Origin of the sequence: Fluviicola sp., from assembly GCF_039596395.1 — a bacterium.
In the GTDB taxonomy this organism is placed as follows: Bacteria; Bacteroidota; Bacteroidia; order Flavobacteriales_D; family Crocinitomicaceae; genus Fluviicola.
The window spans coordinates 1,555,255-1,612,925 of sequence record NZ_JBCNJT010000001.1; the positions used below are offsets into that span (position 1 = coordinate 1,555,255).

53 protein-coding genes (1 of these 53 running past the window's edge) are annotated in these 57,671 nt (G+C 42.5%); 18 read left to right on the forward strand and 35 right to left on the reverse strand.

Annotated elements, in window-relative coordinates; translation table 11 throughout:
* Positions 1–123 precede the first annotated feature (123 nt).
* The 4 genes from ABDW02_RS06875 to trxB all read left to right on the forward strand — a co-directional run bounded on the left by ABDW02_RS06875 (position 124) and on the right by trxB (position 5,050).
* Complete coding sequence (locus tag ABDW02_RS06875) at positions 124–2,175, forward strand: BatA domain-containing protein (RefSeq protein WP_343633453.1); 2,052 nt, start codon at positions 124–126, stop codon at positions 2,173–2,175.
* A gap of 6 nt (positions 2,176–2,181) precedes the next feature.
* Positions 2,182–3,456 carry a dihydroorotase gene (locus ABDW02_RS06880; protein ID WP_343633455.1) on the forward strand — a complete coding sequence of 425 codons (1,275 nt, stop codon included), beginning with the start codon at positions 2,182–2,184 and terminating at the stop codon, positions 3,454–3,456.
* Positions 3,449–4,006, forward strand: coding sequence for an rRNA adenine N-6-methyltransferase family protein (locus ABDW02_RS06885; protein ID WP_343633457.1), 558 nt, complete (start codon positions 3,449–3,451; stop codon positions 4,004–4,006). Before ABDW02_RS06880 ends, ABDW02_RS06885 begins: the two co-directional genes overlap by 8 nt.
* 96 nt (positions 4,007–4,102) lie before the next feature.
* Positions 4,103–5,050, forward strand: a complete 948-nt coding sequence (gene trxB, locus ABDW02_RS06890) for a thioredoxin-disulfide reductase (protein ID WP_343633459.1) — start codon at positions 4,103–4,105, stop codon at positions 5,048–5,050.
* Between the two features lie 403 nt (positions 5,051–5,453).
* Here trxB and ABDW02_RS06895 read toward each other — a convergent pair whose 3' ends face one another.
* Together ABDW02_RS06895 and ABDW02_RS06900 are read right to left on the reverse strand one after the other, a co-directional pair.
* A complete protein-coding gene (locus ABDW02_RS06895; RefSeq protein WP_343633461.1) occupies positions 5,454–6,548 on the reverse strand; it encodes a head GIN domain-containing protein in 1,095 nt (364 codons plus the stop codon).
* Complete coding sequence (locus ABDW02_RS06900) at positions 6,535–7,068, reverse strand: RNA polymerase sigma factor (RefSeq protein ID WP_343633463.1); 534 nt, start codon at positions 7,066–7,068, stop codon at positions 6,535–6,537. Before ABDW02_RS06900 ends, ABDW02_RS06895 begins: the two co-directional genes overlap by 14 nt.
* A gap of 872 nt (positions 7,069–7,940) precedes the next feature.
* Between ABDW02_RS06900 and ABDW02_RS06905 the strand changes: the two genes are divergently transcribed.
* Positions 7,941–8,723: a DnaJ domain-containing protein gene (locus tag ABDW02_RS06905; protein ID WP_343633465.1), complete on the forward strand. Its 783-nt coding sequence runs from the start codon at positions 7,941–7,943 to the stop codon at positions 8,721–8,723.
* 47 nt (positions 8,724–8,770) lie between these two features.
* On the opposite strand, the gene ABDW02_RS06910 is transcribed toward ABDW02_RS06905, so the two are convergent.
* On the reverse strand, positions 8,771–9,415 hold the full coding sequence (locus tag ABDW02_RS06910) for a protein-L-isoaspartate(D-aspartate) O-methyltransferase (protein WP_343633467.1): 645 nt from the start codon (positions 9,413–9,415) through the stop codon (positions 8,771–8,773).
* Positions 9,416–9,515: 100 nt separating this feature from the next.
* Between ABDW02_RS06910 and ABDW02_RS06915 the strand changes: the two genes are divergently transcribed.
* From ABDW02_RS06915 to ABDW02_RS06925, 3 genes are all read left to right on the forward strand, one after another.
* Complete coding sequence (locus tag ABDW02_RS06915) at positions 9,516–11,159, forward strand: acyl-CoA carboxylase subunit beta (RefSeq protein WP_343633469.1); 1,644 nt, start codon at positions 9,516–9,518, stop codon at positions 11,157–11,159.
* Between the two features lie 68 nt (positions 11,160–11,227).
* On the forward strand, positions 11,228–11,692 hold the full coding sequence (locus ABDW02_RS06920) for a GNAT family N-acetyltransferase (protein ID WP_343633471.1): 465 nt from the start codon (positions 11,228–11,230) through the stop codon (positions 11,690–11,692).
* The gene (locus ABDW02_RS06925) at positions 11,685–13,754 is read left to right on the forward strand and encodes a M13 family metallopeptidase (RefSeq protein WP_343633473.1); all 2,070 of its coding nucleotides are present in this window, start codon (positions 11,685–11,687) and stop codon (positions 13,752–13,754) included. Before ABDW02_RS06920 ends, ABDW02_RS06925 begins: the two co-directional genes overlap by 8 nt.
* Positions 13,755–13,924: 170 nt before the next feature.
* Here ABDW02_RS06925 and ABDW02_RS06930 read toward each other — a convergent pair whose 3' ends face one another.
* Positions 13,925–14,053, reverse strand: a complete 129-nt coding sequence (locus ABDW02_RS06930; protein ID WP_281281538.1) for a hypothetical protein — start codon at positions 14,051–14,053, stop codon at positions 13,925–13,927.
* A gap of 219 nt (positions 14,054–14,272) precedes the next feature.
* On the opposite strand from ABDW02_RS06930, the gene ABDW02_RS06935 reads away from it, so the two are divergent.
* Entirely contained in the window at positions 14,273–15,190 is a 918-nt protein-coding gene (locus ABDW02_RS06935) for an SPFH domain-containing protein (RefSeq protein WP_343633475.1), read from the forward strand.
* Positions 15,191–15,357: 167 nt separating this feature from the next.
* A complete protein-coding gene (locus ABDW02_RS06940) occupies positions 15,358–16,230 on the forward strand; it encodes a T9SS type A sorting domain-containing protein (protein ID WP_343633477.1) in 873 nt (290 codons plus the stop codon).
* 85 nt (positions 16,231–16,315) lie between these two features.
* Here the strand turns inward: ABDW02_RS06940 and ABDW02_RS06945 are convergent, their stop codons facing one another.
* On the reverse strand, positions 16,316–18,397 hold the full coding sequence (locus ABDW02_RS06945) for a hypothetical protein (RefSeq protein WP_343633479.1): 2,082 nt from the start codon (positions 18,395–18,397) through the stop codon (positions 16,316–16,318).
* An 18-nt stretch (positions 18,398–18,415) separates the two neighbouring features.
* Positions 18,416–19,399 (reverse strand): DUF3078 domain-containing protein, encoded by a 984-nt coding sequence (locus ABDW02_RS06950; protein WP_343633481.1) that lies wholly within the window; start codon positions 19,397–19,399, stop codon positions 18,416–18,418.
* A 137-nt stretch (positions 19,400–19,536) separates the two neighbouring features.
* Between ABDW02_RS06950 and ABDW02_RS06955 the strand changes: the two genes are divergently transcribed.
* Both ABDW02_RS06955 and ABDW02_RS06960 read left to right on the forward strand, forming a co-directional pair.
* Complete coding sequence (locus ABDW02_RS06955; protein ID WP_343633483.1) at positions 19,537–20,715, forward strand: acetyl-CoA C-acyltransferase; 1,179 nt, start codon at positions 19,537–19,539, stop codon at positions 20,713–20,715.
* 310 nt (positions 20,716–21,025) lie between these two features.
* Positions 21,026–21,298: a hypothetical protein gene (locus ABDW02_RS06960; RefSeq protein WP_343633485.1), complete on the forward strand. Its 273-nt coding sequence runs from the start codon at positions 21,026–21,028 to the stop codon at positions 21,296–21,298.
* Between the two features lie 156 nt (positions 21,299–21,454).
* On the opposite strand, the gene yajC is transcribed toward ABDW02_RS06960, so the two are convergent.
* The 4 genes from yajC to ABDW02_RS06980 form a co-directional block, all read right to left on the reverse strand.
* Positions 21,455–21,718, reverse strand: coding sequence for a preprotein translocase subunit YajC (gene yajC / locus ABDW02_RS06965; RefSeq protein WP_343633487.1), 264 nt, complete (start codon positions 21,716–21,718; stop codon positions 21,455–21,457).
* Positions 21,719–21,833: 115 nt separating this feature from the next.
* Positions 21,834–22,232, reverse strand: coding sequence for a DUF1573 domain-containing protein (locus tag ABDW02_RS06970; protein WP_343633490.1), 399 nt, complete (start codon positions 22,230–22,232; stop codon positions 21,834–21,836).
* A gap of 4 nt (positions 22,233–22,236) precedes the next feature.
* Positions 22,237–23,184 carry a transcription antitermination factor NusB gene (gene nusB, locus ABDW02_RS06975; RefSeq protein WP_343633492.1) on the reverse strand — a complete coding sequence of 316 codons (948 nt, stop codon included), beginning with the start codon at positions 23,182–23,184 and terminating at the stop codon, positions 22,237–22,239.
* 22 nt (positions 23,185–23,206) lie between these two features.
* Positions 23,207–24,304, reverse strand: a complete 1,098-nt coding sequence (locus tag ABDW02_RS06980; RefSeq protein ID WP_343633493.1) for a Glu/Leu/Phe/Val dehydrogenase dimerization domain-containing protein — start codon at positions 24,302–24,304, stop codon at positions 23,207–23,209.
* Between the two features lie 94 nt (positions 24,305–24,398).
* On the opposite strand from ABDW02_RS06980, the gene ABDW02_RS06985 reads away from it, so the two are divergent.
* Positions 24,399–26,177: an ABC transporter ATP-binding protein gene (locus tag ABDW02_RS06985; protein WP_343633495.1), complete on the forward strand. Its 1,779-nt coding sequence runs from the start codon at positions 24,399–24,401 to the stop codon at positions 26,175–26,177.
* An 84-nt stretch (positions 26,178–26,261) separates the two neighbouring features.
* Here ABDW02_RS06985 and ABDW02_RS06990 read toward each other — a convergent pair whose 3' ends face one another.
* Positions 26,262–26,993, reverse strand: a complete 732-nt coding sequence (locus tag ABDW02_RS06990; protein ID WP_343633497.1) for a hypothetical protein — start codon at positions 26,991–26,993, stop codon at positions 26,262–26,264.
* Between the two features lie 291 nt (positions 26,994–27,284).
* On the opposite strand from ABDW02_RS06990, the gene mnmA reads away from it, so the two are divergent.
* Positions 27,285–28,463: a tRNA 2-thiouridine(34) synthase MnmA gene (mnmA, locus tag ABDW02_RS06995; protein WP_343633499.1), complete on the forward strand. Its 1,179-nt coding sequence runs from the start codon at positions 27,285–27,287 to the stop codon at positions 28,461–28,463.
* On the opposite strand, the gene ABDW02_RS07000 is transcribed toward mnmA, so the two are convergent.
* The 13 genes from ABDW02_RS07000 to ABDW02_RS07060 all read right to left on the reverse strand — a co-directional run bounded on the left by ABDW02_RS07000 (position 28,450) and on the right by ABDW02_RS07060 (position 38,918).
* On the reverse strand, positions 28,450–28,827 hold the full coding sequence (locus ABDW02_RS07000; RefSeq protein ID WP_343633502.1) for a helix-turn-helix transcriptional regulator: 378 nt from the start codon (positions 28,825–28,827) through the stop codon (positions 28,450–28,452). The two genes, mnmA and ABDW02_RS07000, sit on opposite strands and share 14 nt — an antisense overlap.
* 507 nt (positions 28,828–29,334) lie before the next feature.
* On the reverse strand, positions 29,335–30,111 hold the full coding sequence (locus tag ABDW02_RS07005; RefSeq protein WP_343633504.1) for a J domain-containing protein: 777 nt from the start codon (positions 30,109–30,111) through the stop codon (positions 29,335–29,337).
* A gap of 1 nt (position 30,112) precedes the next feature.
* Positions 30,113–30,904, reverse strand: coding sequence for a DnaJ domain-containing protein (locus ABDW02_RS07010; RefSeq protein ID WP_343633506.1), 792 nt, complete (start codon positions 30,902–30,904; stop codon positions 30,113–30,115).
* Positions 30,901–31,743 (reverse strand): TerB family tellurite resistance protein, encoded by an 843-nt coding sequence (locus ABDW02_RS07015; protein ID WP_343633508.1) that lies wholly within the window; start codon positions 31,741–31,743, stop codon positions 30,901–30,903. Before ABDW02_RS07015 ends, ABDW02_RS07010 begins: the two co-directional genes overlap by 4 nt.
* Before the next feature lie 6 nt (positions 31,744–31,749).
* Positions 31,750–31,962, reverse strand: coding sequence for a DUF3820 family protein (locus ABDW02_RS07020; protein ID WP_343633510.1), 213 nt, complete (start codon positions 31,960–31,962; stop codon positions 31,750–31,752).
* A 9-nt stretch (positions 31,963–31,971) separates the two neighbouring features.
* Positions 31,972–33,180, reverse strand: coding sequence for a sensor histidine kinase (locus ABDW02_RS07025; protein WP_343633512.1), 1,209 nt, complete (start codon positions 33,178–33,180; stop codon positions 31,972–31,974).
* Positions 33,181–33,280: 100 nt separating this feature from the next.
* Positions 33,281–34,735: an aminoacyl-histidine dipeptidase gene (locus ABDW02_RS07030; RefSeq protein ID WP_343633514.1), complete on the reverse strand. Its 1,455-nt coding sequence runs from the start codon at positions 34,733–34,735 to the stop codon at positions 33,281–33,283.
* A 97-nt stretch (positions 34,736–34,832) separates the two neighbouring features.
* Complete coding sequence (locus ABDW02_RS07035) at positions 34,833–35,051, reverse strand: VF530 family protein (protein WP_343633516.1); 219 nt, start codon at positions 35,049–35,051, stop codon at positions 34,833–34,835.
* 135 nt (positions 35,052–35,186) lie between these two features.
* Entirely contained in the window at positions 35,187–36,869 is a 1,683-nt protein-coding gene (gene ettA, locus ABDW02_RS07040) for an energy-dependent translational throttle protein EttA (protein ID WP_343633518.1), read from the reverse strand.
* 120 nt (positions 36,870–36,989) lie between these two features.
* Entirely contained in the window at positions 36,990–37,430 is a 441-nt protein-coding gene (locus ABDW02_RS07045) for a hypothetical protein (RefSeq protein ID WP_343633520.1), read from the reverse strand.
* A gap of 21 nt (positions 37,431–37,451) precedes the next feature.
* On the reverse strand, positions 37,452–37,916 hold the full coding sequence (locus ABDW02_RS07050) for a hypothetical protein (RefSeq protein ID WP_343633522.1): 465 nt from the start codon (positions 37,914–37,916) through the stop codon (positions 37,452–37,454).
* Positions 37,917–37,957: 41 nt separating this feature from the next.
* The gene (locus tag ABDW02_RS07055; protein ID WP_343633524.1) at positions 37,958–38,425 is read right to left on the reverse strand and encodes a hypothetical protein; all 468 of its coding nucleotides are present in this window, start codon (positions 38,423–38,425) and stop codon (positions 37,958–37,960) included.
* Between the two features lie 91 nt (positions 38,426–38,516).
* Positions 38,517–38,918, reverse strand: coding sequence for a hypothetical protein (locus ABDW02_RS07060; RefSeq protein ID WP_343633526.1), 402 nt, complete (start codon positions 38,916–38,918; stop codon positions 38,517–38,519).
* 265 nt (positions 38,919–39,183) lie between these two features.
* Here ABDW02_RS07060 and ABDW02_RS07065 point away from each other — a divergent pair, with 265 nt between their 5' ends.
* A complete protein-coding gene (locus ABDW02_RS07065; protein ID WP_343633528.1) occupies positions 39,184–39,804 on the forward strand; it encodes a carboxypeptidase-like regulatory domain-containing protein in 621 nt (206 codons plus the stop codon).
* Positions 39,805–39,847: 43 nt separating this feature from the next.
* Here the strand turns inward: ABDW02_RS07065 and ABDW02_RS07070 are convergent, their stop codons facing one another.
* The 9 genes from ABDW02_RS07070 to dapF form a co-directional block, all read right to left on the reverse strand.
* On the reverse strand, positions 39,848–41,380 hold the full coding sequence (locus ABDW02_RS07070) for a DEAD/DEAH box helicase family protein (protein ID WP_343633530.1): 1,533 nt from the start codon (positions 41,378–41,380) through the stop codon (positions 39,848–39,850).
* Positions 41,381–41,737: 357 nt separating this feature from the next.
* Positions 41,738–44,164, reverse strand: coding sequence for a TonB-dependent receptor family protein (locus ABDW02_RS07075; RefSeq protein ID WP_343633532.1), 2,427 nt, complete (start codon positions 44,162–44,164; stop codon positions 41,738–41,740).
* 99 nt (positions 44,165–44,263) lie between these two features.
* A complete protein-coding gene (locus ABDW02_RS07080) occupies positions 44,264–44,707 on the reverse strand; it encodes a MarR family transcriptional regulator (RefSeq protein WP_343633536.1) in 444 nt (147 codons plus the stop codon).
* Between the two features lie 73 nt (positions 44,708–44,780).
* Positions 44,781–47,258 (reverse strand): hypothetical protein, encoded by a 2,478-nt coding sequence (locus ABDW02_RS07085; protein ID WP_343633538.1) that lies wholly within the window; start codon positions 47,256–47,258, stop codon positions 44,781–44,783.
* Positions 47,252–48,247 (reverse strand): N(4)-(beta-N-acetylglucosaminyl)-L-asparaginase, encoded by a 996-nt coding sequence (locus ABDW02_RS07090; RefSeq protein ID WP_343633540.1) that lies wholly within the window; start codon positions 48,245–48,247, stop codon positions 47,252–47,254. Before ABDW02_RS07090 ends, ABDW02_RS07085 begins: the two co-directional genes overlap by 7 nt.
* A 3-nt stretch (positions 48,248–48,250) precedes the next feature.
* Entirely contained in the window at positions 48,251–49,312 is a 1,062-nt protein-coding gene (gene mltG, locus ABDW02_RS07095; protein ID WP_343633543.1) for an endolytic transglycosylase MltG, read from the reverse strand.
* Positions 49,279–49,821, reverse strand: coding sequence for a GNAT family protein (locus tag ABDW02_RS07100; RefSeq protein WP_343633545.1), 543 nt, complete (start codon positions 49,819–49,821; stop codon positions 49,279–49,281). Before ABDW02_RS07100 ends, mltG begins: the two co-directional genes overlap by 34 nt.
* Positions 49,822–49,959: 138 nt before the next feature.
* Positions 49,960–50,448 (reverse strand): hypothetical protein, encoded by a 489-nt coding sequence (locus ABDW02_RS07105; protein WP_343633547.1) that lies wholly within the window; start codon positions 50,446–50,448, stop codon positions 49,960–49,962.
* Positions 50,441–51,220: a diaminopimelate epimerase gene (gene dapF, locus ABDW02_RS07110; protein WP_343633549.1), complete on the reverse strand. Its 780-nt coding sequence runs from the start codon at positions 51,218–51,220 to the stop codon at positions 50,441–50,443. The genes ABDW02_RS07105 and dapF overlap by 8 nt, the downstream gene beginning before the upstream one ends.
* Positions 51,221–51,347: 127 nt before the next feature.
* Here dapF and ABDW02_RS07115 point away from each other — a divergent pair, with 127 nt between their 5' ends.
* The 3 genes from ABDW02_RS07115 to ABDW02_RS07125 all read left to right on the forward strand — a co-directional run bounded on the left by ABDW02_RS07115 (position 51,348) and on the right by ABDW02_RS07125 (position 55,487).
* Complete coding sequence (locus ABDW02_RS07115) at positions 51,348–52,817, forward strand: trypsin-like peptidase domain-containing protein (RefSeq protein ID WP_343633551.1); 1,470 nt, start codon at positions 51,348–51,350, stop codon at positions 52,815–52,817.
* A 260-nt stretch (positions 52,818–53,077) separates the two neighbouring features.
* Positions 53,078–53,944, forward strand: coding sequence for an RNA polymerase sigma factor RpoD/SigA (locus ABDW02_RS07120; protein ID WP_124745751.1), 867 nt, complete (start codon positions 53,078–53,080; stop codon positions 53,942–53,944).
* 94 nt (positions 53,945–54,038) lie between these two features.
* Positions 54,039–55,487 carry a glyceraldehyde-3-phosphate dehydrogenase gene (locus ABDW02_RS07125; RefSeq protein ID WP_343633553.1) on the forward strand — a complete coding sequence of 483 codons (1,449 nt, stop codon included), beginning with the start codon at positions 54,039–54,041 and terminating at the stop codon, positions 55,485–55,487.
* An 83-nt stretch (positions 55,488–55,570) separates the two neighbouring features.
* Here the strand turns inward: ABDW02_RS07125 and ABDW02_RS07130 are convergent, their stop codons facing one another.
* Both ABDW02_RS07130 and ABDW02_RS07135 read right to left on the reverse strand, forming a co-directional pair.
* Positions 55,571–56,131, reverse strand: a complete 561-nt coding sequence (locus ABDW02_RS07130) for a hypothetical protein (RefSeq protein ID WP_343633555.1) — start codon at positions 56,129–56,131, stop codon at positions 55,571–55,573.
* 20 nt (positions 56,132–56,151) lie between these two features.
* A protein-coding gene (locus tag ABDW02_RS07135) for a TonB-dependent receptor (protein WP_343633557.1) crosses the window boundary here: on the reverse strand, positions 56,152–57,671 show its 3' portion. The gene runs 826 nt beyond the window's last position; the window shows 1,520 of its 2,346 coding nt (coding positions 827–2,346); its start codon lies beyond the right edge, outside the window; its stop codon occupies positions 56,152–56,154.

Here is a 57,671-nt window from a genome sequence, read left to right on the forward strand (position 1 = left end):
GCCAATAACTGTAAAACAAAGATGGCTGAGTCCGCCTCGGCGGAAAGCCAGATTGTTCAAAAATCAGGGAAAACTCCTGGAATTCGCACTTCATAATTCGCAATTCATAATTATCTTAGCATTATGAAATGGGTCTATCCTGAATTTTTATTTGCCCTACTGGTTTTGGTCATTCCAATCCTCATTCACCTGTTCCATTTCCGCAAATACAAAACCATCTATTTTTCCAGCATTGCCTTTGTTAAATCGGTTGAACAGCAGCAGAAAAACCCGCGAAAAATCAAGCATTTACTGATTTTACTTTCGCGCGCCCTGGCTTTTGCCTGTTTGGTGATAGCCTTTGCTCAACCCTATTTTCCAAAATCGGATGCCAACAAAAAAGACATTCAGCTGATCGGCGTTTACATTGACAATTCCTTTTCCATGTCGCGCATCGGCGGACAAGGTGAATTATTGGCACAGGCAAAAGAATTGGCCGGTTCCATTGTGGATAAAGCTCCGAGAAATACGCAATATGTACTATTCACGAACGAATTAAGCGGGAACGAAAAACAGACACTGACGAAAGTTAAATTCGTGGACCAGGTTGCAAAAGTCAACTACTCTCCTATTTACCGTTCGCAGGAAGAGATTCTTTCGTATTGGAACCAATGGGTGGAAGATGCTCAGAAAGAGGGAAATATCAAAACGAAACCTTCCTTGGTTTATCTATCTGATTTTCAAAAAAATAATTCAACTCATTTAACTAAAAAATTTAAATCGATAGCAAGCGTTTCACCGCTAATTCTTGCTCCGCAAAACACCGGGAATCTCTACGTAGATACCATCTGGTTCGAAACTCCGATCCAAAAACTGGGATCTGCCCAAACACTTTCCATCCGTGTTGTCAACACCGGGAAAGAAGCGGTTGAATCGGCTGTGGTGAGTGTACAGATCGGGAAATTGAAACGCGACCTGTTTGCAGAATTACCGGCAAACGGCGCGGATACCGTACAATTGAACTATTTCAACCAGGAAGCCGGAATCGCCAAAGGAAAAATTGCGATCAACGACAAGCAAATGACGCAGGACGACTCGTTCTTTTTCAACTACGAAGTCAAGAAAAACAGTTCGGTGTTGATCATAAACGGCGAAGACGCGGTCGAAAATGTGGGAATTGTATTCAGATTGGATGATTTCTACCGAATCAAGGAAGTATCTACCAACCAGGCATCCCAGGAAAACCTGGACGCAGTTGACCTGGTAGTTTTAAACGGACTGAACCAGGTTCCCAGCAACCTGAGCAATGAACTGGCTGCTTATCACGACGAGCAGGGTTCCATCTTGCTGATTCCTGGAACAAATGTTTCACCTTCCGGCTGGAATGCTTTGCTGGATAAGCTGCATTTGCCAGCAATCAACGGAACACAGACCGTTGGACTCGGCATCCAGAAACTGAACATCAAGGATCCGTTCTTCCAGGGAGTTTTTGAAGGAAAACCCGAAAACATTTCACTTCCGGCAGTTGCCAAGGCTTACCGTTTGATGAGCAATTCCAATACACTTTCGAGCAACCTGATCAATTACCAGAACGGAACGCCTTTCTTCGTGAAAAGTACCGGCAGGAACAACGGGTATTTGTTTTCCACTTCCCTGAAGCCCGAATTCAGCACATTTACGAGCAATCAATTGTTCTCTACACTGTTGTTACACGTGGGGAACCTGAGCCAGCGCCAAAACCCGTATTACCTGATTATAGGTTCGGATGGCAGTTATCCGCTGAGCAACAATGCCGCCAGTGAAAACCCGGTTCACCTCAAGCAGGGACAAGTGGATTTTATCCCGGTGATTTTCACCAAAAACAAACGCGCTTACCTTTCCATACAGGGACTGGAAGCTATTCGTATCCTGGAAGCCGGAAATTACAGCATTTCACAGGATGGAAAAGTAACAGGAACACTTTCAACGAATTATAACCGCCTGGAATCACAAACCCAGGAATCTACTCCCGAAGAAATCAAAAACGCCTTCGAACAAGCCGGAATCCGTGTAAATTCAATACAAGACGGCTCCAATTGGAACAGCGCATCGCTGCTGGAAATCGGCGAGAGTTATGATAGTTGGATTTGGTTTGTTTTCTTTGCAGGAATATTCGTCCTGTGCGAAATGGCTTTACTAATTTTCTATAAGAAATAAAGAACTATGAAATTATTGATCCGGCAAGCAACGGTTATCGACAAAAGCTCCAAATGGCATGGAAAGCAAGTAGATATTTACCTGGAAGACGGAAAAATCCACGAGATTTCGGGAAAAATCGAACGCTCCTGTGAATTGGAAATCCAGGAAGAAAACCTGCATATTTCCAAAGGCTGGGTGGATCTGAAAGCACATTTTGCAGATCCGGGAGAAGAACATAAATCAACGATCCAAACCGGATTGGATGCTGCGGCTTACGGCGGATTTACGCATGTTGCCGTCCTGCCGTCCACTTCCCCCGTGCTGGACAACAAAACGAGCGTGGAATATGTCCTGAGAAGGAGTGAAAACGCAGTAACTTCCCTGCACCCGATGGGATGTATTACCAAAAAGAACCAGGGCGAGGCATTGGCTGAAATGTACGACATGTTCCAATCCGGAGTGCGCCTGTTTTCTGACGACTTAGTTCCTGTAAACGGCGGAATTATGTACCGCGCATTGCTTTATTCGAAAAATTTTGACGGAATTGTGGTTGGTTTTGCTCACGACAAGTCTATTTCCGGAGGCGGAATGGTCAACGAAGGAGAAGCTTCCACGAAAACCGGTTTGAAAGCAGATCCGGCGATCAGTGAGATCATCCAGCTGGAACGCAACCTGCGCCTGTTGGAATATACAGGAGGAAACCTGCATGCAACCGGGATTTCTACCGCTGAATCCGTAGAACTGATCCGCAAGGCAAAAGCCAAAGGATTGAACATTACGGCAGATGTGCATGCACAACACCTGATTTACAATGAAACAGCGGTGCTGGATTTCGACGTAAACTTTAAATTAATGCCTCCGCTCCGGCCTGAGTCGGACCGCAAGGCACTTTGGGCAGGCTTGAAAGATGGAACGATCGATTGCATTGTTTCTGATCACCGCCCGAATGACACGGAAGAAACCGATCTGGAATTCGACCATGCAAATTTCGGTAACAGCACCATTCAGACACTTTTCGGTGAATTGGGAGCTTGCCCGGATTTCGACCTGGAACTCGTTGTGAACGGATTGACCGAAAAATCACGGGCTCTATTGTCCCTGAATACCTCACCTATTGAAGAACAGTCAATAGCGGATTTATCGTTGTTTATCCCGGGAAAACCGTGGGTATTCACCAAAGAAGATTTAGTTATCGCGTGCAGCAATACACCGGCATTGGATAAACAATTGAACGGATTTGTTTATGGAATTATCAATAATGGTAAATTCGCACTGAAAGAAACAAGAGAAAATGTCTGATAAGCGTTCGTTTATACGTAATTTCTGGAAAGAACGTAAAATGGTTGGGGCGATGGCTCCAAGCTCCAAGTATTTAGCAAAAAAAATGTTGCAGAAAATTGATTTCTCAACAGCTAAAGTAATTGTGGAACTAGGTCCGGGGACCGGGGTTTTCACCCGTAAAATGCTTCAAAAACTGAGTCCTGACGGTATTTTGCTGGTGTTTGAACTCAACGACAGTTTCATGAACCAATTGAAAAAAGAGTTCAAAGATCCGCGTGTGATCCTGATCCACGATTCTGCAGAGAAAATCGGCGAATACCTGGAGAAATACGGGTATAAACAGGCTGATGCGGTTGTTTCATCGCTTCCGCTTGCCAATTTCCCGAGCGAATTGAAGAACCGGATCCTGAAGGAAAGCCACCGGGTAATGCACGCAAATTCGCTGTATGTTCAGTTCCAGTATTCCCTGAACGCCAAAAAGCATATCAAGCAATTCTTTAAGCACATGGAAATTGCATTTACACCTGCTAACTTCCCTCCTGCTTTTATTTACTACTGTAAAAAATAAACTTGGATTCCTATTAAAATCCGCTTTCTTCAGAAGTGTTTCTGAAAGGAAAGAAAACCCTAATTTTATACATTCAAAAAAAACGAACAAACGAAGATGAGCGCTGAGAGAATAAAATGCCTGATTATCGGTTCTGGTCCTGCAGGATATACTGCTGCAATTTACGCTGCCAGAGCAGAAATGAAACCCGTTATGTACCAGGGAATGCAGCCTGGCGGACAGTTAACAACTACCAACGAAGTTGAGAACTTTCCGGGATATCCTGATGGTATTTCAGGTCCTGAAATGATGGTGCAACTGGAAACTCAGGCTAAGCGTTTTGAAACAGATGTACGTTTTGGGTTTATCACGAAAGTGGATTTCTCCGGGCCTGTTCATAAATGCTGGACAGAAGACGGACATGAAATTCATGCGGATACGGTGATTATTTCTACCGGAGCTGCTGCAAAATACCTGGGATTGCCTTCCGAGCAGCATTACCTTTCCATCGGTGGTGGTGTTTCTGCCTGCGCTGTGTGTGACGGATTCTTTTACCGCGGACAGGAAACAGTAATTGTTGGTGCAGGAGATTCTGCTTGTGAAGAAGCGCATTACCTCTCCAAATTATGTAAGAAAGTGACCATGCTGGTACGTACGGATAAATTCCGCGCTTCCAAGATCATGGCAGACCGCGTTCGCAACACACCGAATATCGAAATCCTGCACAATACGGAAACAGTAGAAGTATTGGGTGACGGACACGGTGTTTCAGCGGTGAAAGTGAAAAACAATGTTACGGGAGAAGAAAAAGAAATCCCGGCTACAGGTTTCTTCGTGGCAATCGGTCACAAACCGAATACAGACGTTTTCAAAGATTACATCAACCTGGATGAAACGGGTTATATCAAGTACGAAAAACCGGGAACTTCATTAACGAACGTTCCGGGAGTATTTGTAGCGGGAGATGCTGCTGACAAAACATACCGTCAGGCGATCACTGCTGCCGGAACAGGTTGTATGGCCGCTTTGGATGCAGAGCGCTACCTGGCTAGTTTAGAGCATTAACGAAATCAGTGACTTCGACTCCGCTCAGTCACCCTTCAAAATTATATACGTAAAAAAAAGCCCCTGACTCTCCTTCAGGGGCTTTTTCGTCCGCCGTTGCGGACTTTTCTTTACTCTACTTAGGTTATAAACTAACTTGCTTTGTTACAGCGTCTTTAATTCGATTTATTATTCCTGGCAATTTTCGCGCTAACGCTTGTCATTGCTGCGTCTTCGTCCGCCAGGCGGACTCTTCTTTACTCTACTTAGGTTATAAACTAACTTGCCTTGTTACAGCGTCTTTAATTCGATTTGTTATTCCTGGCAATTTTCGCGCTAACGCTTGTCATTGCTGCGTCTTTATATGTTAAAAGGGAGTATGTAAAAAGTTAAAAGTGTCTTTTTAGTTTTCCCTTTTAATAGATCATTTTTTCACGTCTTTGATGATGGCACTTCCGGTTGAGCTCACGTCTACCCGGATGGAATTTGAGCCGGAGGATACTTTGTAATAAGTTTCACTGGCTCCGGAACCATCAGCTTTCAGGGTTTCCGATACTGAGATTTCCGCATGTCCGGCTCCGCTGTTAACCAGTTTTGCATGTTTCACCGACAGGTCCGTTAAATTCGCCTGAGCAGCTCCAGAAATGTGCAAATCGGCATTTTCACTGGTTCCTTCGAGCGTTACATTACTCGCTCCCGAAAAATCACCTTTTAACTTCGTTGTTTTCAGGTTCAGATTGGCATTACTCGCTCCATCCATTTCCAGTGACAAAGTTCCCAGTCCGAACTGGTGCATCGTCATTAAAGAGGTAGCGCCGCTCAGGAACAATTCGTCCAGGTCCTGAACAGTAACTTTAACCACCAATTTTTCGCGGCGTTCCCCTTTATTCCTTTCATTTTTCAGGTAAAGTGTTCCATTCTGGATTTCCACCTGAACCAGGTCCTTGGCAGTTTCGGGCTCTATCAATATGCTGCATGCTTTCCCCTGTGACAATTCCACATACAAAGCACCCGAAACGTGAACCTTTGTAAATGATTCTGTAGTTTGAGGTTTCCTGTATGCAGGAATCTGGTACTGGTTATTGTAGCTCGGGTATTTTACAGGAACAGGAGTTCCCATATCTTCGGGCAAAGTGATTGCTTCGGGATCCGGTTCTGTTGCGGGTTGTTCCACTTTGGGAGACTCCTGCTCCACCGGTTCTTCGGTTTGTTCTTCCTTCAGCTGTTTTGCCGGAACGGAATAAGTTGAAACTACTTCTTGTTTTACCGGCTTTTCTTTTACTTCAGGTTTACTGAAGATCATGACTGCTCCCAGGGAAGCTCCGCCCGTTACTGTTAATAATGTCGTCCACATAATCAAAGGTTTTTTGATAAGTATTAATTTCAATGTCGCTAAGAGTCCAACTGTTGCACCGGCAGCCACCGCAGCATCAATCCATTGATCCACCTCTGAAATAGAAGTTTGAGCCGATTCATTCCGAATCTCATCAAACAAACCGGAAAGTCTATCTTCTGTCATAACTCAAACTATTTAATGCTACTTCTTTTTTTTCGGTCATCAATTCAACCAATTTTTTTCTACTTCTGACCAATCGCTGTTTCACGGCATCTTCCGAAGATTCCTGCAGTTCTGCAATTTCTTTGATCGAAAACCCGGAGATCTCAAACAGGATAATACTTTCTTTTTGCTGATCCGGCAACCTGGAAATCGCTTCGTACAGGGAATTGATTTCCAAAAGCCTTTCCGTCCGGTCACTTTCCACCGAATAATTGTAGACTTGTGAATGATCGGAAAAACGTTCCGTGCTGATCTTGCGATTTTCGTTCGCCAATAAGCGTATGGCAATTCCAAAAAGAAAATGCAGAAATGCTTCTTCATGCTTCAAAGAGTCGAAGCGCTCATACGCGACCACCAACGCATCATGCATCAAATCCTTGAAATTGAAATTCCCGTACGCTCTTGCTTTACAAAACTTTTCGAACCTCACATGTATAGGTTCATAAAGCTCCATAAAACGCTTTTTCTTCGTGGCCGTCATCTTGCTAAATTGGTCTCTGATAAAGTTAGTGTAACGTGTTCCGGAAAAGTGACACGGAAATGAAAATTATTTTAAAAGAAGTGTAAAAGTATGTGGATGACCTGTAAAATAAAACACGTAATCAGCTATCCAACAGCGAATTGTCATTAATCGGCGAATGTGTTAAATCAATTCTATTCAGCATTCTTTTAAACTCCAGGTAATATATGAGCCAGATAAGAGAGGTCGATAAAAAATAACTATCAGTTATTAATTTTGAGAATCTCATGAAAGAAGCAGCTTCGGAAACAAGTTCCGGTGAATTCAAGTAATAGGTCAAGAACGGTACTAAAAACACATAAATCACAAAAACAATCATCAAAACCCAGGCAGTAACAATTTTCCGATCGGAGCTAATCTCCTTCATTCCCGAATAAATAAACAGTTCTCTATTCAGTTTTCTTTTAAGAATGTAAAAGAGAAAACAATTTGCTATCGGTACAAACGACAGCAAAACAAGTAGAAAATGATACCCTTTTCCTATTCCTTCCTTTTTTACAAAATGATTCAAAACAAGCAAAAAAACAATTTCCAAAACGTATGTGAGCACGTAAAGCACAAAATGAAATTCTCCGGTATAATTTTTAATAGGTATCAGAAAATCCAATTCTCCGTTACCAAAATGAAATACGAAGTCCCAAATTCCGTGAAGAAAATTCATCAAAACAAACAGCATGTATACTACCAAGAGAGCAATTGTAACTCCTTTCAAATACTTCAGGTTCCTGTTTTTTTCCATCAGATCACAAAAGTAAAATTTCCGCGTCACTTTCATTGACCAATATTTGTTACTTTGGGACCTTTTAAGGATTACCCGATAGAACTGTTCCTTTATGATGCACTTCATGCAGCTTAATTTTGAACCGATAGCCGATTTGCCGAATTGGCTGGTGATCCTGTTATTTGGAATTCCATTCGTAGGCGGATTAACGCTTTACGCTTACAAAACCCGTCACGCACGGTATTGGCGAAAAGGAATTTTCCCCCAAAGCCTGAAACCGGTAGAAGACAATTACCTGGAAGCATACCTGGCTTTGGGAGCCAAACTGATGCTGATCAATTACCAGGAATCCAAAGAAAAGATCCAGTTCATTAACCAGTATTTCAACCGGTATTTTCCAAAAGCAACCTATAACTTCGGCGATTCACTCCTGTTTTCGCTCAAATACCCGATCAAAACGGAAACCATTACGGATTGGATGAAAGTTCATTTGAAAGACGAAGGTTCCCGCTCACAAATCATCTATTTCCTGACCGGACTGGCTCTGATCAACGGAAAAATGAGCACTCCGGAATTGAATTTCCTGAAAAAGATCAATGCGGACCTGGAATTAGCTCCGGATAACCTGGCGAAAATCATCGCTATTTATGCCGCTTACAGCGAACACCGCAAAGAAAAAACCGAACAAAAAGCAACTCCGAAATCCAAAACCTACGCGCACGAGATCCTGGGTGTCGCTAAAAATGCCACGCCTGAAGAAATCAAGAAAGCTTACCGGAAACTGGTCAAACTTCACCACCCGGATAAATTTGCAACCGGAACGGAATCGCAGCAAAAGATGGCTGCAGAGAAATTTGTGGAAATACAGAACGCCTACGAATTATTAATGGGTTAATTATCAATTATCAAGCTTGATAATTTCAACATTCATAATTGATCATTCTATCTCACTGTTTTCTCCAGCATCGGCACGAAACTAAAATTCCCGAACACTTCTTCTTTGTATTCCGTATCGGAAACTTTCGTAATGCGGTGCATTTCCTGGGAATCCAAATCCCCTACCGGAATGACCATCATCCCTCCCACTTTCAGTTGCTGAACCAGCTTTGCGGGAATAAAAGGCGCTCCGCAGGTCACCAAAATTTTGTCAAAAGGTGCAAAGGTTTCTTTTCCTTCGTATCCGTCACCAAAAAACAATTTGGGTGTAAACCGGAAGTGATCGATGATCTTTTTGGCTTTGATATGCAGTTCTTTCTGACGTTCTATCGAAAATACTTTCATTCCCATCGAACACAAAATGCAAGTCTGAAAACCCGAACCTGTTCCGATTTCGAGCACCTTCTCCCCTTTTTTCAGTTCCAGGATGGAAGTCTGGAAAGCAACCGTATACGGATGAGAAATGGTTTGTCCGGCACCGATCTGGAAAGCCACATTCGAATAAGCCTGTTGCTCGAACACCAAATCCAGGAAGAAATGGCGCGGCACTGCATCAAATGCGGTCAGCACGCGTTCATCCGTAATTCCTTTTTGGCGCAATTGATCTATCAACTGCTTTCTCATTCCCTTGTGCTTGTAAGTATCCTGCATCTTGCAAAGGTAATTTAGAAATCGCCTCATTCTTTCCGCTCGTTCCAGAAAGTTTCTACAGTGAATTGTGTATATTTGGGACGCTAATAAACGAAAAAACATGGCAATTGATTCAAAAGAATTGGAATTCAATAAGAACGACGATGAAATGAGGCTGAAGATTTCCCGTATGGAGTCTGAACTTGCTTCTATTATGAAAGGAGGCGGTGAAAAACGGATTGCTGCACATCATGAAAAAGGAAAAATGACCGCCCGTGAGCGAATTGACATGCTGCTGGATCCGAATACCCCACGCTTCGAAGTAGGTGCTTTTGCCGGAATGGGAATGTATAAAGAACACGGCGGATGCCCTTCTGCCGGAGTAGTAATGGTTATCGGGAAAGTTTCCGGGAAACAATGTATTGTTGTTGCGAATGACGCTACGGTAAAAGCCGGTGCCTGGTTCCCGATTACCGGAAAGAAAAACCTGCGTGCACAGGAAATCGCTATGGAAAATAAACTTCCGATTATCTATCTGGTGGATTCGGCAGGAGTTTACCTTCCGATGCAGGACGAGATTTTCCCGGATAAAGAACATTTCGGCCGCATTTTCAGAAACAACGCCGTGATGAGTTCCATGGGAATCACACAAATTGCTGCCGTTATGGGAAGCTGTGTGGCCGGTGGTGCTTACCTTCCGATTATGTCCGACGAATCATTGATCGTGGATAAAACGGGAACAATCTTCCTGGCCGGTTCTTACCTTGTAAAAGCTGCTATCGGAGAAAATATCGACAATGAAACGCTTGGCGGAGCAACCACGCATACGGAAATCTCCGGAGTTTGTGATTATAAAGTAGCAAACGACGAAGAATGCCTGAAAACGATCCGTAAAATGATGAGCCAGATCGGAGCGCCTGAATCTGCAGGATTTGACCGCATCGAGCCGGTTGCACCGAAAGAAGAAGCAAAGAAAGTTTACGGAATCCTGCCTTCCGAAAGAGCAAAACCATATAACGTTCACGATATCCTGGATTGTATTTTTGACGAAGGAAGCCTGACGGAATACAAAAGCGATTACGGTAAAACCATCGTTTGTGCGTATGCCCGTTTGGATGGCTGGAGCGTGGGTATTGTAGCCAATCAGCGCGAATTGTCCAAAAACGCAAAAGGCGAAATGCAGTTCGGAGGTGTGATCTACAACGATTCTGCTGATAAAGCGGCTCGTTTCATCATGAATTGCAACCAAAAGAACATTCCTTTGATCTTCTTCCAGGATGTTTCCGGGTTCATGGTCGGTTCCAAATCAGAACATGCAGGAATCATCAAAGACGGAGCTAAAATGGTGAATGCCATGGCAAATTCGGTTGTTCCGAAATTCACGGTTGTTGTCGGGAATTCATATGGAGCCGGGAACTACGCGATGTGTGGAAAAGCTTACGACCCGCGTTTGATCGTTGGTTGGCCAACTGCTGAAGTGGCGGTAATGAGCGGAGCTTCTGCTGCCAAAACATTGCTTCAGATCGAAGTGGCTTCCCTGAAAGCACGCGGAGAAGAAATTACAGCGGAAAGAGAAGCCGAACTTTACAATACGATCAAAGCGCGCTACGACGAACAAATTTCTCCGTACTACGCTGCTTCACGCTTATGGCTGGATGCAATTATTGACCCTGCAAAGACAAGGGAATTCCTGTCGATCGGAATCGAAATGGCAAACCATAAAAAGGCAGAAAAACCGTATAATGTTGGAGTAATCCAGACGTAATTATCAATTATCAACGATAAAATTATCAAGCTTGATAATAGATAATTACCCAATAAATAATTAATAGTATGCATTTAGACTGGCAATTCAAACCTTACAAAGAACTGACATTGAATGAGTTTCACGACATCATTGCGTTGAGACTGAAAGCTTTTGTAGTGGAACAAAACTGTACTTACCTGGACCTTGACGGAAAAGATAAGAAGGCCTATCACCTGCTTTTGCGCGATGGAAAAGGGGACGTAATTGCTACTGCGCGTATCCTGCACCCCGGAATTTCTTATCCGGAAGTGGCCATCGGCCGTGTGGTTCTTACCAACGAATGCCGTGGAAATGGCGTTGGATTGGAATTGATGGAAAAGTGTATCCAGTTTGTTCACGAAGAATTCGGTGTAGTTCCTATCCGTATTTCGGCACAAAAACACCTGGAAAAATTCTATAATAAATCCGGATTTGTATCTACAGGTAAAGAATACTTTGAAGATGAAATCCCGCATGTTGAAATGCTTCTAAATCCTGAAAAAAATGGTTAATAAAATGCTACCACTGGCGGTCGTTGCAACATCTTTAGTTGCCTGTCAGCCAAAAACAACACTTCCGCCGGACAAACCCGTTGGTACAATTTCGGAAACATCCTCCAAACCAACGAGTATTGATATTTCCTACATGGACCTTTCTGTGAAGCCACAGGACGATTTCTTCCAGTTTGCAAACGGAACCTGGTGCAAGAATAATCCTGTTCCGAATACCGAATCTCGCTGGGGAAGTTTCAACGAACTGGATAAGCGCAATAAAGCAACTTTGAAGCAAATCCTTCAAACTGCCGCGGCATCTACAGCAAAAACTCCCGGAAGCCAGGACCAGTTGCTGGGAGATTACTATACTTCTTTCACAAACATGGAAGTGCGCAATGCAGCCGGAGCAAAACCTTTGACAGACCGTTTGGCGAAGATCTCAGAGATGAAGTCGAAAGATGAATTCGTCGGGATTATCGCACAGCAGCATCAGTTGGGAATCGAATCTGTTTTCGGGTTCGGAATCGGACAGGATCTGAAAGATGTTAACAAGAATGTGGCTTACTGGGGACAAGGCGGAATCGGGTTACCGAACCGCGACTATTATTTCCAGGAAAATAAGCAGGCCATTCGCGATGCATATATTTTGCACATCCAAAAATCGTTTCAATTATTAGGCGATTCGGAAGATGCAGCGAAAAAGAAAGCAAACGATATCTTCAATTTCGAAAAAGAATTGGCCGGAGCGATGATGACTCCTGCCGAGTCACGCCTTCCGGAAAAGACCTACAACAAAATGTCTCTGGACCAGGTTGTAAAAGCGATGCCGAAGTTCGACTTTGAAGCCTACCTGACGAAAATCGGTTGTGAACACTTTGATTCACTGATTGTTGGACAGCCTGAATTCATGAAACAGATTAACACGATGATGGACAAAGTTTCTTTCCAATCCTGGAATAACTACCTGTCTTGGTGTACGATCAATGCTTATGCAGGAAAACTGGACGACAAATGGGTAAAACACAATTTCGATTTCTACAGCGGTGTTTTGAGCGGTACCAGTAACATGAAACCGATCGAAGAGCGTTGCATCGAGGAAATTACCGGTTCAACTTTGGCCGAATTACTTGGAAAAGCATTCGTAGACAAAACATTCTCCGTAAATGCGAAAAATCGTGTAAACTCAATGGTCGACAATTTATTGGCCAGCTTCAGAATGCGTATCAACGGGTTGGACTGGATGTCTGACAACACGAAAAAAGAGGCATTGGCAAAATTGAACGCCATCGGAAGAAAACTAGGTTTCCCGGATGAGTGGAAAAGCTACAAAGGATTGACGATCAGCCCGGTTGATTACGTGGCAAACATCGACAACTCCCGCAGTTTTGCATTTAAGGAAAACTTAGAGAAACTGCACAAGCCGGTGAACCGAAAAGAGTGGGAAATGCCTGCGCATTTGGTTAATGCATACTACCATCCGCTATTGAACGAGATCGCTTTCCCTGCAGGAATCATGCAACCTCCTTTCTTCGATGAAAAAGCAGAAGATGCCGTAAACTACGGAAGAATCGGGATGGTGATCGGACACGAATTCACACACGGATTCGACGACAACGGTTCCAAATTTGCAGCTGACGGAAGTTACAACGATTGGTGGCAGGATACCGACAAGCAGAAATTCGTTTCCAAAACAGAAATTTTAGGAAAAACATTCAGCTCGTTCTGCCCTATTTCGGACAACTGCGTGAACCCGGAATTGACTATGGGTGAAAACATTGCCGACCTTGGAGGTTTGACTATGGCTTACTATGCTTACGCCATGACAGACGATTTCAAGAAAAACGTGATGATCGACGGGTACACACCGGCTCAGCGTTTCTTTATTTCTTATGCCCAGTTGTGGAAGATCAACTACACGGAAGCAGAATTGAAGAAAAGAATCGCAACAGACCCGCATTCACCGGGAATGTACCGCGTAAACGGACCTTTGATGAACTGTCCGGAATTCTTTGCAGCATTCAACGTGAAACCGGGAGACAAAATGCGTAACCCGGATGAAAAGGTTGCAAAAATCTGGTAATCGGAATAAAAATAAGTGGAAAGCATCGTCGACTGGCGGTGCTTTTTTGTTTACCACGAGGAGCACAGGAACACAAGGAAAATGTAAAACACGTGCTATAAAAAACAACCTTGTGAACTTCGCTTAATTGTGGTGAAAATGAAAAAGGCCCGTTTAAGGGCCCTTCTTTTTTAGTTTAAATTTAAAAGCACTTTTTTGCGCTTCAATTTCTTTACTTCCAATGATTTGCTGTAGTTCAGAATTTGACTGATAACAGCTGCGGATGGATTCGCAATCTCAGTAACTTCCTGTGTTTGCATGTTTGTCAAGTATTTATTTACCATAGGCTTATTTAAAGTGCGTTTTTTTATTCTAACGGTTTTCTCTTCGGTTTATTTTATAACACGCAAAAACTTTTTCCGAAAAATCTTAACCAGGTTCAATTGTTTAAACTCTTTAAGTCCGGAACATTGAACTTAATTTTTACATTTTGACTTTTGCCTTTTGAATTAATAGTAAGTTTGTTCAAATCACTTATTATGGTAGAAATAAAATACATTGTAATCGGAGTTGTTGTTATCCTCCTATTCTTCAGTTTTGTAACCGTTCAGCAGGGAACCATCGCTGTTGTGACTATGTTCGGTAAATACCGCCGGATCATGCATCCGGGATTGAATTTCCGCATTCCTTTCTTTGAACGTTTGAATAACCGCGTCTCGATCCAGAACCGTGCGATTGAAATGGAATTCCAGGCCATTACGCAGGACCAGGCAAATGTATATTTCAAAGCCATGCTGGTTTATTCTGTTTTGAATTCGGAAGAAGAAACGATCAAAAACGTAGCCTTTAAATTCGTAGACCAAAGAAGCTTTATCCAGGCGTTGATCCGTACCATCGAAGGATCTGTCCGCGGATTTGTTGCCACCAAGAAACAAGCTGAAATCTTGTTATTGCGCGGTGAAATCGTTGCTGACGTAAAAGAAAGTTTGGACCACACGTTGGAAACCTGGGGATTCCACTTGATCGACCTGCAATTGAACGATATTACTTTTGACGCGGAAATCACTACATCCATGGCGAAAGTGGTAGCCTCCAATAACCTGAAAGCTGCTGCAGAAAATGAAGGCCAGGCTTTGTTGATTACCAAAACGAAAGCTGCGGAGGCAGAAGGAAATGCGATCAAAATTGCGGCTCAGGCAGAAAAAGAAGCGGCTCAACTCAAAGGACAAGGGATTGCCCTGTTCCGCGAGGAAGTTGCACAAGGTATGACAGAAGCAGCAGAAAAAATGAAAGCTGCCGATTTGGATACCTCCCTGATCCTGTTCTCCATGTGGACGGAAGCCGTGAAAGAATTCGCAGAAAAAGGAAAAGGAAACGTGATCTTCCTGGACGGTTCTGTTGACGGAATGGAAAAAACCGTGAAACAGATGATGGGAAATGATTTGTTGAAGAAATAAATAACCAATCCGCCGGAACACGAAATTCCGGCGGTTTTTTTTAGACAATCAACTGACTAACAAAAACTTACCTCTGAGAAACACTTAATCCACATTTCTTTTACCTAAAACCTCACGCAACTATTCCGTTTAGCAATACGTTCTTCAAGCACACAAATTACAACACAATGAAAAACGTTAAACTATTACTGCTAACCTGGTGCTTCCTGCCATTATCACATGCACAAAACGACTGCGATTCCCGTACATTTATCACCAATACCTCCCTGGATCAATCGGGATTTATGGTTATGACCTATTCGACGGATGAGCTTGATTCCCTGCACTGGAATTTCGGAGACGGAACAACCAGCACACAACTCAACCCGGGAACGGGATCCGGAAATCATCAGTATGCTTCTCCGGGAATTTACACCGTAACTTTGGAACAATGGGGAAAAGCAAACGGAGTACCTTTTCACTGCATTTACTCTGCACCGAACGAGATTTATGATTATACCACGGATTCCCTGTGCGGCGGTGATTTCCTGACGCACATCAATGGAAATACGGTTACTTTTTCAAATACCAGTCTCATTCATTCTCCTTCGTTCAGCTCACATTCTTCCGAACTTCTATGGGATTTCGGAAACGGATCACACGGTATTTATCTCAACCGGTTATATGATGTCAGCTACAACCCCGGCACCTATACCGCTTGCCTGTACTATGCCGGATTTTCCTTCAACGACGGTGGATACATGTATGATTGCTCTACCTGCAAAACGTTTACGATCGGAACAGCCGGACTGGACTCTCCGGGCAACAGAATAGTGAACCTGTTCCCGAATCCGGCAACGCACGCACTGACAATCCCGGATGCACAGGATATCGATCAGATCGAAGTGTATTCTGTTACGGGAGAAAAACAAAACATTCAGTGGCGAACAGGGGAAAACGGATCTATCCGGGTTTCCGTCGAATCACTGGAAAGTGGACTTTATTTTCTGTACACTTCAGGGAACAACATAACCGGCCGAACTTCTTTTGTAAAAGAATAGAAATCAATATCACTAGTAACTTAAAAGGCTTTCGAAAGAAGGCCTTTTTTATTCGCAGTATGTTCTTTCGAACAATCAAACTTCGTTAATAACTTCCCCACCAACGTCTTAAGAACCACTCTGCTGAAAGCAATGTGATTATCAACACAAACATCCATTTCCAGTCGATCAGTTCCTGGTATCCGGTATCTTCGTATTGGATGGTAGTAATATCTCCGCGGGTTTTAATTTCGTTGATCAATGCTTTGTATTGGTCAAGCGTTTTGTAAGAACCATTGGATTGAACGGCCAATTGGTTCAAAGTGGAGAAGTTAGCGCGCGTATCCTGGTCTTCCAGTGAAATCTCGTCTACGGCAAATGAACCGGCTTTTGCAAATTTCTTCCCGTTATTATCCGCCACGACTTTCCAATCGTAAGTTCCCGAGCCTAATTGCCCGACATTTAACTGGTAGAAATTCGCAGTTGGTGAGAACAATTGCTTAAATGCTTTTCCGCCGCGTTTGGTAATGGTCATTTCGATCGAAGGTGTTGTAACCAACTCCATCGCTTCGTTGTAGAATTCCGCTTTGAAGATGATGTCTTCAATGGTGTTGAATCGCTTGGGCAAAGTAACGCGTAAAGGTTCGCGGTTTTGTTTCACCGAAATATATTGCGTCAGTTTTTGAACAAATTCTTCAAACCCGGCAGTTGTTTTTTTCTGCATGAACTCCTTCATTTTCCAGCGCCACAAACCTTCGCCCAAAATAAACCCGATCTTCGATTTCTGAGTCTGAGAAACAGCAATCAACGGGTTTTCCTTGGAAATGTTCCCGATGCGCTGGTTCAACACCACAATACTATTCGACGGAAGTTTGTACATCCCGAATTTCGTGCGCAAAGGTGTTAAAACAGGAACCACAGAGGTGAAATCCGCAGACAGCCCGAAAGAATTGAATCCTTTGGCAACCGCAGGATAAACATCTTCGAATTGGTTTCCGTTCGGGGCTTTCATAGCCAAACCATATGTTTGCAGCAAACTGGTAGTCACATTCGGCCCTAAAATCATCAAAACCGGGATTCCTTTTTCCTGCAATTGCTTGAATAAAGAAGCATTCGGACGTAAACCGTTTTCGTACCAAACCACGAAATCAGGAGTTTTCGCTCCCAGGGAATAGTTGGGAATTAATTCCGAAGTGATCACCGCTTCCTGGTCCAGTTCAAATACGGAACGCAATGCCTGGATATCCGGATGCGGCGCACTGGCCAACAATAATACATTGCTCTTAGAATCAATTACTTCCACAAAACAAGTCTGCTGGTTGTTGTCTTTTGTAAACTCCCCTCCGATGCTTTGTACGGAAACCGTGAAGCGTTGATATCCTTTATTTTTAGCCAGAACCGTAAATAAAAACTCCTTTTGGTCCAGGTTCGAATTACTGACAACCGCACGTTGTGATTGAATGACTTTTCCGTTCTGTAATAAATTGACCTGGTAAGAGCCTTGCGGAACCCGTTGAAAATCAACCAAAGCCTGGATCGGGAATTCGTTGTTCAAAAAAGCTATTTCATTTGAATTGACGGATCTCACCACGATATCCCGTTTCAGCGTCGTATCTCCTACCGCCAGCGAAAAAACGGGTGTCAATTCAATGCGTTCCGCTTCATACATCGGGTGAACGCCCTGGTTGTAATTCCCATCCGAAACCAAAACAATCGCACCGATATTGCGGTTGAAGAAGCGGTCTTTGATCTGCCTGAATCCGGCTGCAAGGTCTGTAGATTTATCTTTCAAAGAAAGTTTATCCAGGTCGCGCACATTTGTTCCGACTGCAAGTTCCAGGTATTCGTACCCGTCACCAAGCGCTTGTGGCAATTCCTGCCGGAAATTTCCGATCTGTTTTTTAACCCGGCTGCTGTCCTTGTAATTCATCATGGAAGAAGAAGCATCCACCAGGGTGATGATCAAAGGTTTTTCAGGCCGGTAAGTTGTTGTTTCCCAAACCAGGCCAAGCAGTAGCAATCCGATCAGGAAAAGGCTGAGCGTACGCAATGAAAACAATACGCGCAATTGTTTCCGATCCCAGATCGATTTTTGTTCTGTCCTGAAATAATAGTAAAACGAAAAACCTACAGCAAGTATTGATATAGGCAACAACCACCATAAAGAATGATCGGAAAAGTAATTCATGGAACGAAAATACGCTTTTTACTTTTTGATATTCGTTAAAGTGTATGAAATTCCTAATCCCAATACCGATTTAAATTGTGTCCTCGGACCGGTCTTTCCTTTCGAATCGCGGATATCAATATCATCATCATAAATTAGGTTCCATTGAAGCGAGGCCTGCAGCCATTTGTTCACCTTAAAAGTGAAAATATTTTCAAAGTTCACGTCGATATTCTGTGGATTATCTGCATAGTTGCTGAACAACTCCAAACGGGTCTTCATTTCCACATTTTTAAAAATCTCTTTCTGGAAACGCAACCTGAAATAAGCTCCGATCTCATTTCGGAAACGCAAACCTCTTTTCAATACATTCCCGCTCGTGTCCAGTTCTGCAGCCTGTACGCCAAAAGCTCCCGCATCTGCCAAGCGCTGATCGTTTACAAAAGTCATTTTAGCTGCTATCGGAGACAGATAAACGTTGAAATATTCTACCGGAGCATATTCGATCCCTAAAGAGAAATTAGCATATCCCGGAGCCATAAAACGCGAGATCGGAACAGAATCGTTCGGGAAACTGAAACCATCCAGGAATTGTGTTCTGAATCCGCCGATAGCCGTTGCAAACCAATGCTTTTTAAACTCATAACCAAATGAAGTGGCAATGTCAATACGGTCATCCGTTTTCTGAAGGCCCTGTACTTTTCCGGCAGAATCCGTGTAATACATCCCACCCAAAGCCATTTTCACATCGTTCGACCATTTGATTCTCCGGTACTGGTAAGTAGCTGAGAAATCAACGAATCCCAAAACGGCCACATTATTTCTACCTCCGGCTGCCCAGTTTACAAATGCTGTTTGGGAACCATTTAAACCGAACAAACTGGTGTATGTCCATCTTTTGGGCATCAATGAATCATGAAGCGCATCGAGTTTTTTGATGTCATCACGTAGTTTTTCGGGATCTGTTTGAGAAAAAGCCATGGAAGCTGTCAATAATGTTCCGATGAGAATACTGATCTTCATACTATAAATGGGTTTTTATTGCCGTAAAATTAGTTAAATCGGCTATGTAATTTAACAATCCTTGTTTTAGATTCCAACGGCAGACAGTGAATAAACCAAGAAAATGAGTAAATTTGGGTTCGAAATTTAAAATTGCTATGTCGAAAGAAGTATACATTATTGCTGCTGTCCGCACCCCGATGGGAGCGTTTATGGGCGGTTTATCTTCTATTCCTGCTACTCAGCTGGGATCAGTTGCTATCAAAGGTGCATTGGACAAGTCAGGTGTGAAGCCTGAACTGGTGGATGAAGTTTTCATGGGAAATGTATTGCAGGCGGGTGTCGGACAAGCTCCAGCACGTCAGGCTGCTTTGGGGGCAGGATTGCCGAATACAGTTCCTTGTACGACAGTCAATAAAGTGTGTGCTTCCGGAATGAAGTCCATCATGTTGGGTGCTCAAACTATTTTAGCCGGTGATAATGAGATCGTTGTTGCAGGTGGAATGGAAAACATGAGCCAGACTCCTCATTACCTGGACGGAAGAAACGGTATGAAATTCGGGAACATCCAAATGCTTGACGGAATTACCAAAGACGGTTTATTGGATGTTTACAGCAAAGTTCCAATGGGAACATGTGCTGAGAAAACAGCTCAGAAATACAACTTCTCACGCGAAGACCAGGATAATTTTGCGATCACTTCCTACAAACGTGCTGCTGCAGCATGGGAAGCAGGAAAGTTCAAGGATGAGATCGTTGGAGTTTCTGTTCCTCAGCGCAAAGGAGATCCGATCCTTGTGGTGGAAGACGAAGAATACAAAAACGTATTTTTAGATAAAATCCCTACATTGAAACCGGCTTTCGATAAAGAAGGAACGATTACAGCTGCAAATGCTTCTACGTTGAACGACGGAGCTTCTGCATTGATCCTTGCATCCAAAGAAGCGGTTGAAAAACACGGATTGAAGCCAATTGCAAAAATCGTAAGTTATGCAGATGCTGCTCACGAGCCAGAATTCTTTACGACTGCACCTTCAAAAGCAGTTCCAAAAGCTTTGGCAAAAGCAGGTTTGACAACTGACCAGGTTGATTTCTGGGAATTGAACCAGGCATTCTCTGTGGTTGGATTGGCAAACACGCAAATTTTAGGATTGGATCCTGCAAAAGTGGACGTGAACGGTGGAGCCGTTGCTTTGGGTCACCCGCTAGGAAACTCCGGATCCCGAATCATTGTAACCCTGATCCACGTATTGAAACAAAACGGAGGAAAAATCGGTGGTGCCGGAATCTGTAACGGAGGTGGTGGTGCTTCTGCGATGATTATCGAGAATATCTAAGATAACAAACAGATATAACAGAATGCCATTCCATTTCGGGGTGGCATTTTTTTTGAACCACATAGTGCACATAGAAACATAGAGGCTATATAACCTATGTGATCAAAACCGCGAGCAGTGCGAAACGACAAATTCCTTTCTTCAAACGCCGGTAACTTCAATCGCCCTTCCAAATCACTATGACCAAAAACCTATGTGCTCTATGTATCTATGTGGTTATAGCTTATTTCTGAATGGCATCGTTTTTGGTTAAACCTTTCTGCATTTGATACATCTTACAAAACACACAGTATTACTAAATTCGAACAACATGAAAACAAAACACATCATTCTCAGCGCGTTTCTTTACGGAGCACTTTCGTTAAGTATGCTCACCATCGAAACACCGGAAACCGGTTTCACAAGTGGTTCAGCGACGGAATTATTCGCAAACGGTTCATCCGGTCAATTTTACGCACAAGCTGTTCCGGGAGAACGCAGACGTGTCAGAAGACGCACACGAAGAAGAACCAGAAGACGCGTGGAGCGCAGACAAAATGCAGCAGGTTTCGCTATGAATTTCACCAAAACATATATCGCATAATTGATTTACCACAAAGAACGCGAAGGACACGAAGATTTTTGTATTCCTTATTTACATCATACAAAAAAATATCCTTGTGCCCTTTGTGTTCATCGTGGTAAACAAAAAAAAGCACCGCCAATAGACGATGCTTTGCTGTTTTATCCAATTTATGGATTAAGCCTGTACTCCTAAGTTGTCAGCCACTGCCGTAGAAATTGCAGATTTTTCAAAACGCAATTTAGTACCTTCCGAACTGATCAAAACGGTAGTATCTGTGATCTCAAGGATTTTACCGTGAATTCCTCCGATAGTAACCACTTTATCTCCTTGCTTCAAATTTTCACGAAACGATTTAAGCTCTTTTTGTTTTTTCTGTTGCGGTCGAATTAAAAAGAAGTAAAACACCACTAACATCAACACGAGCATTATAATTTGCATAACTCTATTTTTATTTAACTATTACTAATTGAAAGTTCAATTGGATCAAGAGTTAAAAAGTTCAATGGAAATTGTCTCATTAAACCTTTTGAACGTTTGAACATTTTGAACGTTTTTACTTTATGATCGTAGCCTCAACAACCACTTTCGTATTCGGAGGCGTTGTATTTGACAAAATAGTCACACTTCTTGTCACCGGCCCTTCCGAAAAAGATTCCGTTTTAACGTTTGCTTTCACAAATCCTTTTTCTCCCGGAGCGATCGGCTCTTTACTCCAATCCGCAACCGTACACGAGCAAGATCCTGAAACATCTGACAATACCAATGGCTGATCGCCTGTATTTTCAACTACAAAGTTAGCGTGAATAACTTCACCTCTTGCAATTTTTCCTGCATTAAAAACACTTGCAACTTTCATAGTTGTCTTATATCCAACGATTTCCGAAGGAGAATCAGATCCGCAAGCTGTCAGAAACGATAAGGCTACCAAGCCTAAAAACGCGATTTTTTTCATAACATTAATCCATTAAACCTCTTCCGAGTTTAGAAATTTTTCCATCTTTTACCAATCTATCAACGGCCTTATCCAGGATTCCGTTGATAAATCCATGACTTTTCGGAGTGGAATAGAATTTCGAGATTTCAATGTACTCGTTCAAAGTCACCTTTTTCGGAATACTTTTGAAAACCTGAAGTTCTGTAATGGCCATTTTCAATAATAAAATATCCATTTTGGCAATTCGTTCCAACTCCCAGTTATCCGTTAATTCATCAATTAACGCCAGATTCTCAGAATCCATCGAAATGGTTTTTCTCAGCAAAGTACGGATGAATTCCTGCTCATCTTCCTTGTCTTTATACAAAGGCATTGCGATGAACTTTTCTCCTTCTTCCATTCCTTTGATCGATTTGATTGCCATTTGACAAGCCAGATCGATATCATCCAGCCAATGGATGCTCTTTTCTTCAAAGAAGTGATAAATCAACGGGGAATTTGCGATTTCCGCTTTGAACAGGTTGATCATGAAGTTCTTATCTTCTTCAAAATCCCTTGCTTCGTTATTCATGTGAGCAAACCAGGTTTCCCCTTCTCTCATTTGAATAAAGATCTTACGGAACATTTCGTGGTGTTCGTCTCCGATCCAGTTCACAGAACGATCCTCAGAGGCTTCACGCAGCGAATAACTATCCTGCAACGCCTGGATAACCAATGAATCCACAAATTTTCTGTTCGGATTCAGATCCTCTTCTGTCGGGCGGATTTTCTTTTTATTTTCTTCAATACGATGTTCTGCAATGTCTTTCAATTCACCGAAGCTCAGCAACAAATACAGGTACAGATCGTAAATGCGATCTACTGCCTGCATCAGTTCGTTCTCGGTTTTCTTGATGCTTTCCTCATCTCCCTGGAAATAAGCGTAAAGCGCCTGCAAAACTTTGATTCGTAAATGTCTTCTATTCAGCATTCCTAACTACTCTCCTATCTTTTTATAGTGGTAATTTTACTTTCCCGATTGACTCGATACGCTCTTCAGCGATCTTGTTTGCAATCTGGTAAGTAGGAACACCTTCTGCACTTGAACGGGAAACGATGTTTCCGATTGTTGTGTAAATCTCTTCTGCTTTTGCCATCGACCATTGCGCGCTCAAACCTGCAACTTCCGAATAACAGTTGATCACACCACCTGCGTTCAACGTAAAGTCAGGAGCGTAAATGATTCCTTTGTCTTTTACCAACTGACCGTGGATCGTTTCGTTTGCCAACTGGTTGTTTGCAGCTCCTGCAATGATGGAACACTTCAAACGGTTGATTGTGTCGTCATTTACAGTTGCACCCAAAGCACACGGAGCGTAAATATCCATCGGTACATCGTAAATCTCGTCCAATCCGACAACTTTTACTCCGTATTCGTTTGCAACACGTTTCAAGGTATCCTGGTGAATATCCGTAATCGTTACGTCAGCACCTTCGGCAACCAAATGTTTCACCAAATACTCACCCACGTGTCCAACTCCCTGAACGGCTACTTTTTTACCGGCCAAAGAATCAGAACCGAACTGCTGGCTTGCACATGCTTTCATTCCCATGTAAACTCCGTAAGCAGTTACCGGTGAAGGATCTCCACTTTTTCCGGGTAAACCGACAACGTGATCTGTTTCCATAGAAACCCAAACCATGTCTACCGGTGAAATACCTACATCTTCAGCAGTAATATACTTTCCTGCCAATGAGTTCACAAATTTCCCGAAACGACGGAACAATGCTTCCGATTTCATGGAACGGGAGTCTCCGATAATCACAGCTTTACCACCTCCCAAATTCAATCCGGAAATTGAATTCTTGTATGTCATTCCTCTTGAAAGACGCAATACGTCATTCAGAGCCTCCATTTCATTGTTGTACATCCACATGCGGGTTCCTCCCAAAGCAGGCCCAAGAACGGTGTTATGTACAGCAATAATTGCTTTCAGTCCAGTTGCAGTATCGTTACAGAATAACAATTGCTCGTGGTTGTACATACTCATTTGAGAAATAACGGGGTTTTCAGCCAGATTCAGATCTTTGACTTCTTTTACTTCAAACATACGCGAGTTTTAATCTTTTATTTCAATGCGAATGGCTAATTTTGTAATTCGAACAAAATCGCATAAGCGCTCGCAAAAATAGGAAATTTATCGAATGAAGTCTCTAAGCTATTTAAACAAATATTTCATCAAATACCGCTGGCGTTTGCTGCTCGGCCTCCTGTTCATTATTGCAGGGAATTACTTCGGAGCAAAAATCCCTGTGGTAGTTGGGGAATCCCTGAACATTCTTTCGGGTAAAACCAAATTAAGCGCCGGAGAAACTCTTTTCTGGGTAGTGCTTGGCCTGGCCGGGTTCATTATGCTTTTTAACATAATTAAGGGATTTTTCCTCTTCCTCACCCGTCAAACGCTGATCGTGATGTCGCGCTACATTGAATTTGACCTGAAGAATGAGATCTTTGAAAAGTACCAGCAACTGGATTATGCGTTTTATAAAAGACAATCGACCGGTGATTTGATGAACCGCATTTCGGAGGATGTTTCGCAGGTGAGGCAATACCTCGGGCCGGGAATCATGTACACCGCCAACCTGATTGCACTTTTCCCTTTCAGCTTATACGAAATGCTGAAAATCAATACCGAACTGGCACTTTATGCGCTGGCACCGCTTCCGATTATGGCTGTTCTGATCTACCTGGTTTCCACACGTATGAATAAACTGAGTAAGGACGTGCAGCAGGAACAATCGCGTTTAAGTACGCTGGGACAGGAAACCTTCTCGGGAATTCGCGTGATCAAGGCTTATATCCAGGAAAAACATGCGAAACAGAATTTTGAAACCAGTTCTAGGGCGTATTTAAAGAAAACCATGAGGCTGGTAAGAACAAACGCATTGTTCATGCCAACTATTTCGCTTCTAATCGGAACGAGCACCTTGTTGAGTATTTACATGGGCGGATTGCTTACTTACGACAAAACCATCGAAACGGGCGATATCGTATCCATTATTCTATTGATCTACAATTTAACGTGGCCTTTTGCAAGTATCGGCTGGGTTACGAGCATTAATCAGCGTGCAGCCGCATCCCAGGAACGGATTAATGAGTTCCTGAGAACGGAACCTGCCATTAAGAATATGTCCGAAGCTCCGCTGGAAAAATTCCATGAACTTCAGTTTAAAAACATGTCGTTCCGTTACAGGCCAGACTTGCCGGATGTATTATCGGATATCAATTTCACGTTAAAACGCGGAGAAACCCTGGGAATCATCGGGAAAACAGGTTCGGGAAAATCTACCCTACTGCAGTTGATTGTGCGTCAGCTGGACCCGACGATGGGCGAAGTACTTTATAATTCTGAAAACCTGGCAACGGTTAATCTGACGGAATACCGCAAACAGCTTTCGGTTGTTCCGCAGGACGTTTTTTTGTTTTCGGATACAATCCACAACAATATTGCGTTCGGAGCATTGAATTTTGATGCAGTAACGCAAGAAGAAATTACCGAAGCAGCAAAGAATTCGCATGTGTTGCACAACATCGAGGCATTCCCGGATAAGTTCGAAACAGTTTTGGGAGAACGCGGTGTAAATCTTTCCGGCGGACAGAAGCAACGTGTAAGTATTGCCCGTGCATTGATCCGAAAACCGGATATTTTATTACTTGACGATTGTTTATCGGCCGTTGATACCGAAACAGAAGAAATCATTCTCCGGAATTTAAAGCAACTGAACCGGGAAAATCAAACGACGTCCGTAATTGTGAGCCACCGTATTTCCAGTTTGCGAAATGCAGATTATATCCTTGTTCTGGAGGAAGGAAAAATTGTAGAAGAAGGAAAACCTGCCGATCTGTTACAACGACCAAACAGTCAGTACCGCGAATTGTACGACAAGCAATTGATGGAAGAACCGGAAGTGTTTGAGGATTGATTTAATTGTGAACGATCAATTAGTTAATTATCAATAAAATAACTATGTAATTTCTTGATAATTCATCATTCAGGAATTGATCATTCATTTCTTATTTCCGTACTCACTTTCCTTTTCAGGATGAAGCAATAAGTAATGCTCCAGTTTATCTTTGATAAAAGTGATTAATTCGATATCGGAAGCCGTTTTCAGGAAATTCTCATCCATGGCCATGAAGTGAATGAAATCAATAAAATCATCGTTATTCAGCTTGATAATGTCGTAGGAAACATACAGTTGCAATAATTCCTGCACGACTTGCTCTTTGGAATCTTCATATTGTTTCTTCGCTACTAAAGCTTTTGACTGCTCTCTCTTTGAAAAACGCTGATACAATGCCGTAATCGGGCTTTGGAACGCTTCAAGCCCTGTAATCGTACGTGTTTCCCTCAACGCCAATGCTGCCCGCTCTTCTTTGATTTCCTGGATAGATTTCAGGGGTTTAATCACTACTTCATCAATCTCACGTGCTTTTCTTTCCACAGCCGCATACACTTCAAAATGACAGGAAGAATCTCCTCTTACGCGAAAACCGTAGCGTTCATATCCCTTCACCGATAAAATGATCGAATCATTATTGCTTACATATACCCCAAAAGTTCCGTCCGGCTGCCCGAAAACCCCTTTCCCGGTAGAAGTATTCACTACCATCAGGTTCAGGAAAGCGTGTTTAATAAGTGTATCTTCCACTTTTCCTTTCAGCCAAACGCGTGTACATGGTTCCTGGGCAAAAGCAGTTCCGGATAGGAGCAATAAGATTAAAGCAATCAGTTTCATGCGACTAAAATATCACTTTTTTCTGCGGGTTTGGTTCCGTTAACTAATATTTAGAGTTTTGAAAGTTCGATGGTTCAAATAAAACTTTCACTTGATTTGATCTTTAAACTTGTTGAACGTGTTTGAACTTTTGGATACTATAACGAATTGAGAACCCCTGCATTTCAAATTTCAACCCCAATTCGATCAAAATACAAATGTAACAACGTATAATTCACTTTTGTAATTGTTAATTTTTTGAAAGAATCTCATTTTTCAAAAACGCTTTTTAAAAGTTCGTAAATTTGCATCATGAAAAGAGTGGTTGTCGGATTATCCGGCGGTGTAGATTCAAGCGTTACAGCACATTTACTGCAACAGGAAGGTTACGAAGTAATCGGGTTATTTATGCGTAACTGGCACGATGAAACGGTTACACTTTCCAACGACTGTCCGTGGATCGACGACAGCAATGACGCTCTTCTGGTAGCCGAACACCTTGGAATTCCTTTCCAGGTTCTGGATCTCAGCAAGGAATACAAAGAACGGATCGTCGACTACATGTTTGCCGAATACGAAGCCGGCAGAACTCCAAATCCGGATGTATTGTGCAACCGCGAAATCAAATTTGACGTGTTTTTGAAAGCTGCCATGGAACTGGGAGCAGATTATGTTGCCACAGGACATTACTGCAGAAAAACAACGACAGAAGACGGTATTCACCACTTATTGGCAGGATTGGACCCGAATAAGGATCAATCTTACTTCTTGTGCCAGTTATCGCAGGAACAACTTTCGAAAGCGCTTTTCCCTATCGGAAACCTGCAAAAATCGGAAGTAAGAGCCATCGCCAAAGAGATCGGGCTTGTGACAGCTGAGAAAAAGGACTCACAGGGACTGTGCTTTGTCGGGAAAATTTCCCTACCGGAATTTCTTCAACAAAAACTAGAAGTTAAATACGGTAAAATAATTGAAATCAATGAATTAGAAAGTCAATTTACCGAATACTCAAACATTCCGGTAGACTTGAATCACGTGGTTGACCTAAGCAAAGAATTTATCTACTCTCCCACTATGGGACTGGAAGTAGAAAAACATATCGGCGCTCATTATTATACGATCGGGCAGCGAAAAGGGCTTCACATCGGCGGAAGACCGAACCCTTCATTTGTGATTGGAATAGACACCGAAACAAACACAGTCTATTCCGGACAGAAAGACGATCACCCGGGATTAAACAAATGGGCATTGAAGATCGAAACGAATGAAATGCACTGGATCAACCCGGATTTCGCCATGAATATCGGAGACGCAAAAGAATTCGACATCCGGATCAGATACCGCCAGGCATTGCAAAAAGGAACGCTAACCCGTTTGGAAGACGGATACTACATCTTGTTCAGCAAAAAACAACGTGGAATTGCTCCCGGACAATTTGCAGCCCTTTACCTGGAAGATGAATTAGTAGGTTCCGGGATTATTTCTCACTAGGAAAATACACATCAAACGTAAAATCGTCGTAAAACACGAGGGTTTTTACTATTTTCTTTCCCGGACGATTGATTTTAGTAGTTTCCGGAACACCCGAAGCTGATTCTACCGGCTCTGACTTCGTTTGAAGGGAAAACTCAGAAACATCCGCTTCTTTCTTCTCCTGTTTACCGGTGAAAAGCCATTCAGCGGAAACCCGCGGAAAAGCCTTCAGCAATTTCTCAATAAAATCAAAGCTCGGCTTATTGCGACCGCTCAACACGTGACTCACATTGGATCGCTGAACACCAATCTTATCCGCAAAAGATCCGGCATTCAATTTATGCGACTCCATAATCATCCGTAAACGGTCTTTGATTTCCATGATACAAATGTATCATTTAATTGCTACAATTTTAAATTTTATAGTATTCACATTTGTAACAATACTAAACACAAAAAAGCCCCGACGATGATCGCCGGGGCTTTTTCAATTTATCTGTGAACGTATTAATTGGAGCTATATCCAAAGAAAAGCATGCTGGTCTTAACCTGTGGCAAATTCGGCCCGAACTTAACCAAATCCATTAGTTCAGCAACTTCAACGATGCTCAAATTACTATTCTTACCCATTGCCTTGTGACGTGCTAATTTTGTTTTTGCCAGGCTAATTGCATTATTAATCATTGTGCTTTCCATATTATATAAAACTTTAAAATTCAGTGCTGTTTGGACCCATTTACGCCACAGTTGTAGATTAGGTTACAAATCCAATCAAAAAAAATGAAAAAAAGTTGAAATTGATTTAACAATGGGTTTGAAAGATGAAGCACAAAAATCTTAAAATGAACAACTTACCATTCAAGCACATTTGTAATAAAAAAAAACGAAATTAATTGGAGATTAATTCTTCGTAGGCATCCTGAATCTCCAAAAATTGTTGAGCATACTCTTCTTTCTTAGCTTCATCCAGGTCTAAATTGCTATCCGGATGGTATTTCTTAGCCAGTTTCCGGTAGCTTTTTTTAATTTCTTCTTCCGTTGCGGAAGGACCTAAATCCAGGATTGCCAATGCCATACTTTTACGCGTACGTGCATTTGCAATGGTATGCAAACGTTCATTTCCTGCAGAAGAACCAAAAATGCGCTTGCGGTGTTCAATCACTTTCTTTTCAATGTACATGGACTGAACTCCGATTAATTCACCCAAACGCACCAAAGCAGTAAATTCGCGATCAATCATGTCTTCATCCACAAATACCAGATCTACCAGGAAATCGATCAAATCAGCACGCTCCTGCGCCTGGTGCATTTTCTGTACGACCCAATTCGCTACGCTGCGCACATGAATAGACGTTTCTCCTACCAACTCCAGTTCATTGGCAATGATCAACGATTCTATATTAAACTTTTGATTGATGTAAACAACAATAAACGATTGTTTTTCAAAAGATTTAACCGCATTTTTCCGCATCATCCAGGCTGCCAGCAACACGTAAATCTGGAAGATCATTTTTTCGCTTTTTTTACCGGACGGAGGCTGAAAACTTCTTTTCAGGACCAATTCAGAGCTTACTTTCCGTTCACTGGAATCTTTTACCTGGCGTTTGATCAGCACCAAAACCAAGACGATAAAAACTACTCCGAATACAATTCCAAGAACCAGCATATCAATTACTCATTAAATGATCATACGCCTCCTGTACCCTCTGGAATTTATCCGAAAGCGCTTTCTTTTCCTCCACCGTCAAATGCGGATGACTGTCGGGATGGAATTGTTTTACCAGCCTGCGGTAGGATTCTTTGACTTCCTTATCCGTTGCGTCTGAAGCAATCTCCAATACTTCATAATACGATTCAAATCCGGAGACAGAATTCCTGGCAGATACTTTTCCATGATTTTCAAATAGTTTTTCCTGAACGTCTTGTGATATATCCTGGTTTCGAATAGCAAATTTTTGAATGATGAAAAGCAAATATTCCTTCTCCGTATCGACCAATTCATGATCAATGAAAGCTATATCTATCAAAAAAAGAAAAGTTTCCAGTTTCCTTTCATAAGAAATAAACTTGTTACACCATTCTATCAGATCCGCTAAAGGAATCTTATCATCCAAAAACATATCGATTATTTCATCTGCATCCAGCTTCTTATCATATACTCTTTGAACGAATTGATGGATACGATTTCTTTTAACCATAAAACAGTAACGATCTCTTTTTATCATAGCCACTGCTAAAACGATCTGGATCTCTCTGAAAACAAGATCCGAATAGGCTGCAGGCATTCTCTTTCCTAACCAAAAAGTAATCTTGTGCTTTCCTTTACTCCTTAAATACAAGAAATACAACAAAGCCAAAACAAAAGGACCAATAATACAAGTCACGAGGATCGCATTCTCCACCGGATCCACTTTTTCAGGGACTCCATAACTAACTAAAAGCAATCCTATTTCAATCATGACAACAATTTAAGCAATTCGTCATAATAAAGCTGAAGCTCCTGGAACTTTACTTCCAGTTCTTTCCGTTCCTCGGTCGTTGCATCCGGGTGACGGTCAGGATGGTACTTTTTCACCAACTTTCGGTATTTTGTCCGCAACAACTCCCCTTCCAATGTTTCGCGCTGCATTTCGAAATATACCAACGCCTTGTCAACAATGCTCGCCTGGTAACTTTCAACGCGGGCATCATTGGATTTATTCCAGCGCTCCTGTCTTCTTGCAAAAGTAGTGTTGATACTCTCCATCAATTCCAGCCATTCGCGGTGCGGCAAACCAAAAGAATCAATGATCCGGATCAGTTCAGCCTTTTCGCGTAAAGCTACTACTCCATCCTGAGCTGCCATGTGAATTAAGAATCGGACAACATCCTTTCGTTCTTCCTCCGAAAGAAACCGGCAAAGCCAATATACAATGGATTCGGAACGGTAAACATCCTTGTACGCCATTTTCAGCGATTCATTGAAGGAACCGTGATTCTCCGGATACAGGTAAATAATATACTCCTTCAGGTAAATACATTTCTCTTTGAAACAATCCGGATGAGTACGCAACACATTCATACTCAGTAAAACCAGTGCATCGATGTGATTGTAAGGATTAAACCTCGTTTTGAAGCGAAACTCTTTCCGGATCTTAAAATAGACATAACGGATCAGCCAATAAGTGGGAGCCGCCACTATGATCGCAGTGATTGACAAACCAACGATCGTTTCGATCATTTTTTGTCTGTAATATTCCTCTTCGGCTAATTTTTGTATTTGAGCAGACGAAAGTGTCTGTAGCAAAGACCAGGTCATTCTTGTTTATTTAGGCATTAAGGGGTAGATCAAATGTTCCAATCCATTCATTTTGATTTCGTAGACCAATTCCAATTGCTGACCCAATTTTCCGGCGGGAAAACCATTTTGCTTGAACCAAACCAGGTAATTTTCAGGCAAATGGATCAAATACCTGTCTTTGTATTTACCGAAAGGCATTTTGGCTTTAGCCAGCGACACTAATTGATGTTCGTCCATGGCGTGAATTTAGCTCAAATTAGCCAGATCGAAGATATATTTCGTTCCCGAAGTGCCTTTCTCAAGCGTAAAAGTTCCTTCCAACTGCTCCGACATTGCCTGGATAATTTCCGTACCGAATGATGCCACCGAATCTTGTGTCCAGGAACCGTTATCGCTGTAATTCAGAATAAACCGGTTCAGCCTGTCCGATTCATTTTCACTCAGGTTAATGGAAATCTGTGGGTTTTCCTGTTCCGGGAAAGCGTGTTTCAAGGAATTCAGCAACAATTCATTGATCAAAAGCGCCAACGGAACAATGCTCCTGGATTTCATATCCTCCACATCAACCCGGATAAAGAATTCCGGTTTTTTGTCGATCGAATAATTCAACAGCAAGCTATCTACCAATGATTTCAGGTATTTTTCCAGGTCAAACTTAGACAACGACCCCGATTGATACATCTTTTCGTGAATGATTGCCATTGCCGTAACACGGTCAATCGCTTCCTGGTAAGAACTGCTTTGCTCTTCATTGAGATTATTGGCCTGCAAGCGCAACAAACTTGTGATAATCTGCAGGTTATTCTTCACGCGATGGTGAATTTCCCGCAGCATCACTTCCATTTCCGTATTCTGTTTGGAAATCAGTTTATTTTGGTTGGAAAGCTTCTGATTATTCTCAATCAACTCAATGCGGGAATAATTCGTTGTAAGCACATACAAATTCAAAATGTAAGCGATGGCAAATCCTACGATGGAATATTCCAGGATGAACGTTGTAACATCATTCCCGGAAAATGATTTCACCGAAACAATATTTCTTTCATGCAGGTAGATCAGGTAATAGAATAATACCATGAAATGTGCCACCAGGATAGAAATTCCCCATTTTTTGCCCAATATAAAGAACGTAAACATGATATTGACGATCATCCACATGGGCGTGAGGTAATGCGTTGCGTGAAGCCATAAAAAAGCACCGGAAACAATGAAAAAAGTCAGAATGGAACAAATGGCACCCACCAGGCGGTAATTTTTAGTCCAATGGATTACAACCAGTCCGACAATACACATGCCCACGGCAAAGAAATTGGGAGTTGCACTGAAATGTTCGTTGGAAAGATTGACAACCGTAACAATGGACATCAAGCCTGCAAAAAAGTACAATAAATGCAAGACCAGCCGGAATTTCATTTTCTCATGAAACTCTAACCAATTCGTGTTCAGTTTGTCCATTATTTAGATTTCAGTAACAAATTAAACATCTTTTTTCGGGAAATCACTTGAATCGAGAATAATAGCCAAAAAAAATGACGCTTAAAAAGCGCCATTTCTATTATTTCATTGGTATTTGTGTCAATACTTCCAGTAAGTAATCCCAGAATTTCTGTACGGAAGAAACCTGCACACATTCATCCGGTGAGTGTGCTCCCCGAATATTCGGCCCGAAGGAAATCATATCCATCCCCGGAAAATGTTTCCCTAGAATTCCACACTCCAAACCGGCGTGACACGCCTTGATATTCGGTTCTGCATGAAATTTTTCACGGTACAGATTCGCCATTACTTTTAAAATCGCCGAATCGGCATTCGGTTCCCAACCCGGATATTCTCCACCTTGTACAACCTCTGCTCCTACGCTTTCAAATGCCGCACGGATTGTATTCGCCACGTCTTCCTTGGAAGATTCCACCGAACTACGCTGCAAGGATTGCGTTGTAAACACACCGTCTCCAACTGTTACTTTAGCCAAACTGGAAGAAGCTTCCACCAGGCCCTCAATAGCCGGACTCATGCGGTATACTCCGTTGTGAACTGCATAAATAGCGTTTATAATCCGTTCAAAATCAGAATCTTTTACTACTTTATCTGAACCTGAGCTTTCAGAAACAGACCAATTCGCATCTTTCTCAATGGAGTGGTATTCTGCTTTGATCTGAGCAATGATTTCATTTACGGCTTCGTGGAAAGTTAATTTATCATTTTCAGAAACTGCAACAATCGCCGTACTTTCGCGCGGAATAGCATTTCTCAAACTTCCGCCATCCAGGCTGCACAATTTCAAATCTACGGCAGCACTGGTATGTCGCAGCAAACGGTTCATCCACTTATTGGCATTCCCCCGCCCCAGGTGAATATCCATCCCGGAGTGACCGCCAAGCAAACCACGCAACCTGATCTCAAAGCAACTAAAATTCGCAGGAAGATTTTCGTAAGCGATCGGCATTTTGGTGTTGGTATCAATTCCTCCGGCACATCCGATCGACAATTCATCATCATCTTCCGTGTCGAGGTTCAATAAGATTGTTCCTGAAATATTGGCCGCATCCACCTGCAAAGCTCCGGTCATTCCGGTTTCTTCATCAATGGTGAAAAGCGCTTCGATAGCAGGATGAGCAATATCTGTCGATTTCAGAACAGCCATGATCGCCGCAACACCGATTCCGTTGTCAGCACCAAGCGTTGTTCCTTTAGCTCTTACCCAATCACTGTCTACCAGCATTTCAATTCCCTGGGAATCAAAATCAAAGATCGTGTCGGAGTTTTTCTGGTGCACCATATCCAGATGCGACTGCATCACAATCGTTTGCCGGTTTTCCATGCCCGGAGTTGCCGGTTTTTTGATAATCACGTTACCAATCGGATCCTGAATTGTTTCAAAACCCAATGATTTTCCAAAATCCATCATGAAAGCGATCACGCGCTCTTCTTTTTTTGAAGGTCGGGGAACTGCGTTTAAATCCGCAAAATGGTTCCACAATGCTTTCGGTTCTAAATTTCTAACTTCCATTTTTTTTAATTGAAAATTGAAAAGTTAAAATTGAAAAGATCATTGCTTGTTAAGTAAATTACTCCGCTCTTATCCATTATCAATTTTAAATTTTCAATTATTGACTGTTTCTAATATTTACGATCCTGTTAATGTACAAATCTTCCACTTTTGCGCGTGCCCACGGGGTTTTGCGCAGGAATTTCAGGCTGGATTTGATACTTGGTTCATGGATAAAACAATTGATCGGGATGAGTTTTCCCAAACGTTCGAAACCAAACTCTTCTACCAGTTCGGTCACTATTCGTTCCAATGTTATTCCATGCAGAGGATCCATTTTTCAAATTTTCAATTTGAAAAAGATTTGAACTCTTCCCCCTTTGAAGGGGGATCGAGGGGGATGGCCATCGTTTCTTCGAAGTCACCCTCCTTAGTCCTCCTTCAAGGGAGGAAAACCAAACCTTCTCCTGATTTAAACCAGTTTTCTGTACTTAATACGTTTCGGTGCAGCATCTCCCAAACGTTTGCGTTTGTTCTCTTCGTACTCCGAATAAGATCCTTCAAACCAAACCACCTGGGAATCACCTTCAAAAGCCAGAATATGCGTACAAATGCGATCCAGGAACCAACGGTCGTGCGAAATAACTACCGCACACCCCGCAAAGCTTTCAATTCCTTCTTCCAATGCACGCAAGGTATTCACATCGATGTCGTTGGTAGGCTCATCGAGCAAAAGCACGTTCGCTTCCGTCATCAAAGTCATCGCCAAATGCAAACGGTTTCGCTCACCACCGGAAAGTACTCCTACTTTCTTGCTTTGATCCGAACCTGCAAAGTTGAATTTCGATAAGTAAGCGCGCGCATTGAATTTCTGGTTACCTATCTCGATGAATTCATTTCCGCCCCCGATTACTTCGAATACGGTCTTTTCAGGAGAAATATCCTTATGTGTTTGATCGACATAGCCGATTTTCACCGTTTCACCGATCGCAAATGTTCCTTTATCCGGCTGCAATTCGTCCATGATCATTTTGAAGATCGTTGTTTTACCGGCACCGTTCGGCCCGATAATCCCTACAATTCCTGCAGGCGGCAATTTGAAGTTCAGATCATCGTACAATACTTTGTCCCCAAACGCCTTCATGACATGTTCTGCATCGATCACATTATTCCCAAGGCGCGGACCGTTTGGAATCGGGATTTCCAATTTCACTTCCTTGTCCTTCATTTCCTCCGACATCATTTTGTCGTAGTTCTGAATACGCGCTTTATTCTTCGCATGACGGCCTTTCGGGTTCATACGCACCCACTCCAACTCACGCGCAAGCATTTTCTGGCGCTTGGATTCCGTTTTTTCTTCTTCTTTCAGTCGGTTTCCTTTTTGCTCCAGCCAGGAAGAGTAATTACCTTTCCACGGAATTCCTTCCCCGCGATCCAATTCAAGGATCCATCCTGCTACATTATCCAGGAAATATCGGTCGTGCGTTACAGCAATCACCGTTCCTTTATACTGCTGCAAGTGCTGCTCCAACCAGTCAATGGATTCCGCATCCAAGTGGTTGGTAGGCTCATCCAGCAACAAAATATCCGGATTTTGAAGCAACAAACGGCACAAAGCCACCCGGCGCTTTTCTCCTCCTGAAAGTGTTTCGATCAGCTGATCATCCGGCGGACAACGCAAAGCGTCCATTGCACGCTCCAATTTATTGTCCAGTTCCCATGCATCTACCGCATCGATCTTATCCTGAACCACCCCCTGACGAGCAATCAGCTTATCCATTTTATCCGGATCATTCAGAACTTCTTCGTCCATGAAAGCCGCATTGATTTCTTCGTATTCCTTTAAAATATCCACGATATCCTGAACACCTTCCATCACCACTTCCTTTACGGTCTTTTTCAGGTCCAGTTCAGGCTCCTGCGGCAAATACCCGACACTGTATCCCGGAGAGAATACCACATCTCCCTGGTAAGACTTGTCCAATCCCGCAATAATCTTCATAACGGTCGATTTTCCGGAACCGTTCAAACCGATGATCCCGATTTTCGCACCGTAGAAAAACGAGAGGTAAATGTTTTTAATGATTTGTTTTCCCTGAGGTGTCACTTTGGACACTCCAACCATGGAAAATATGATTTTCTTATCGTCAGACATATTCAATTTTTAGCAAAGCAAAGATAACATTCTACACGAAAATGCACGTAAAGGAACAGAAAGAACAAAAAAAGAGTCCGGATTATTTCCGGACTCTTTCATTAATATTTGATCAGGGCCTTAAAACAATCTGCTCATACCCGAACCAACACCGACAATAATCAGTATGATATATAAGCTTAGAAATACTATAGTAAAAATACCAGAGAATTTGTAAAATGATTTCAAGTTTTGGACTCCGTATTCGAACTCACTTTGTTTATTCGAATTCAATCCTTTCGTAATAGATCCTGCAAAACGAATCATATAAAGCGCCGGAAAAATCATCGCAACCGTTAAACCGATATACAGAAAAGCCATACCTATCAATGGTCCGAAACCTGTTGCAAGGGCTGTGATCACCATAAATAGGGAACCAATTGCTGTTAATCCTGTAAAAATAAATCCGACGATTGCAAGGAAACGGGCCCATTGCGCGGAAGTTAATAAATGTTCTTTAACGGATTGACTAACTTTAAGGTTGTCACTATCCATACCCATGTTTTGATCGAGTGTATCCATCTACTTTTTATTTATTATTAATCAATCCAATAAATCCGAACTGTTAGAAATGCGCACTCCCTCCACTTTTGGGATTGAGCGCAGTAATCTTTTATACTGAGCCATTTTTACCCAGAAAATAATTCCTATTACGATGAATCCCAACAGTGCCAGGATATTCAGGAAAGGAATAATCATACAGCAAATCAGGATCGGAAGAACAATTCCCAATGATTTTCCGTAATCACCTTCTTGGGGATTGTTACGCTCGTCAAACTCTTTTCTCAAACTTTCGGAGATACGCGGATACAACATAAACGGATAAATCACCGCTCCGTAAAACGGGATGTAAAGCATCCAGACAAACCCCGGGTGAACCAACCGGTTCTTCGGATCAACCTGTTTCAATAAATCCTGCAAATTTTTAACGTATAGTACACTTGCCGTGATACTTCCTCCAAGAATCAAAAGGTAAAGAAAGACAATGATAATAAGCAAACCTGCCATAAGTAAAATAGTATTAAATAATTAGGCCGCTAAAATAGAAATTAAAAATCAGTTGAAATGGTTTTGCGCGACAATTTATTCATCTCAATGGCATAGAACACTACAAAAGCAATAGACAGGCAATTCCACAGCAATCCGAAAAAGACTCCAGAGCCTAAACTTTTGGTCATTCCGATCACCGAGTAAATGGAAAACACAATGGGAGGAATTTGTCCCACGCAATAAATCCAGAATCCCCAGCGCTTCAAACGGAACATAAAAACAGCTCCCAAAGCACACAAGGCAGGAAAAACGAACCAGTCCAGGAAAAACCAGATTCCAGAATATTTACCGGTATTTACAAATGCTTGTTTCAGGTTTGTGCTGGAAAAAGCAATGAGATTCAGGGTAAACGGAATCCCGCACCCTACCCAGGTTAGAATACAAACCACCGTTAACCCAATTGACCTCCTGTTTTTCAACTGAACCCCCAGGCTATCTACCGCTTCTTCTGTTCGCCAACTTTCCATCTGGATCAAATTTATCTAAAATAAAAAATCCCCGGCAAAACTGCCGGGGATTTTAAACATATTCGTTTCAAAAAAATTGAATCACATGTGATTACATGTCATTCAACTCTTTTTTCATTCCGTCTTTGAATGCGTCACGCATGTCATCTGACATTCCGCTAGTCAATGAAGCAGCAGCAGCTAATCCCATAGTCAAGATGATTGCCCAAACTGTTCCACAAATACCGATGATCATACCTGCAATAGCAAGACCTCTTTTACCACCAGTTTTTTTCAATTTACCCATTGCCATAACAGACAATACGATACTTACGATGTTAACTACCAACCAAAGGTACATCAACCATCCTGATCCGCCTAATCCCATAGATACTACGGCAATACCGAACATAACATTGTTCAATAATAAACCTGCTAAAGCTAGGACGAATCCTGTTACCGCCATCCCTTTACCTTGAGGAGCCGATGTTGTTGCGTCTAAATTTTCTGACATAATTATAAATTTTGAGTTACTCGGCGAAAATAATATCTTTATTCGTAGATTCAGCACTATTGTTAAAAAAAGTGAATATTTTTTTATTCAACTTTTTTAGTTGATAACTCTCTGAAACGCTATATTCATCAGTGTTTCAAGGGGTAAAGCTGACTAAAAAAACAATTACTAAAAAACTCACTAAAAAGGTTGTTAACAATCTATTTCTGCGAAAACCTGTTTTAATTCATTGTTTTTCGCGCCGTTTTTGTTAAAAATGAATGTTATGAAAAGTTTAGTCCTGTATTTCGGAGCACTCCTGATGGTTCTTAGTTTCTCCTGTAAAAAGAAAGATTTGAAGTACACCATCAAAGGAACCATTATGGATTCCTCTTACAACATCCCGCTTTCAGGAGCTAAAGTGACTATTTCGGTTACAACAGCCAATAATTCAACACCAGTGCAGAAAGTGGCGCTGACAACAGATGCAAGCGGAAACTATTCCTATGAACTGGAACGCGAAAAATTACAAAGTGTGATTATTTCCGTTGAAAAAGACAACTACTTCAGTGATGGTACCACAACTACTCTGGATAATTTATCATTGGAGAATGACAATACCCTGAATTATGGCCTGTATGCAAAATCCTGGGCACGCATCCATTTCGTAAGCGATGGAACCAAAACCATCAAGTATTACAAACAGGTTGGTAAAAACGGATGTACCGAATGTTGCCCTTCAGGAGAAATGCAGCTGGCAAATGTGACCGATTACAGCGTTTACTGCATCAACAACGGGAATACGCAATACCAGGTATTTTACGATGTCCAGGGAACCAGCAACAACGGAACGTTAAGTGTAAACACCGTTCCGTTTGATACAACGGAGATTTTGATCAGTTATTAAGAATAAAAACATAGGGCGGAAAATTTTCCGCCCTATGTTTTTATTAATTATTTTCTGCTTCCGCTTCTATTTCGTCGAATTTCATCCGGATTTCCTGGCGCAACTGACGATTATACGTCTCCATCAGGTATTTGAAGTAATTGGGTGTACTTTTCGCAATACATTTTGTGTATGTTTTCAAGCGGTGCTCAATGTGATCCTGAAGTGAGTCCACAATTTGAATGGCATCATCCAGGTCTTTGGTTTTCCGGACAATTCCTTCACAATGGTTTGATAAAGAAAGATCTACAGCCAGCTTCCCCTTCTCTCCTTTATCCAGACATTCGTAATAAACATCGCGGATACTGAATTCTTCCAGGAAGTTCGTATCTACCAACTGCTCCATGTGGCGCGGGAACTCGAATTCCACTTCAAACTCCAGGTCATCGTCTTCACTTAAACGGGATTCCAGAAAGCGGTCCGGAAAACGGAATGCATCCTGCCAGTTGATATAATCCTGCCACAAACCGAAGCGGCGAACGTTATTTCCTAAATCAATCAATTTGAAGTTGGATTTATTCGGCAAACGGCGCGAACCACGACCAATCATCTGGTGGTACAACGTCAATGAACGCGTTGCACGGTTCAAAATAATCGTTTCAACAGTCGGCTCATCAAAACCGGTCGTCAAAATCCCTACGGATGTCAAAATGGCATCTTTGGTTGTTTTGAACCACGACAAGACATCTTTTCTATCCTTATCCGAGAAGGTAGAATCCAGGTGACGGATCTTGTATCCTCTTTTCTTGAATGTTTCTTCTACACGCAATGACGTTTCGATACCTGAATTAAAAATCAGGGTTTTGTCACCGACAGCAACTTCTTCATAAGCAAACAACAATTTCTCCTGCATGAAGTAATTTCCATAGACTGTTTCGGAAGAGCTTACGGTAAAATCACCGTTCGTACCGATTTTCAATCCGTGCAGGTTTACATCGTAGGTAAACGTTTCCGCATCCGACAAATAACCGCCCTGGATCAAAGAAGCAATACTTTCTCCAACCAGCAACTTGTTATAATGATCATTCAGCGGCAAAGCTTTGTTGGAGCTCAGCGGTGTTGCTGTTACTCCCAAGATATTTGCTCCGGAATAATACTGGAAAATCTTTCTGAAACTGTTGTAATGCGCCTCATCGACAATTACCAACCCTACTCCATCCACGAAATTCTCGTTTTCCTGAAGACGGTTGTTCAAAGTCTCCACCATGGCAATGTAGCAAGGGTGATGATCTTCATCGATCAGGTTTTTCACGTCACTGGAAATAACCTTATTGGAAATCCCGATTGCATTCAGCTGTTTGGAAGTCTGTACGGATAATTCGATCCGGTGAGTGAGGATCAATACCTTTTTCTGATAACGTTCGATATAGCTTTTCGCTACTTCGGAAAATATCACGGTTTTACCTCCTCCTGTCGGAAGCTGGAATAGTAAGTTATAGTCCGAACCGTTTTTATCCAGTTCATCTATAATTGCATTTACAGTCTTTTCCTGGAACGGATATAATTTCTTTGCTTGAAAAAGCTCTTCGTCGATCATTTGTTAAAAAAAGGGCTTACAAAAATACGGTTCTTTTAAGGATTTCCAAGCAGCCCAACTCAAATATTCTCATAATTTTATTTAAATGGTTCTTTTTTCAGGATATCAGGAAATCCAATACCTGTTTTAACTCGTTTTTTATTTAATTATTATCCGGTACAATAAAATCGTTTATTAAGACATTTTAATAAATGAGCCTTTTGAATGGCATATAAATTGAGTAAGTTTAAGAAAAACAGAAGTCATGAAAACAAAACCTATAAAAGAGAAAAAGCAAAGCAGCGCAAAAAGTTTTGACAAGGCTTTGATCCATTTGGGAATCCATTACCCGGTTCAACCCATTGTGATCAAAAAAGCTTAAAAATCAAAACCTCCGCCTCCATTATTCTCATTGGAGCGTTTGTCCTCTTTGAAGTCAGTTTTTCCGAATTTGTAGCGAATACTGACAATTATCCTTCTGGTTTCCCATTTAAACTGTGAAGACTGGAAGACCGATGGCTGATCCACTTCAAAATTAAAGCCTTGCGTATTGAAGATATCCGTCACACGTAAACCTATTCCCCACTTGCCATCCAACAACGATTTATCTGCAGAAAAATCAATTGATCCACGTGGATTCATTTTTCCCTGGGCAGTAACCGATGGTGCACTGTAACGTCCGTTGATCTGAAGTGTCAGTGTCTTTTTCATCAAATCCACTGTGGAACTGAATTTCATTCCGAAGACAAAACCTTCGCGGTTCCAGTTGGTGCTTGGATTATCGTCTGTAAACGTAATGTAGTTCCCGTTGAATGAAAGCATGTTCTTCCAAACCGGAAGCGGCCTGATCTGCATGACAATTTCTCCTCCTGAACTCACTGAATTATCGATATTGGCAAAGGTTCCGTTGGAAGTCCCGTTTTCATAAAACACTTTCACACGCTGGATAACACTGCTGGTATAACGCTGGTACAACGCAAATGCCAGGGTGAATTTCTTCGAACTGAAATCCATTCCCAAATCTATGGAATGAATGTATTCCGGTCTTAAAGCCGGATTTCCGCTGCGCAGGTTGTACGGATCCGCATAAGAAGTAAACGGATTCAGGTTACCGGAATTCGGGCGGTTGATGCGTCTGCTGTATCCCAAAGAGAATTCCAGTCCTTTTTTCACCTCGTAACGAACCGTTGCAGAAGGGAATAAATTGAAGTATTCGTTCTTAAAGTTCTGGTTCGTGGAAATCAGATTGGGATTCTGAATGCTGTATTCGGCGCGCAAACCTGCCTGGTAGCGGAATTTCTTCAACTGGCCTCCAATAATTCCGTAAGCAGAATAAATACTCTCCAGGTATTTGTAATTGTAATTCGAAATGGTATCCGGAACGTAAACTCCCGAAGCATCTTTTGCCTCAGACGACGAGCGCAAAGTCATATTCCGCTGGATCATTTTCAATCCGCTTTCCGTGCGGATCTTGCGTTTCAGCATTCGGATAAAATCCAGGGAAAGTGTCGTGAAATCATTGGCTTCCCGGCTAAACAAATGCTGGTCCGTAGCTGGAATGGTCGTCGGCAAAGCGTATGTCTGCTGGTAAAACCCTTCGTCTGTTCCTTTCGATAAAGACTGATATGCATTGGCATCCAATGAACCTTTATCCTCTTTAAATTCCCACTTGTATCCCAGGGAAAAATCAATGTTCTGTGTTTTGTTCGGATCGCTGGAATTACGGGTCCAAACATTCGTTGTATCCCCGAAATTGTTGTAGCGGGTATTGACCTGGTTCCCGATTCGTTTGCGATCACCGGCATTTCCGGCAATACTCCACGAAAGTGTGTTCCGGTCCTTCACGTACACATCCATCCCGACTTTTGCCGTATGTGTGATATTCAAATCACCGCCATACCTGCGCTGGTTCAAACTTACAGTCGTATCTCCGGAATATTGGTTCAGGTCCGAAAAGTTGTTCCGGTAACCATCCCGGTAGGAATAGGCGTAGTTCCCGTAAAGATTGAATCGCGTGTTTCGTAAATTAAGCCCCAAAGATCCGGTGTATAAATTCCCGGTTCCGGCTGTAGCGGCGACATTTCCATTGATTCCTTTCTTAGCGTTTTTCTTCAGTACGATATTAATGATCCCGGAAGTTCCGTCGGGGTCGTATTTTGCAGAAGGATTCGTCACGATTTCAATGCGTTCAATACTGCTGGCAGGAATTCCGTCCAGAACGCTCTTTCCGTTTCCTCCGGTCATATTACTGGGTTTTCCGTCGATCAGGATCGTTACATTGCCGTCACCGCGCAGGGAAATAGCCCCGTCCTGGTCTACTTCTACAGAAGGAACGTTGTTCAATACGTCCGTTACATTTCCTCCGGAAGTCGCAATATCGTCTCCCACATTATAGACTTTTTTGTCAAGCCCCAGCTGTAAAGGCGTTTTGTCCTGCTGAACCACCACTTCATCCAGTTCCTTACCGGAATTTACGAGTGCAATGGTTCCCAGTTTACGCAGGTTCTTATCCGCAGAAAGCGAAATATTCGGGATTGTTTTGTTCCGGTAATCCGGATTGGAAATAACGATGTAATACTTGCCGTATTTGATTTCTTCAAGCACGAAAGATCCGTTTTCATCCGTGTAAATCCCGGTTACAACCGAGGAATCCTTTACACTGAAAATGCGGACCATGGTGTATTCCAAAGGAGCTTTCGAAACGGAATCGAGTACTTTTCCATCAATGGAGCCTGTGCCTTCAGGAGCTTGTGAAAATGAAAAAAGACCAACCAGTAAAAAAAATGTAAAAAGCGTAAAGCGCATAAAATCGGGAAGAAATTTGGTGCAAAAGTACAGTAAAAAGGTTGACTTCGACTTCGCTCAGTCACCTTTCAATCAAAGTTTCACTCTTTGCAGTTAAAATTATCCCCGAAGTTTATCCAGCAGATTACTCAGTGTTTCCGCTTCTTCTTCCGTAAGATTTCCGGTGAAATCCAATTCAGACTGCTTGTCGTCGTCGATTTGCTTCAGAATTTTCAACCCGGCTTCCGTAATGGAAACATACACTACCCGGCGGTCAGACTCACAACGAACACGCTCCATCAATCCCTTGTCGATCAATTTATCCATCAAACGCGTTGTATTCGGAGACTTTTCCACCATTCTTTCTTTCACGGAATTGACACTGATCGCATCATTCGCACCGCGAAGAATTCTCAAAATATTGAACTGAGGCATGGACAAATCAAATTTTGCCATGTAGTTGTTCTGAATATTCCCCAGATAATTGGAGGTATAACGAAGATTTACCACAGCTTTGTGCTTAGAATTTCTAAATTTCGATTGGATGACTTTTCCTATTTCCATGTCACAAAATTAATTACCGTGGTATTATTTACAAAATTTATCTCGTTAAAAATACTTATTAATTTAAATTGACTTAATGATAAAACCAGAAAAAGGAGTCTTTCGTTAATTTTCCTTCGAATGTGAATTCAATCCGGTGTTTTCCCGGAAGCAAATGCACAAAGTTGCGGTCCATAATCACTTTTCCATCTTTGGAAGTGAACCAAAAATCCTTGAGAATGGTTTGATTGTCAATAATCACCACTCCTTTTCCGGTAGCCGGATCCAATGATTCAACCGTTACGGCAGGTTCGATAATGGTAACCGGTTTTTCCGGCAGCAAATCATGAATAAACAAGCGTTCACAAATTTTCCCGGTTTCGTCCTTCCATTTGAAATTGATGGCGAAATCTCTTCCCCGGAAAGCTTTCAATTCCTGCGGGAACAATTCCACCGAATGCGGATAGGCAATGGTTTGATGGCATTTCAGCGTATCCAGGATTTTCCCCTGGAAATCATACAACTGCGCTTCTATCTCGCACAAAAATCCAGTCGGAATATCGGAAATCAGGACGTATTTTTCTTTGCCAAGCGTATCTATTCGCGCTGCAATCGTCACATCCTTGAAATCTGCTTTTACCTGGTATTGCAGGGCTTTCCATCTTCCGTAATAATCCATACTACTCCAGGTCGGTGCCGGCCAGCAATCGTTGAATTGCCAGTAAAGTGTTCCGGCGCATCGTGGAAAAGTTGTTCTGTGCGCTACTATTGCAATTCCAACTGCTTTTGCCTGTGTCAACTGTGAAAAGTAAACGAAGCGCTGAAAATCTGCTGTTTTGCCGTAAAGCAGGTCGGAATGTTTGGCAATCATGGTGTTCCCGACATAACTTTTCTGACGCAATTTCATCAGCGGGCTATCCAGTTGCCAATCGGCCGGTTTGCTGAACGAAGACAAAGTTGCTAATTCCGGGAAGGACTGAAAGCCGTATTCCGCATTGAATCGCCCCGACTTTCTTCCAAAATCCTCAATAGGATCCGAACCGTGCCAAACGCCCCAGTAATGCTGCGTTCCATCGTTATAAAATTTGTCATTCCCCCAATTGCTCAGCGGAGACGTATGTTCGTAAGGTAGTTTGGTAAAGAACTTCAGTGTTTGCGGAATCAATTCTTTGAAGAGTTTTTGATAGTAGGAATTGATCACCACCTCATCTTTCTTCGACAAATTGTATTCTTTCTGGAATCCCCAGTTTTTCCACGCAACGTCTACTTCGTTATTTCCGTTGAACAAAGTCAGGGAAGCATGTGAAGCCAATCTCGGAATCTGTTGTTCCAATTCCGTTTTCACATTGGCTAAAAACTCATCCGTTCCCGGGTACATGGCGCAGGCGAACATAAAATCTTCCCAAACCATCAATCCGCCCTCATCACAGGCTTCCAAAAATGATTCTCGCGGGTAAAATCCGCCTCCCCAAACGCGCACCATGTTGAAATTGCAATCCAGCATGGTCTGTACCGCATTCCGGAGCTTTTCATCCGTAATCCGCGCCGGGAAAATATCATCCGGGATGTAATCCGCACCTTTGCAGAACACCGGGCGGTTATTTACCTTGATCTGGAAAGAGGTTCCCCATTGGTCTTTTTCCTGGATCAATTCCACTTTTTTCAATCCGAAGCGAACGTCTTTTTCCAAAATGACATCGCCTTTTTCATTTTGCAAAATCCAGTGATCCTCATATAAATAGGCTTCTCCCTGCCCTCTTGGCCACCACAATTTCGGATTTGAAATAATTTCGGTGCGTTTTAAGTGCTTGTTTTCGCTCTTCACTACCTGGTCGCCAAAGAGCTTGCTTTTCCAGGTAAAGGTTTCCGCACTTTCCTTTGCTAAAAGCAGCGTAAACTCAGAAACTGCTTTTTCATCGCTTACTTCCTGGGTATTGGAGTAATTCGCCAGAACCCGGTTGGAAGAATAGGTAATAACCTTTGCAGGTTCGTTGAATCCCATCGTAAGCATTCTCAACGACCAGTCCCAGCCGAATTGGTATTGCGGTTTCCGGCAATGAGGGGCCACTTTGGTTTTGCCTACGTCATTCGGAGCCGGAAGTGTTACTCCGACTTTTGCCATGCGTGGCTTTTGGTACATGATCGGCGGTGTAAAAACGACTTTCAGTTTGTTTTTTCCGGCAATCACTTGATCCTGTACCTCAAATCGGTAGTGAACAAATGCATTATTCGTCTCAGCCACCAATTTTCCATTCAAAAAAATAGAGGCATACGTATCCACCGCAGGAAAGTCCAATTCTACGAATTGCTTCAGATCTGATTCCGACAAAGAAAACTCCGATTCAAGCGTCCATTGGTAATTTTCAATCCAGGTGAATTTATCTTCGTTCATTCCCACAAAAGGGTCCGGAAGTTGCTTCACGGCAATCAATGCTTCCTGCACCGATCCTTTTTCACCGAATGGAATCCAGGCTTTCGATACCGGATGTTGTACTTTCCAGGATAAATGTTGTTGCCCGGTTATATGACCCGTACAAAAAAACAAGGCTGCCAGAAGAGCGGTTCTTACCATTTTCTATCGAAAGGTGTATCAATTAATTCATCGCGGTCGTTTGTTTTCAAAGCATAATTGAATCCATTGTAAACCGAAAAACCACCGACTTCTCCTTTGGTATTGATCGCAATAAACGCACATTGTAAACCGGTCATATCCTTGTGTTTACGGATCAAACGCTGAACCGTTTCTTTACACGCCTGTTCCGGGCTTTTTCCCTGGCGCATCAATTCCACTACGGTATGTGCTCCTGCAATACGGATAATGGATTCTCCCAAACCGGTTGCAACTGCTCCTCCTACTTCCTGGTCCACAAACAAGCCCGATCCGATAATCGGGGAATCTCCCAAACGTCCGGGAAGTTTATAAGCCCAGCCGGAAGTGGTACATGCTCCGCTGATTCTTCCTTTCGCATCAATTGCCAATAAACCGATCGTATCGTGGTTTTCATGATTGATTTCCGGTTTCTTCGCGATCGCCGCTTGTTCTTTCTTCCATTTCTCCCATTCCTTTTTCACTTCAGGAAGTGGTGTTTTAATGGTGTCGAACCCGTGTTGCAAAGCGTATTTCTTTGCCCCTGCTCCTACCAGCATCACGTGCGGCGTATGTTGCATGATGTGTTTTGCAACAGAGATCGGATGCGCAATTCCTTCCAGGCAGCCCACAGAACCACAATTCGATTCCCAATCCATGATGCAGGCATCCAAAGTTACGTGGCCTTCACGGTCCGGCATTCCACCGATCCCTACACTCCGGTTCTTGATATCGCTTTCCGTTTGCCTGGCGCCTTCTTCTACGGCATCCAATGAACTTCCGCCTGCTTCCAGTTTCTTCCATCCAGCCTGGTTAGCCGGTTGGCCATGACTCCAGGTCGAAATCATTTTCGCACCACCGGTATATTCTGATGTGGTGATCTCCGGAGAACTTTCTTCTCTTGAAAAAACGGGAGAAACTACTGAGGCCGCTAAACCGACTGCTCCAAGTTTGACAAATGATCTGCGTTCCATAGTTTATTGATTGGCAATTTCGGATGCTAACCATTTTTGGAATTCTGCAGCATATTTTGCGTGATCTGCATAGTCTTTCGCAAAATTGTGCAATCCGTCGTAATTCGGTTGAGCACACATGTATAAATAATCGTTGTTATCCGGGTTCAAAACGGCTTCCACTACTCCCGTCGGCGGCATGGAAATTGGTCCGGGAGGCAATCCTGCATACAAATACGTATTGTAAGGACAATCTTTGTTTCGGTGTTCGTAAGTCAAACGCTGCACACCTTCCAATTGGTCTCCCCAGCAAAATTTAAACGTTGGATCTGACTGAAGTTTCATTCCCGTGTTCAGGCGATTCAGGTACAAACGGGCAATAATCGGCCATTCGGATGCATTTTTGGATTGCTCTCCGTATACGATGGAAGCCAATGTAACGGCCTGGGAAGGCGATTTCAGCCCCACTTCCTTTAATTTAGCCATGCGAGCCGGTGTCCAGAAATTCTTAAATTCTTTTGCCATGCGCTCCAGGAAAGCTTCTTTGTTCGTGTCGTAATACATTCTGTAGGAATTCGGCATAAACAGAGCCGGAACCTGCTCCAGGGTAAATCCGTATTTGTTTAAAGTCTCCTGGGAGGTGATGTAATCTTCCAGTTCCGTGCTGTCCACCATAATGGATTCTGAAACTTTCGCACACAAATCGTGAATGGTCTTGCAGTTATTGAACGTTACAACGACTTCCACCTCAAAACTTCCGCTCTTCAGGGAATTCAGTAAATCGCGGTAGGAAGTCCCGGCAGGGAAAGCGTACATTCCCGGTTCAATGCTCTCAACAGTCAGTTTCTTGTAGTTCGCCATGGACAGAAACGCATCTTCATCGTTGATCACTCCCGCCTGCTTCAAATCTCCGGCAATTTCTTCCAGAGAACGGCGGTTGTCAATCACCACACGCGCTTCCTTATTATTGGAAGTTTTTTTCATGTAAATCATTAAAGGTGTCCAACCGAACACCACTGCTACTGCAATAAATATTACTGCAAGTGATGCAATTACAAGTTTCTTGTTTCTTTTCTTTCCAGACATTTCTGATATAAAATTTCATCCAACCAAATACCTTTCTCCAGGTACCATTCTTTGCGTATTCCTACTCTTACGAAACCTGCTTTTTCAAACAAGCCAACACTCGCCAGGTTGTCACTGTGAATGGAACAATGCAGGTTGTGTAAAGCTAAAATTTGTGCCGCGTATTTTTCCAGGATCGTCAGTGCTTCAAAAGCATAACCATGGTTCTTGTTGTCTTCATCGGCAATCAAAATACCTACTGCCGCTCGAAGGTGTTTGAAATCGACCTGGTAAAGATCAATGGCACCAACCGGTTCCTTCGTACCATTCAGGCAAATCATCAGCCTCAACTGTCCATGCGTGCGGATATGCTGCGCCTGGTCAATGTATTCAAGAATCGATGAAAAAGAAAAAGGTACTTCTGTTCCGGTAATCTTCCAGTGTTTGGGATTATTTTCCCAAAGCATCAACTTCGTTGCATCCTCTTTTTCAACAGCACGCAGGAAAATGGACTTACCGGTTAAACTCATGACAATCGTTTTATGGCTTCGTAAAAGCGCTCAAATGTAAATGAAAAACTGCTTGAATAGAAATGAGGGTTTTGAATTCTTTCAACAAATTCTAAACACAATTTATCCAAAACAGTAGGCACGTGATTAATCGCGTGCCTACTGTTGATTCAATGTTTCAATACGTTTCAAAATATCTTCCATCGAATAATCCGGTATTCCCGTGTAACCTTCCGGTAAATTCACCCCGTTTACACCCTGGATCAACGCTTTCGATTCCAGGTAAACCAATAAATCAGCCAATTGACTGACGTGTTCCAGTTGCATTGTTTCGCGGATCGGGTACATGCACGTAATTCCCCCGGAAGCGCGTTCGTATTTGGAGAAAATAGCAGCGATTTCCAGGCGGATCAATTCCTGAGGAATCTCAACTAGAATCAAAGGAATAGCAGACCGTTTTGCCTTTTTCAGCATGGAAGCCGTTAATAACTGCTCCGATTTCCGGTAAGTTAAACTGTAATAGTCTTTCCCGGTTGAAATCCCGATGTGTGGCGGAACTTTATCTGCATTCCAGATCCAGATAAATGATTTTTGCAGGATGTGTTCCGGGAATTCCCGGCGGATGTTTTTAAAAGTAAATTCAGACATCCACCTCTCCTTTAAATACGGATTCTGCGGGACCGATCAGCCAGACATTTGTAAATCCGGTTCCTGAAACGGTAAATTTTACCGAAAGATCGCCACCCTGGGATTTTACCTGGTATTCAAAATCTCCCGATAATTGGTTCTTTCTTCCCAAAGCAAGAGCAGCAGCCGTTACCCCGGTTCCGCAACTCAGCGTTTCATCTTCTACTCCGCGCTCATACGTGCGAATTTCAAACGTATGGTCGTCCAGCTGGTGAATCGCATTCACGTTGATTCCTTCCAGCTTGTAAGCATCTGAGTATCGGATCTGCTTTCCGTAAGAAACAATATCAAAATCGGCCACATTTTCCGTGAAATGGATAAAATGAGGCGAACCGGTATTCAGTACAAATTCTTTTTGAGTATCGTCGATTGATAAGACGTCATTCATTTTCAAATGAACCAACCCGTCTTTCTTTACGGCTTCATGGGCACCGTCAATAGCCATGAAAGAAACCGAATCGGCTGTAATTCCAAGTTCGTGGGCAAAAGCCACCGAGCAGCGTGCACCGTTCCCGCAAAAGCTTTTGGAACCGTCCGAATTGTAGTAATCTACTTCGAAATCGTATCCTTCTATTGAATTGATTTTGATCAGTCCGTCAGCACCGATTCCAAACCGGCGATCACACAATTTCCGGACCGCAGAAACAGATAAATCACTCCACTCACCCGAACGATTATCGATCATAACAAAATCGTTCCCCGTTCCCTGATATTTTACAAAACGTAAATCCATAGATCCTTTGCTATGATTGAGTTACAAGCCATTTTGGCTTAACAATCTTTAACAGCACAAAAGTAACAATCATCCTGCTATTACTGTTATAATTGCGTAGAAATTTAGCATAAACTAATTTAATGTCATGAACAACTCATTGAAATACCTAGGACTGGGAATTGTTGGTGGAATGGTTCCATTTGCTTTCGGTTTCCTGTTATCTCACAGCTACGATACCCCTCTTTCAGAACAGGTAATTGATGGTAATCGTTTAGCAAGAACAGTATCTTATACCGGAATGCCTCCAGTAGAAGGCGCATCTTTCGTAGATGCTTCCGAAAACACGATCAACTCGGTCGTACACGTAACTACCAAAGTCGTGCGCACACAAGTTCAGCGCGATCCTTTTTATGAATTCTTTTATGGCCCTGGAACCGGGGGACGTGAGTACAAGCAATACGGAAGCGGTTCAGGTTCTGGAGTGATTGTTTCCAGTGAAGGATATATCGTCACAAACAACCACGTGATCCAGGATGCTTCTGAAATCGAAGTCATTTTGAACGATAACTCGAAATATACGGCAACTGTTATCGGGACCGATCCATCGACCGATATCGCCGTTTTGAAAATCGATGCACCGGGATTGAAACCGATCGCTATCGGGAACAGCGACGATTTACGTGTCGGAGAATGGGTATTGGCAGTTGGAAACCCGTTCAACCTGACTTCCACAGTTACAGCAGGTATTGTCAGTGCAAAAGCAAGAAATATCAATTTATTGTCTGACAGAACAAGCAACTCCAACGTTCCGATCGAATCATTTATCCAGACTGATGCTGCTGTAAACCCAGGAAACTCCGGTGGAGCATTGGTAAACACAAAAGGTGAACTGATCGGGATCAACACGGCTATCGCTTCCCAGACAGGTTCGTACACAGGATACAGCTTCGCAGTTCCGGTAAACCTGGTGAATAAAGTAATGCGTGACATCATAGATTTCGGGATCGTACAACGCGCTTACCTGGGAGTTCAGATCGCTGATATCAACCAGGAAATCAAAGAAAAAAACAAACTGCCATCTACCCGCGGAGTTTTCATTTCCGGAGTTACGGAAGAAGGTGGAGCAGATAAAGCCGGTGTGAAGAAAAACTGGGTGATTCTCAAAGTAGGTTCCAGAGATGTAAACTCCGTAGCTTCTTTGCAGGAAGAGATCGGGAAACGCAGACCTGGTGACAAGGTAAACCTGACGTTGAGAACAGAAGACGGAACGGAAGTTATCAAGGAAATCCTGTTGCGATCTGTTGACGGAGAAACGGCTTTGAAATCAAAGGAAGAAATGAGCAAAACGACTGCTTTGGGCGGAACTTTTTCTGAATTGACCTCCAAAGAGAAAAAAGAACTGAATATCAGCTACGGCGTAAAGGTAAAAGCGTTGGAACCGGGTAAATTAAAATCAAGCGGATTGACTGAAGGTGACATCATTACCAAGATCAATCAAACACAGATTGAATCCGTGGAGCAGTTAACGAGGCTCTTGAACACCAGCAAAGGCGGAGTTCTTTTGGAAATTGTTTCGGAAAGCGGCAAAAAAGAATACGTAGGCTTCGGTTTATAATCCGAAGCCGTTCAAAAGATCAAATGGTTCAAAAAGTTTAAGGGAATTTTCATTTTGAAATTTTTAACTATTTGAATTCTTTGAACTTCCGTTCCGGAAATCCCGTATTTACGGACACTGTATGAATAAATTGTTAAGGCATGGTTTTTGAGCGATGAAAATCTCTTGAAAATCTGCCTTTTTTATTTGGAAATCACTTCCATTTCGTCGTAACTTTGCAGCCTGATTTTCATTAATCGTTATTAAACGAAGTTCATTACATGAGACAACTTAAGATTACAAAATCGATTACCAATCGTGAGAGCCAGTCATTAGACAAGTATCTTCAGGACATTGGTAAAGAAGAGCTAATCACCGCCGAGGAAGAAGTAGAATTGGCGCGAAAAATCAAACAAGGCGATCAACGAGCACTAGAGAAATTAACCCGTGCAAACTTACGTTTCGTCGTGTCTGTAGCAAAACAGTATCAAAATCAAGGATTGACATTACCCGATCTTATCAACGAAGGGAATTTAGGTTTGATCAAAGCTGCACAGAAGTTTGACGAAACGCGTGGATTTAAGTTCATCTCGTACGCTGTTTGGTGGATTCGTCAATCTATCTTACAAGCATTGGCAGAGCAAGCACGTATTGTTCGCCTACCTTTAAATCAAGTTGGTTCCTTAAACAAGATCAACAAAGCATTTTCAAGACTGGAACAAGAATTCGAAAGACCTCCTTCAGCGGAAGAATTAGCAGAGGCTTTGGAAGTTCCGGAAGATAAAATCAAGGAAAGCTTAAATGTTTCCGGTCGTCACGTATCTATGGATGCTCCTCTTTCTTCTTCCGAAGATGGTGGTACATTGATGGATGTTATGGCAAACACGGATTCACCGAAAGCTGACCATGCATTGATGGCTGAATCGCTTCAAAGAGAGATCGAGCGTTCATTGAGCACTTTGACAGATAAAGAACGTGAAATTATCCGTTTGTTCTTCGGAATCGGGATGAACCACGGTTTGACGCTGGAAGAGATCGGTGCCAAGTTTAACCTGACACGTGAGCGTGTCCGACAAATTAAGGAGAAGGCGATCAGACGTCTTCGACATACTTCTCGAAATAAGTTATTGAAAGCATATTTAGGATAAGAAAAAAGGCTGTCTGCTAACGCGGGCGGCCTTTTTTGCTTTATACACATGCTATTGCATTGAAAACAATTACAAATAAATATACCCGTTAAGAATGGAAGCTGCATTAGGCTATGAAAAAGAGTTAAACATGCACGTTCAAAAAGAACGCGCTGCTGTTAAATTGTCAAGTCACGTTGGTGAATTGCTTTATGACAAAGGAATCGAATTGGTTTTGTTCCGTAATCACCTTACAGACACTACGATTTCCGAGATCCTGAACTTGCACGAATATGCAAAGAACGTTGTAAAGAAACCTATCGACATTGAGACAACAGCTGCTTTGGCAGAAGAGTTGTTGAAGATGGATTTGGCTCCGGCTAAAATCGACATCGGTAAATTATCCAGCGAGTGGATTGCCGAAGGAAGTGCTTATGATTCAAAAGCTTCTTTCGTTGCTGCTAAATTGGGGAATTTCTCCAGTGCTTCCGGTTCTTTGGAACCAAGAGACGTAGTTTTGTATGGTTTCGGGCGTATCGGGCGTTTGGCCGCTCGTGAGTTGATCAAACAAGCTGGTAAAGGTCAGCAATTGCGTTTGCGTGCGATCGTTACACGCGGTGCAAGTGACAAAGACATCGTAAAACGTGCTGCTTTGTTGCGTTCTGATTCTGTTCACGGTGCTTTCAAAGGAAGTGTTGTAGAAGATTTGGATAACAAAACATTGATCATCAACGGACAAATCGTTCACATGATCGACGCTTCCAACCCGGAAGAAGTGGATTACACCAAATATGGGATCAATAACGCATTGGTTATCGATAACACAGGTGTTTACACAAACCGCGAAGCTTTATCCAAACACATGGCTGCCAAAGGAGTTTCCAAAGTGCTTTTGACTGCTCCGGGGAAAGAAATTCCAAACGTAGTTTACGGAATCAACCAGGGAACATTGGACGTAGAGAACGAAACGATTTATTCTGCTGCTTCTTGTACAACCAACGCGATCTCCCCTGTTCTTAAAGTTGTAAACGACGCTTTCGGAATCGTAAAAGGACACATCGAAACAGTTCACGCATACACGAATGACCAGAACTTGCTGGATAACATGCACAAATCTTCCCGCCGCGGACGTTCTGCTGCTATCAACATGGTAATCACGTCAACAGGTGCAGGTGCTGCTGTAACGAAAGTAATTCCTGATTTGAAAGATAAATTGACTGCAAACGCAGTTCGTGTACCAACTCCAAACGGATCATTGGCTATCCTTTCTTTGGAATTGAAAAACGGAACAACTATCGAGGACGTTAACAACGTAGTCAGAAAAGCTTCTTTGGAAGGTGATTTGGTAAACCAGATCTTCTACTCTTACGATCCGGAATTGGTATCCAGCGATATCATCGGGAATACGTGTTGTTCCGTATACGATTCTCACGCAACAATTGTATCTCCTGACGGAAAGAACGTAGTTCTTTATACGTGGTACGATAACGAGTTCGGATATACCAAACAAGTTATCCGCCTGGCGAAACACATTACAAAAGTTCAGCGTTTGATTTATTATTAATCAATCATTGTATTGACATATAAATAACAGTAGGGACGCGAAGCATCACGTCCCTACTGTTTTTGTAACATCCCAGTGTTTTATTATTGAATGATCGTATGAAAATTCAATTCAATATCCGTTTCTCCCGGATCGCATAACCCGTTCTTCACTCCCGGCTGATGTCTCAATCGAATGGTCGAAGTTCCTGTAGAAGCATTTCCCAGCGCCCATTGACTGGTGATCCCGATCGGGTGATTGTTTGCGTCGAGATCCGTTCTCGTGATCACCGCATTCAACCCGCTTGTCAGGTCGAAGCAAAACAAATGGTCCACACCTTCCTCTTCTACTTCTTCCGTAATATTCTGAACCGGAATAGCAGCTTCATTCAACAAAGTAATGGTTGCATTATACGTTGCATTGGCCACCAAACGGATCGTATCAAAAACTGTCGGGTTATTTCCTCCCGGACCGTCGATGTCTACAAATTGTGCTTCCACGGTTGGCAACACGCCATTTGTATCCGTAAACACAATCTTAAAAGTCGTGATCAACTCCTGTTCATTCGGATTCGTGGGATTTTCCACTTCTTTTTTCTTCTCTTTTTTACAAGCTGTTGCCACTAAAGCAAATACACTTAAAATCAATACGATATTTTTCATCATTCATTTTTTTTAGATTCTTACTATTCAGCCTTGGCTGATTGCTTGTTTGTTTTTTTGTTCATTGCAAATGGAACCAATACTTTAATGGTCCAGTTTCTTCCCAATTCATCCGTGAAATACCTGAAACGGTTCATGTAATCCCGGTAACTTAAATTAGTCAGGTTCGAGCATCCCAAAACAACCTGGAAACTCTCACCGTTATTCATCTTTTTGATAATCCCTGCTTGTGCACTCAGCAAATCATATCCTTTCGGCGGCGCCACATAATCCGAATTTGCCACGTACCGTTTTTGCCTGAATACATCCAGTAATTCCACTTCGAAAAAATAGTTCATGCTTGTTCCTGGTCTTACGGTAGAAAAACGCAAACGCTGCGTGATCCGGTTTGAAGGCATCCCATACAAATACTGATCGGTTCTCAAATCCGTTCCCAGTAATAAATTTCCCTGGAACTGGTACGAAATGTATTTCCCGATCGGAATTTCCAGCCTTCCGTTTAAACCGGTAATCTGCACATTCGACTGTACGTAATGAAACACCGGGAAGGCACCGATAATTGTCAGCATGGGCGGAAGTGACGGTTGAAGATTGATGTAGCCGTCGAAATAGTTGTAAAATACCGATAAATCGACTTTTGCAATGTGTGATTTGTACTGTACTCCCAGCTGGGAATTGTAGACGGTTTCCTTTTTCAGCTGCGCGTCACCAATTTCAATAGATGCAGCACCGTGATGCAATCCGTTGCTGTACAATTCATTGATGGAAGGTGGGCGCCAGGCTGTTCCCAGGTTTAAACGCACAATCCAGTGATGTCCCAAAAGCCGTGAAACTCCTGCAGAAGCACTCGGGTTTTGAAAAGTTTTAACCGGTTTTGTGAGTACATCTTCGTCGTAGACAAACACCTGCAATTTCGAATAATCGTAACGTGCGCCGAAGTCAATGAGCCAGAACTCATTTTCGTAAGTTCCCAAATAATACCCTCCGAACTGCAATTTCTTAAAGTTCGGGATGAAAAACCTGCCGGAATACGCATTGCTTTGCTCCAGGCCCGAAAGGCCAAAAACACTTTTAAACCGGGCAGAATGTTTGATCTCTGTTTTCAGGTCCAGGGAATTTGTCCAGAGATTCAATTCAAACGCCGGTAAATTCAAAGCGGCAATGCTGTCATTGTAAGCTTTGTGTAAATCGTATTCCTGTCTTAAATTGAATTGATATCCGTAAACGAGACTTGTCCGGATGTTCTTGTTCCAATTGTAAGCCAGATGGACTTTACTCAAATCGTGCTGCACCAATTGCTTCGGGTTTTCCAGCTGATAGGTAAAATACCCGGAATCTTTCGGAACCGAAGCTTCGAAAGCCGCTTTTAGATCGGACAAATTCCCGATATGAGATCCGGTGAAAATTCCCAGGTTGGTGGAATACTTCGTATAAAATGCGTCCATTTCAAACTTTGCTCCCTGGTAACCGATCGCTGCACTGTAACTGTATTCATTGGAAGCCGTGTTTTTGATCCAGTAATCAGGCGCTTTCTGAGTGCCCG

Bases quoted from the DNA above. Each gene is read 5' to 3' on its own strand.
- ABDW02_RS06875 (WP_343633453.1), top strand. From the start codon at position 124: ATGAAATGGGTCTATCCTGAATTTTTATTTGCCCTACTGGTTTTGGTC.
- ABDW02_RS06880 (WP_343633455.1), top strand. From the start codon at position 2,182: ATGAAATTATTGATCCGGCAAGCAACGGTTATCGACAAAAGCTCCAAA.
- ABDW02_RS06885 (WP_343633457.1), top strand. From the start codon at position 3,449: ATGTCTGATAAGCGTTCGTTTATACGTAATTTCTGGAAAGAACGTAAA.
- trxB (WP_343633459.1), top strand. From the start codon at position 4,103: ATGAGCGCTGAGAGAATAAAATGCCTGATTATCGGTTCTGGTCCTGCA.
- ABDW02_RS06895 (WP_343633461.1), bottom strand. From the start codon at position 6,548: ATGACAGAAGATAGACTTTCCGGTTTGTTTGATGAGATTCGGAATGAA.
- ABDW02_RS06900 (WP_343633463.1), bottom strand. From the start codon at position 7,068: ATGACGGCCACGAAGAAAAAGCGTTTTATGGAGCTTTATGAACCTATA.
- ABDW02_RS06905 (WP_343633465.1), top strand. From the start codon at position 7,941: ATGATGCACTTCATGCAGCTTAATTTTGAACCGATAGCCGATTTGCCG.
- ABDW02_RS06910 (WP_343633467.1), bottom strand. From the start codon at position 9,415: ATGCAGGATACTTACAAGCACAAGGGAATGAGAAAGCAGTTGATAGAT.
- ABDW02_RS06915 (WP_343633469.1), top strand. From the start codon at position 9,516: ATGGCAATTGATTCAAAAGAATTGGAATTCAATAAGAACGACGATGAA.
- ABDW02_RS06920 (WP_343633471.1), top strand. From the start codon at position 11,228: ATGCATTTAGACTGGCAATTCAAACCTTACAAAGAACTGACATTGAAT.
- ABDW02_RS06925 (WP_343633473.1), top strand. From the start codon at position 11,685: ATGGTTAATAAAATGCTACCACTGGCGGTCGTTGCAACATCTTTAGTT.
- ABDW02_RS06930 (WP_281281538.1), bottom strand. From the start codon at position 14,053: ATGCAAACACAGGAAGTTACTGAGATTGCGAATCCATCCGCAGCTGTT.
- ABDW02_RS06935 (WP_343633475.1), top strand. From the start codon at position 14,273: ATGGTAGAAATAAAATACATTGTAATCGGAGTTGTTGTTATCCTCCTA.
- ABDW02_RS06940 (WP_343633477.1), top strand. From the start codon at position 15,358: ATGAAAAACGTTAAACTATTACTGCTAACCTGGTGCTTCCTGCCATTA.
- ABDW02_RS06945 (WP_343633479.1), bottom strand. From the start codon at position 18,397: ATGAATTACTTTTCCGATCATTCTTTATGGTGGTTGTTGCCTATATCA.
- ABDW02_RS06950 (WP_343633481.1), bottom strand. From the start codon at position 19,399: ATGAAGATCAGTATTCTCATCGGAACATTATTGACAGCTTCCATGGCT.
- ABDW02_RS06955 (WP_343633483.1), top strand. From the start codon at position 19,537: ATGTCGAAAGAAGTATACATTATTGCTGCTGTCCGCACCCCGATGGGA.
- ABDW02_RS06960 (WP_343633485.1), top strand. From the start codon at position 21,026: ATGAAAACAAAACACATCATTCTCAGCGCGTTTCTTTACGGAGCACTT.
- yajC (WP_343633487.1), bottom strand. From the start codon at position 21,718: ATGCAAATTATAATGCTCGTGTTGATGTTAGTGGTGTTTTACTTCTTT.
- ABDW02_RS06970 (WP_343633490.1), bottom strand. From the start codon at position 22,232: ATGAAAAAAATCGCGTTTTTAGGCTTGGTAGCCTTATCGTTTCTGACA.
- nusB (WP_343633492.1), bottom strand. From the start codon at position 23,184: ATGCTGAATAGAAGACATTTACGAATCAAAGTTTTGCAGGCGCTTTAC.
- ABDW02_RS06980 (WP_343633493.1), bottom strand. From the start codon at position 24,304: ATGTTTGAAGTAAAAGAAGTCAAAGATCTGAATCTGGCTGAAAACCCC.
- ABDW02_RS06985 (WP_343633495.1), top strand. From the start codon at position 24,399: ATGAAGTCTCTAAGCTATTTAAACAAATATTTCATCAAATACCGCTGG.
- ABDW02_RS06990 (WP_343633497.1), bottom strand. From the start codon at position 26,993: ATGAAACTGATTGCTTTAATCTTATTGCTCCTATCCGGAACTGCTTTT.
- mnmA (WP_343633499.1), top strand. From the start codon at position 27,285: ATGAAAAGAGTGGTTGTCGGATTATCCGGCGGTGTAGATTCAAGCGTT.
- ABDW02_RS07000 (WP_343633502.1), bottom strand. From the start codon at position 28,827: ATGGAAATCAAAGACCGTTTACGGATGATTATGGAGTCGCATAAATTG.
- ABDW02_RS07005 (WP_343633504.1), bottom strand. From the start codon at position 30,111: ATGCTGGTTCTTGGAATTGTATTCGGAGTAGTTTTTATCGTCTTGGTT.
- ABDW02_RS07010 (WP_343633506.1), bottom strand. From the start codon at position 30,904: ATGATTGAAATAGGATTGCTTTTAGTTAGTTATGGAGTCCCTGAAAAA.
- ABDW02_RS07015 (WP_343633508.1), bottom strand. From the start codon at position 31,743: ATGACCTGGTCTTTGCTACAGACACTTTCGTCTGCTCAAATACAAAAA.
- ABDW02_RS07020 (WP_343633510.1), bottom strand. From the start codon at position 31,962: ATGGACGAACATCAATTAGTGTCGCTGGCTAAAGCCAAAATGCCTTTC.
- ABDW02_RS07025 (WP_343633512.1), bottom strand. From the start codon at position 33,180: ATGGACAAACTGAACACGAATTGGTTAGAGTTTCATGAGAAAATGAAA.
- ABDW02_RS07030 (WP_343633514.1), bottom strand. From the start codon at position 34,735: ATGGAAGTTAGAAATTTAGAACCGAAAGCATTGTGGAACCATTTTGCG.
- ABDW02_RS07035 (WP_343633516.1), bottom strand. From the start codon at position 35,051: ATGGATCCTCTGCATGGAATAACATTGGAACGAATAGTGACCGAACTG.
- ettA (WP_343633518.1), bottom strand. From the start codon at position 36,869: ATGTCTGACGATAAGAAAATCATATTTTCCATGGTTGGAGTGTCCAAA.
- ABDW02_RS07045 (WP_343633520.1), bottom strand. From the start codon at position 37,430: ATGGATACACTCGATCAAAACATGGGTATGGATAGTGACAACCTTAAA.
- ABDW02_RS07050 (WP_343633522.1), bottom strand. From the start codon at position 37,916: ATGGCAGGTTTGCTTATTATCATTGTCTTTCTTTACCTTTTGATTCTT.
- ABDW02_RS07055 (WP_343633524.1), bottom strand. From the start codon at position 38,425: ATGGAAAGTTGGCGAACAGAAGAAGCGGTAGATAGCCTGGGGGTTCAG.
- ABDW02_RS07060 (WP_343633526.1), bottom strand. From the start codon at position 38,918: ATGTCAGAAAATTTAGACGCAACAACATCGGCTCCTCAAGGTAAAGGG.
- ABDW02_RS07065 (WP_343633528.1), top strand. From the start codon at position 39,184: ATGAAAAGTTTAGTCCTGTATTTCGGAGCACTCCTGATGGTTCTTAGT.
- ABDW02_RS07070 (WP_343633530.1), bottom strand. From the start codon at position 41,380: ATGATCGACGAAGAGCTTTTTCAAGCAAAGAAATTATATCCGTTCCAG.
- ABDW02_RS07075 (WP_343633532.1), bottom strand. From the start codon at position 44,164: ATGCGCTTTACGCTTTTTACATTTTTTTTACTGGTTGGTCTTTTTTCA.
- ABDW02_RS07080 (WP_343633536.1), bottom strand. From the start codon at position 44,707: ATGGAAATAGGAAAAGTCATCCAATCGAAATTTAGAAATTCTAAGCAC.
- ABDW02_RS07085 (WP_343633538.1), bottom strand. From the start codon at position 47,258: ATGGTAAGAACCGCTCTTCTGGCAGCCTTGTTTTTTTGTACGGGTCAT.
- ABDW02_RS07090 (WP_343633540.1), bottom strand. From the start codon at position 48,247: ATGGAACGCAGATCATTTGTCAAACTTGGAGCAGTCGGTTTAGCGGCC.
- mltG (WP_343633543.1), bottom strand. From the start codon at position 49,312: ATGTCTGGAAAGAAAAGAAACAAGAAACTTGTAATTGCATCACTTGCA.
- ABDW02_RS07100 (WP_343633545.1), bottom strand. From the start codon at position 49,821: ATGAGTTTAACCGGTAAGTCCATTTTCCTGCGTGCTGTTGAAAAAGAG.
- ABDW02_RS07105 (WP_343633547.1), bottom strand. From the start codon at position 50,448: ATGTCTGAATTTACTTTTAAAAACATCCGCCGGGAATTCCCGGAACAC.
- dapF (WP_343633549.1), bottom strand. From the start codon at position 51,220: ATGGATTTACGTTTTGTAAAATATCAGGGAACGGGGAACGATTTTGTT.
- ABDW02_RS07115 (WP_343633551.1), top strand. From the start codon at position 51,348: ATGAACAACTCATTGAAATACCTAGGACTGGGAATTGTTGGTGGAATG.
- ABDW02_RS07120 (WP_124745751.1), top strand. From the start codon at position 53,078: ATGAGACAACTTAAGATTACAAAATCGATTACCAATCGTGAGAGCCAG.
- ABDW02_RS07125 (WP_343633553.1), top strand. From the start codon at position 54,039: ATGGAAGCTGCATTAGGCTATGAAAAAGAGTTAAACATGCACGTTCAA.
- ABDW02_RS07130 (WP_343633555.1), bottom strand. From the start codon at position 56,131: ATGATGAAAAATATCGTATTGATTTTAAGTGTATTTGCTTTAGTGGCA.